General features: G+C 73.3%; 44 protein-coding genes and 1 tRNA gene. 17 read left to right on the top strand and 28 right to left on the bottom strand.

Going from position 1 to position 45,557, the window contains the following annotated elements; translation table 11 throughout:
- Positions 1 to 244: 244 nt before the first annotated feature.
- The 6 genes from AC0I8G_RS23495 to AC0I8G_RS23470 all read right to left on the bottom strand — a co-directional run bounded on the left by AC0I8G_RS23495 (position 245) and on the right by AC0I8G_RS23470 (position 5,812).
- A complete protein-coding gene (locus AC0I8G_RS23495) occupies positions 245 to 859 on the bottom strand; it encodes a DUF1345 domain-containing protein (RefSeq protein WP_471732109.1) in 615 nt (204 codons plus the stop codon).
- A 71-nt stretch (positions 860 to 930) separates the two neighbouring features.
- Positions 931 to 2,106, bottom strand: coding sequence for a zinc-dependent alcohol dehydrogenase (locus AC0I8G_RS23490; protein WP_471732108.1), 1,176 nt, complete (start codon positions 2,104 to 2,106; stop codon positions 931 to 933).
- The gene (locus AC0I8G_RS23485; protein ID WP_471732107.1) at positions 2,103 to 2,594 is read right to left on the bottom strand and encodes a hypothetical protein; all 492 of its coding nucleotides are present in this window, start codon (positions 2,592 to 2,594) and stop codon (positions 2,103 to 2,105) included. Before AC0I8G_RS23485 ends, AC0I8G_RS23490 begins: the two co-directional genes overlap by 4 nt.
- Positions 2,591 to 3,163 (bottom strand): type 1 glutamine amidotransferase domain-containing protein, encoded by a 573-nt coding sequence (locus tag AC0I8G_RS23480; protein WP_471732106.1) that lies wholly within the window; start codon positions 3,161 to 3,163, stop codon positions 2,591 to 2,593. The genes AC0I8G_RS23485 and AC0I8G_RS23480 overlap by 4 nt, the downstream gene beginning before the upstream one ends.
- Before the next feature lies 1 nt (position 3,164).
- Positions 3,165 to 4,325 carry a glutathione-independent formaldehyde dehydrogenase gene (locus tag AC0I8G_RS23475; RefSeq protein WP_471732110.1) on the bottom strand — a complete coding sequence of 387 codons (1,161 nt, stop codon included), beginning with the start codon at positions 4,323 to 4,325 and terminating at the stop codon, positions 3,165 to 3,167.
- A 569-nt stretch (positions 4,326 to 4,894) separates the two neighbouring features.
- A complete protein-coding gene (locus AC0I8G_RS23470) occupies positions 4,895 to 5,812 on the bottom strand; it encodes an EthD domain-containing protein (RefSeq protein ID WP_471732105.1) in 918 nt (305 codons plus the stop codon).
- 134 nt (positions 5,813 to 5,946) lie between these two features.
- Here AC0I8G_RS23470 and AC0I8G_RS23465 point away from each other — a divergent pair, with 134 nt between their 5' ends.
- A complete protein-coding gene (locus AC0I8G_RS23465) occupies positions 5,947 to 6,216 on the top strand; it encodes a hypothetical protein (RefSeq protein WP_471732104.1) in 270 nt (89 codons plus the stop codon).
- On the opposite strand, the gene AC0I8G_RS23460 is transcribed toward AC0I8G_RS23465, so the two are convergent.
- From AC0I8G_RS23460 to AC0I8G_RS23450, 3 genes are read right to left on the bottom strand one after another with little or no spacing between them, the layout of a single operon-like run.
- The gene (locus tag AC0I8G_RS23460; RefSeq protein ID WP_471732103.1) at positions 6,194 to 6,781 is read right to left on the bottom strand and encodes a hypothetical protein; all 588 of its coding nucleotides are present in this window, start codon (positions 6,779 to 6,781) and stop codon (positions 6,194 to 6,196) included. The two genes, AC0I8G_RS23465 and AC0I8G_RS23460, sit on opposite strands and share 23 nt — an antisense overlap.
- A 40-nt stretch (positions 6,782 to 6,821) precedes the next feature.
- Positions 6,822 to 7,190: a bleomycin resistance protein gene (locus AC0I8G_RS23455; RefSeq protein ID WP_471732102.1), complete on the bottom strand. Its 369-nt coding sequence runs from the start codon at positions 7,188 to 7,190 to the stop codon at positions 6,822 to 6,824.
- Positions 7,153 to 8,001, bottom strand: a complete 849-nt coding sequence (locus AC0I8G_RS23450; protein WP_471732101.1) for a DUF3626 domain-containing protein — start codon at positions 7,999 to 8,001, stop codon at positions 7,153 to 7,155. The genes AC0I8G_RS23455 and AC0I8G_RS23450 overlap by 38 nt, the downstream gene beginning before the upstream one ends.
- A gap of 65 nt (positions 8,002 to 8,066) precedes the next feature.
- On the opposite strand from AC0I8G_RS23450, the gene AC0I8G_RS23445 reads away from it, so the two are divergent.
- On the top strand, positions 8,067 to 8,585 hold the full coding sequence (locus AC0I8G_RS23445; RefSeq protein ID WP_471732100.1) for a DinB family protein: 519 nt from the start codon (positions 8,067 to 8,069) through the stop codon (positions 8,583 to 8,585).
- A gap of 42 nt (positions 8,586 to 8,627) precedes the next feature.
- Entirely contained in the window at positions 8,628 to 10,754 is a 2,127-nt protein-coding gene (locus tag AC0I8G_RS23440) for a methyl-accepting chemotaxis protein (protein WP_471732099.1), read from the top strand.
- Here AC0I8G_RS23440 and AC0I8G_RS23435 read toward each other — a convergent pair.
- Positions 10,741 to 11,607 (bottom strand): YihY/virulence factor BrkB family protein, encoded by an 867-nt coding sequence (locus AC0I8G_RS23435; protein ID WP_471732098.1) that lies wholly within the window; start codon positions 11,605 to 11,607, stop codon positions 10,741 to 10,743. The two genes, AC0I8G_RS23440 and AC0I8G_RS23435, sit on opposite strands and share 14 nt — an antisense overlap.
- Positions 11,604 to 12,608 (bottom strand): GlxA family transcriptional regulator, encoded by a 1,005-nt coding sequence (locus AC0I8G_RS23430; RefSeq protein WP_471732097.1) that lies wholly within the window; start codon positions 12,606 to 12,608, stop codon positions 11,604 to 11,606. Before AC0I8G_RS23430 ends, AC0I8G_RS23435 begins: the two co-directional genes overlap by 4 nt.
- 101 nt (positions 12,609 to 12,709) lie before the next feature.
- Between AC0I8G_RS23430 and AC0I8G_RS23425 the strand changes: the two genes are divergently transcribed.
- Together AC0I8G_RS23425 and AC0I8G_RS23420 are read left to right on the top strand one after the other, a co-directional pair.
- A complete protein-coding gene (locus tag AC0I8G_RS23425; RefSeq protein ID WP_328292320.1) occupies positions 12,710 to 12,868 on the top strand; it encodes a hypothetical protein in 159 nt (52 codons plus the stop codon).
- Positions 12,865 to 13,584, top strand: coding sequence for a maleylpyruvate isomerase family mycothiol-dependent enzyme (locus tag AC0I8G_RS23420; RefSeq protein ID WP_471732096.1), 720 nt, complete (start codon positions 12,865 to 12,867; stop codon positions 13,582 to 13,584). The genes AC0I8G_RS23425 and AC0I8G_RS23420 overlap by 4 nt, the downstream gene beginning before the upstream one ends.
- Positions 13,585 to 13,622: 38 nt before the next feature.
- Here AC0I8G_RS23420 and AC0I8G_RS23415 read toward each other — a convergent pair whose 3' ends face one another.
- Positions 13,623 to 14,219, bottom strand: coding sequence for a TetR/AcrR family transcriptional regulator (locus AC0I8G_RS23415; RefSeq protein ID WP_471732095.1), 597 nt, complete (start codon positions 14,217 to 14,219; stop codon positions 13,623 to 13,625).
- Between the two features lie 126 nt (positions 14,220 to 14,345).
- Here AC0I8G_RS23415 and AC0I8G_RS23410 point away from each other — a divergent pair, with 126 nt between their 5' ends.
- On the top strand, positions 14,346 to 14,786 hold the full coding sequence (locus AC0I8G_RS23410) for a nuclear transport factor 2 family protein (RefSeq protein WP_471732094.1): 441 nt from the start codon (positions 14,346 to 14,348) through the stop codon (positions 14,784 to 14,786).
- On the opposite strand, the gene AC0I8G_RS23405 is transcribed toward AC0I8G_RS23410, so the two are convergent.
- Positions 14,783 to 15,934, bottom strand: coding sequence for a type IV pilus twitching motility protein PilT (locus AC0I8G_RS23405; RefSeq protein ID WP_471732093.1), 1,152 nt, complete (start codon positions 15,932 to 15,934; stop codon positions 14,783 to 14,785). The genes AC0I8G_RS23410 and AC0I8G_RS23405 overlap by 4 nt on opposite strands.
- A 117-nt stretch (positions 15,935 to 16,051) precedes the next feature.
- On the opposite strand from AC0I8G_RS23405, the gene AC0I8G_RS23400 reads away from it, so the two are divergent.
- Positions 16,052 to 16,126, top strand: a complete 75-nt coding sequence (locus AC0I8G_RS23400) for a 50S ribosomal protein bL37 (protein ID WP_375791718.1) — start codon at positions 16,052 to 16,054, stop codon at positions 16,124 to 16,126.
- Between the two features lie 81 nt (positions 16,127 to 16,207).
- Here the strand turns inward: AC0I8G_RS23400 and rsrA are convergent, their stop codons facing one another.
- The 3 genes from rsrA to AC0I8G_RS23385 are packed head-to-tail and all read right to left on the bottom strand — an operon-like array spanning position 16,208 to position 18,096.
- Positions 16,208 to 16,474: a mycothiol system anti-sigma-R factor gene (gene rsrA, locus AC0I8G_RS23395; protein ID WP_328292326.1), complete on the bottom strand. Its 267-nt coding sequence runs from the start codon at positions 16,472 to 16,474 to the stop codon at positions 16,208 to 16,210.
- On the bottom strand, positions 16,471 to 17,241 hold the full coding sequence (locus AC0I8G_RS23390; RefSeq protein ID WP_380161411.1) for a sigma-70 family RNA polymerase sigma factor: 771 nt from the start codon (positions 17,239 to 17,241) through the stop codon (positions 16,471 to 16,473). The genes rsrA and AC0I8G_RS23390 overlap by 4 nt, the downstream gene beginning before the upstream one ends.
- A 36-nt stretch (positions 17,242 to 17,277) precedes the next feature.
- Positions 17,278 to 18,096 carry an SOS response-associated peptidase gene (locus AC0I8G_RS23385; RefSeq protein WP_471732092.1) on the bottom strand — a complete coding sequence of 273 codons (819 nt, stop codon included), beginning with the start codon at positions 18,094 to 18,096 and terminating at the stop codon, positions 17,278 to 17,280.
- Between the two features lie 76 nt (positions 18,097 to 18,172).
- Between AC0I8G_RS23385 and AC0I8G_RS23380 the strand changes: the two genes are divergently transcribed.
- The 4 genes from AC0I8G_RS23380 to AC0I8G_RS23365 all read left to right on the top strand — a co-directional run bounded on the left by AC0I8G_RS23380 (position 18,173) and on the right by AC0I8G_RS23365 (position 26,822).
- Complete coding sequence (locus AC0I8G_RS23380) at positions 18,173 to 18,703, top strand: DoxX family protein (RefSeq protein WP_328292329.1); 531 nt, start codon at positions 18,173 to 18,175, stop codon at positions 18,701 to 18,703.
- Positions 18,704 to 18,777: 74 nt separating this feature from the next.
- Positions 18,778 to 20,121, top strand: a complete 1,344-nt coding sequence (gene aroA, locus AC0I8G_RS23375) for a 3-phosphoshikimate 1-carboxyvinyltransferase (protein WP_471732091.1) — start codon at positions 18,778 to 18,780, stop codon at positions 20,119 to 20,121.
- A 20-nt stretch (positions 20,122 to 20,141) separates the two neighbouring features.
- A complete protein-coding gene (gene rsgA, locus AC0I8G_RS23370) occupies positions 20,142 to 21,194 on the top strand; it encodes a ribosome small subunit-dependent GTPase A (protein ID WP_380162445.1) in 1,053 nt (350 codons plus the stop codon).
- 96 nt (positions 21,195 to 21,290) lie between these two features.
- Positions 21,291 to 26,822, top strand: a complete 5,532-nt coding sequence (locus tag AC0I8G_RS23365) for a diguanylate cyclase (RefSeq protein ID WP_471732090.1) — start codon at positions 21,291 to 21,293, stop codon at positions 26,820 to 26,822.
- Between the two features lie 15 nt (positions 26,823 to 26,837).
- On the opposite strand, the gene AC0I8G_RS23360 is transcribed toward AC0I8G_RS23365, so the two are convergent.
- Entirely contained in the window at positions 26,838 to 27,548 is a 711-nt protein-coding gene (locus AC0I8G_RS23360; protein WP_471732089.1) for a vitamin K epoxide reductase family protein, read from the bottom strand.
- A gap of 158 nt (positions 27,549 to 27,706) precedes the next feature.
- Between AC0I8G_RS23360 and hisN the strand changes: the two genes are divergently transcribed.
- Both hisN and AC0I8G_RS23350 read left to right on the top strand, forming a co-directional pair.
- Positions 27,707 to 28,537 (top strand): histidinol-phosphatase, encoded by an 831-nt coding sequence (hisN, locus tag AC0I8G_RS23355; RefSeq protein ID WP_471732088.1) that lies wholly within the window; start codon positions 27,707 to 27,709, stop codon positions 28,535 to 28,537.
- Complete coding sequence (locus AC0I8G_RS23350; RefSeq protein WP_471732087.1) at positions 28,534 to 29,319, top strand: CPBP family intramembrane glutamic endopeptidase; 786 nt, start codon at positions 28,534 to 28,536, stop codon at positions 29,317 to 29,319. The genes hisN and AC0I8G_RS23350 overlap by 4 nt, the downstream gene beginning before the upstream one ends.
- Positions 29,320 to 29,322: 3 nt before the next feature.
- Here AC0I8G_RS23350 and AC0I8G_RS23345 read toward each other — a convergent pair whose 3' ends face one another.
- Positions 29,323 to 30,195, bottom strand: coding sequence for a universal stress protein (locus AC0I8G_RS23345; protein ID WP_471732086.1), 873 nt, complete (start codon positions 30,193 to 30,195; stop codon positions 29,323 to 29,325).
- Between the two features lie 174 nt (positions 30,196 to 30,369).
- Here AC0I8G_RS23345 and AC0I8G_RS23340 point away from each other — a divergent pair, with 174 nt between their 5' ends.
- Both AC0I8G_RS23340 and AC0I8G_RS23335 read left to right on the top strand, forming a co-directional pair.
- Positions 30,370 to 31,449 carry a mechanosensitive ion channel family protein gene (locus tag AC0I8G_RS23340; RefSeq protein WP_471732085.1) on the top strand — a complete coding sequence of 360 codons (1,080 nt, stop codon included), beginning with the start codon at positions 30,370 to 30,372 and terminating at the stop codon, positions 31,447 to 31,449.
- A gap of 71 nt (positions 31,450 to 31,520) precedes the next feature.
- Positions 31,521 to 32,207: a SemiSWEET family transporter gene (locus AC0I8G_RS23335; protein WP_471732084.1), complete on the top strand. Its 687-nt coding sequence runs from the start codon at positions 31,521 to 31,523 to the stop codon at positions 32,205 to 32,207.
- Here the strand turns inward: AC0I8G_RS23335 and AC0I8G_RS23330 are convergent.
- Positions 32,191 to 32,502, bottom strand: coding sequence for a hypothetical protein (locus AC0I8G_RS23330; RefSeq protein WP_380258664.1), 312 nt, complete (start codon positions 32,500 to 32,502; stop codon positions 32,191 to 32,193). The two genes, AC0I8G_RS23335 and AC0I8G_RS23330, sit on opposite strands and share 17 nt — an antisense overlap.
- Positions 32,503 to 32,810: 308 nt before the next feature.
- Between AC0I8G_RS23330 and AC0I8G_RS23325 the strand changes: the two genes are divergently transcribed.
- Positions 32,811 to 33,326, top strand: a complete 516-nt coding sequence (locus tag AC0I8G_RS23325) for a GAF domain-containing protein (protein WP_380258666.1) — start codon at positions 32,811 to 32,813, stop codon at positions 33,324 to 33,326.
- Positions 33,327 to 33,356: 30 nt separating this feature from the next.
- On the opposite strand, the gene AC0I8G_RS23320 is transcribed toward AC0I8G_RS23325, so the two are convergent.
- Positions 33,357 to 33,818 (bottom strand): GNAT family N-acetyltransferase, encoded by a 462-nt coding sequence (locus AC0I8G_RS23320; RefSeq protein ID WP_471732083.1) that lies wholly within the window; start codon positions 33,816 to 33,818, stop codon positions 33,357 to 33,359.
- A 14-nt stretch (positions 33,819 to 33,832) separates the two neighbouring features.
- Positions 33,833 to 35,257, bottom strand: a complete 1,425-nt coding sequence (locus tag AC0I8G_RS23315) for a glucose-6-phosphate dehydrogenase (protein WP_471732082.1) — start codon at positions 35,255 to 35,257, stop codon at positions 33,833 to 33,835.
- Positions 35,258 to 35,497: 240 nt separating this feature from the next.
- Between AC0I8G_RS23315 and AC0I8G_RS23310 the strand changes: the two genes are divergently transcribed.
- Positions 35,498 to 37,444: an anthranilate synthase family protein gene (locus AC0I8G_RS23310; protein ID WP_471732081.1), complete on the top strand. Its 1,947-nt coding sequence runs from the start codon at positions 35,498 to 35,500 to the stop codon at positions 37,442 to 37,444.
- 65 nt (positions 37,445 to 37,509) lie between these two features.
- On the opposite strand, the gene AC0I8G_RS23305 is transcribed toward AC0I8G_RS23310, so the two are convergent.
- The 7 genes from AC0I8G_RS23305 to AC0I8G_RS23275 form a co-directional block, all read right to left on the bottom strand.
- Positions 37,510 to 38,472, bottom strand: coding sequence for a hypothetical protein (locus AC0I8G_RS23305; RefSeq protein WP_471732080.1), 963 nt, complete (start codon positions 38,470 to 38,472; stop codon positions 37,510 to 37,512).
- A 163-nt stretch (positions 38,473 to 38,635) separates the two neighbouring features.
- The gene (locus tag AC0I8G_RS23300) at positions 38,636 to 39,289 is read right to left on the bottom strand and encodes a response regulator (protein ID WP_380258676.1); all 654 of its coding nucleotides are present in this window, start codon (positions 39,287 to 39,289) and stop codon (positions 38,636 to 38,638) included.
- A gap of 23 nt (positions 39,290 to 39,312) precedes the next feature.
- A complete protein-coding gene (locus AC0I8G_RS23295; protein ID WP_471732079.1) occupies positions 39,313 to 40,479 on the bottom strand; it encodes a sensor histidine kinase in 1,167 nt (388 codons plus the stop codon).
- Between the two features lie 52 nt (positions 40,480 to 40,531).
- Complete coding sequence (locus tag AC0I8G_RS23290) at positions 40,532 to 41,155, bottom strand: hypothetical protein (protein WP_380258680.1); 624 nt, start codon at positions 41,153 to 41,155, stop codon at positions 40,532 to 40,534.
- 117 nt (positions 41,156 to 41,272) lie between these two features.
- Positions 41,273 to 43,837: a polynucleotide kinase-phosphatase gene (locus AC0I8G_RS23285; protein WP_471732078.1), complete on the bottom strand. Its 2,565-nt coding sequence runs from the start codon at positions 43,835 to 43,837 to the stop codon at positions 41,273 to 41,275.
- Positions 43,834 to 45,231, bottom strand: coding sequence for a 3' terminal RNA ribose 2'-O-methyltransferase Hen1 (locus AC0I8G_RS23280; protein ID WP_471732077.1), 1,398 nt, complete (start codon positions 45,229 to 45,231; stop codon positions 43,834 to 43,836). The genes AC0I8G_RS23285 and AC0I8G_RS23280 overlap by 4 nt, the downstream gene beginning before the upstream one ends.
- 83 nt (positions 45,232 to 45,314) lie before the next feature.
- Positions 45,315 to 45,391 (bottom strand) — tRNA-Met (locus tag AC0I8G_RS23275).
- Positions 45,392 to 45,557: the final 166 nt, after the last annotated feature.

Here is a 45,557-nt window from a genome sequence, read left to right as displayed (position 1 = left end):
CTTGGGCACAGCGACATCCTTCCAGGCCTGCTCGGGAGCAAGCCAGCTCGGTTGTCACCGATCAGTGCAGCAGACCCGGACCACTCCACGCCTGTACCTCAGCGAGCGGTCGACGACACGTCCGGGCGAACCGCTCCAGTCACCCCCTGTGGCTAGAGGGATACATTGCTTTGCGCCACCATGATGCCACCCGTCCAGACGGCGACACCAGCCTCGCAGCGAGTGGGGATCAGGTGTCCTCGGTTCACCCGCCGAGGTCTGTGACGAGGTTGATGGCCACCGCCAGAACACCCGTCCCGAAGGTGTAGGAGAGCAGGGCGTGACCGAGCGCGACTCTCCTCGCCCGCGTGGACGTGGGTTGGACCTCGGAGACGGCGTAGGACATCCCGACGGTGAACGCCAGGTAGGCGAAGTCGCTGTAGGTGGGGGCCTCGTCCTGGTCGAAGTCGAAGCCCCCGCCTCCGCTCGACTCCGCCGCTGATCCTGCACCTGCTCCCATGGGCGCCCGTTCGTCGACGTAGTGCAGCCGGGCGTACTTGAACGCGTAGACCGTGTTCACCAACGCCCACGACAGGGCTACGCCCAGCACGCTCAACAGGACCGAGGCGACGGCCGCGGGGTCCTTCGCGCCGCTGGACTGCAGCAGAGCCACCACGACCACGGCCAGACTGGCGACCGCGGCCGTGATGAGCCAGACGTCGGTGGAACGGGTGGACCGCTCCTCCTCGGCCAGGCGCCGGGTGCCGACGGAGTCCTGAGGCCAACACCTGCGCCAGACCCACGTGAGCAGGACGGCGACAGCCACGGTCCAGCTGACCAGGGGCAGCAGCCGCAGCTCGGCGAGGAGGCCGACCGCCACGCCTGCGACCAAGCCGACCCCCAGGCTGGTGAGCGTACGTCGAACGGACAGCAACCGGTCGGCGTGCACCCCTAGGCGCCCGGGCGGAACACGGCCCGAACGCACCCGTCCTCCTTCTCCTTGAACATCCGGTAGCCCTTCGCCCCGTCGGTGAGCGGCATGACGTGGGTGGCGAGGTGTTCGGTGCGCACCTCCCCGCGGCTCATGGCTTCGAGGATCTCCGGGACGTAGCGGTGCCCGTGCTGCTGGGCCCCGCGCAGGGTCAGCGCCTTGTTCATCACCGCTCCCAGGGGGAACTTGTCGACGAGCCCGGCGAAGACACCGAGGGTGAAGACGGTCCCGCCCTTGCGGCAGGCGTAGATCGCCTCCCGCACCGCGGCGGGCCGGTCGGTCTGCAACCGCAACTGCTGCTTGACCTGGTCGTAGACGTGCTGGGGACCGGAGGTGTGTGCCTCCATCCCCACCGCCTCGATGCAGACGTCTGGCCCCCGGCCCCCGGTCAGCTCGCGCAGTTCCGCAGCGACGTCGACCTGCTCGTAGTCGAGGGTCTCGGCGCCGATGTGCGTGCGGACCTGTTCCAGCCGGTTGTCGTAGCGGTCGATCACGACGACCCGTTCCGCGCCCATGAGCATGGCCGCGCGGGCCGCCATCTGACCCACGCCACCGGCACCCCACACCGCGACCACGTCCCCCGGCTGGACCCCGGCCTGGTGAGCCCCCGTCCAGCCGGTGGGAGCGGCGTCGGAGGCGAACAGGGCCCGTTCGTCGGAGACGTCCTCGGGGATGGTGAACGCGCCCTGATCCGCGTACGGAACGCGGATGTACCGCGCGTGGCTGCCGGCCCAGCCGCCGAGCGCGTGGGAGTAGCCGAAGCAGCCGCCGATGGCCTGTCCCCACAACGCCTCGGTCATCCCGGGATTGGGGTTGCCGTTGTCGCAGAGGGAGTACAGCCCTTGCTTGCAGTACCAGCACTTCCCGCAGCTGATGAAGGAGACCACCACGACGCGATCGCCCACGCGGTGCTTCGTCACGTCCGGGCCGACCTCGGCGACCGTGCCCATGAACTCGTGGCCGAGCACGTCACCGGCCCGCATGGCGGGAACGTAACCCCCCATCAGGTGCAAGTCGGAACCGCAGGTGGCGCTCAGTCCCACCTCGAGGATGATGTCGCCGCGGTTGAGGATCGTGGGGTCGGGCACGTCCTCAACGCCGATCTCGTTCACTCCGCGCCAGGTCACCGCCTTCACCGCACACCTGCCGTCGGGGCCGACCGGGTCCAGGCCTCCACGAGGAGGCCTCCCGGTGTCGCCGTCCGTTCACCGTGCGGGGCCGGGTCGACGGCCAGCACCTCGCCCACCTCCAGGAGTTGCTTGGCCCGGCGCAGCGCGGACCGCAGGTCGGCCTGTGGGTCCTCACCGGTCAGGCGGTGGGCGGCGCCGTCACCGGTGGGCTGGTGGCGCAGTCGGGCGCTGAGTTCTGTTCCCTTGCCCCCCGCGGCTGCGCGGGTCGCGACCTCGATCCGCTCGCCGTAGCGCGCCAGAGGGGTAGGCAAGTGCGCGGTGTCCACGTCCGGGACTTCCGGGTCGAGAGTGACAGCGAGCCACCCCGACGACGGGGCGGCCGTACCGGGCCCGTTCCCGGTCGGGCTGAGGACGGAACGGACCCGCCGCAGGACCGCGACGCCGCCCCGAACGGCGATGGACACCGGCGGCGACACCGTGCTGTGCGAACTCACGAGCGAACCTCCTCCGTGGACTGACCTGCCCCGGCGAACTCCTGCACGATGCGCTCGCAGAACGCGGGCAGGTCATCGGGTGACCGGCTCGTGGTGATGTTGCCGTCGGTGACGACCTCCTCGTCGACCACCTCGGCCCCCGCGTTGCGCAGATCGGTGCGCACGCTGGGCCATGAGGTGAGCCGGCGATCGCGCGCGACGTCGGCCTCGACGAAGTTCCACGGACCGTGGCAGATGGAGGCGACCGGCTTGCCCGACTGGACGAACTCCCGCACGAACCGCACCGCGGCGGGATCCATCCGCAACTTGTCAGGGTTCACCGTTCCCCCAGGTAGGAGCAACGCGTCGTAGTCGTCCACCGAGACCCCCTCGAGCGTCGTGTCGACCCCGAAGGAGCCCGCCGACTGCAGGTCGTGGTCACGCGCCTGAATCTCTCCGGCGGCCAGAGAGACGACGACGGTGCGGGCGCCGGCTTCCTCCAGCGCCTGGACGGGTTGCTCGAGTTCGACTCGTTCCACGCCGTCGGCAGCCAGGACGGCGATCCGGCGCCCGTCCAGCGTCCCGCCCACCTCAAGCCACCGCCTGCGCCGTGTGGGGGTGCAGGACCACTTTGGTCCAGCCGTCCTCACGCTGGTCGAAGTGCTCGTAGGCCTCCGGTGCACGGTCAAGGGGCAACTCGTGGCTGACGATGAACGAGGGCTCGGCCTTGCCGCCGGCGATCAGGTCGCGCAGCTGCCGGTTGTACTTCTTGACGGGGGCCTGGCCGGTACCGACGTGCTGGCCCTTGAACCAGAACATGCCGTAGTCGAAGGCGAGTTTGCCTTGCTTGGCCAGTTCGTCGCTCGCCCCGGGATCCTGCGGTACGAAGACACCGACGTTCCCGATCTTGCCGGTGAAGCGCACGGAGGCCACCAGCCGGTTCATCGTCAGGTTGGCCTGCTCCTGCCCGTCTGGTTCGTGGGCCTGGTACCCGACGCACTCGCAGCCGTTGTCAGCACCGAGCCCCATCGTCTCCTCGAGGACGGCCTGGACGGGGTCGACCTCAGAGTCGTCGATGGCGATGGCACCGATGGATTCGGCGAGGCGCAGCCGGTCAGGCTGCCGGTCGACGACCATGACCTTGCTCGCCCCGCGGATGGTCGCTGAGAGAGCCGCCATCAGCCCGACGGGTCCTGCTCCGTACACGACCGTCTGGTCACCGGGTTTCACACCCGCCAGCTCGGTGGCGTGATAGCCGGTCGGGAAGATGTCGGCGAGCATGACGTAGTCAGTCTGACGCTGCTCGGCGTCCTCGCCCAGCCGCAGGCAGTTGAAATCGCCCCAGGGCACGCGGAGGAACTCGGCCTGACCGCCGGCGTAGGGACCCATGTCGGCGAAGCCGTATGCGGCGCCGGCCATGGTCGGTTCCGGCTGAGCGGTCAGGCAGTAGTTCGTCAGCTGCCGTTCGCAGTTCTTGCAGTGCCCGCAGGCGATGTTGAAGGGAAGGACGACCCAGTCACCGACACCGACCTTGTCCACCCCGTCGCCGACCTCGACCACCTGACCCATGTTCTCGTGCCCGAAGGAGCGGCCGGGCTCGAAGTCCGTCCGCCCCTCGTACATATGCAGGTCCGAGCCACAGATGTTCGTCGACGTGATCCGCACCACCACGTCCGTAGGACGCTCGATCCGCGCGTCCGGGACGTCCGTGACGCTGACCTGCCGCGGCCCTTGGTAGACCACCGCTTTCATGTCGCCTCCCTCGCTGCGTAGCCGCCCTGCCCAACGCTCGAGCGGTCCTGCCCATTGCACTCAGGCGGCACGCGCGGCGCTATTGGTAGTTCTGCCGATCCCGTGTGCCCCACGTTCCGCGGAGTCCGATCGCTGGAGACTGTGGCCCCTGGAATCCATGAGCAGTGCCTGCGGGACGTGGATGCTCCGCAGAATTCCGTCGCAAGGTGCTGGACCTGGTCGAATCCGGCCAAGCGGTGGCCGAGGTTCCAACGATCCTGGGGTGAGCTCGAAGACGATCAGCACCTGGCGCCGACTCGATGCTCAGCGCAGCGGGAGCGACGACACCACCGGGCGAGGCGCGCAGGAGGTCCCACGGGCCACCTCGGTTGCCACTCACTGGGCTGCGGTGTCGGGCACATCGGTTCAGCCTCTCCCGGGCGATGACGACGCCGATCACGTCGAGACGCATGGGCGACGCGAGTGAGCTGCTGCCTGTCGCCGTCGCTGCGGACGACAGCGCCACGACGACGCGCACGAGGTCACTGTCGAGCGAGGTCACTGTTCACCGAGGTCGCGTGAACGTTCAGCTAACCCCCACGCGTGAACAACCCCTCCACCTCCGGAGTGAGCTGGTTCGTAGCCGCCAGACGGGTGATCAGTTCCGCCGCTCTACTCCCCCGCAACCCCGCCGCGGTCAGACGCCCATCACGCACGAACGTGTAGACGCCACTGACCGGGAAGGCCGTGACGTGCTCGACCGTAGCCGCGACGGAGCGCAGAGCCTGCTGCACCGGTTCGCTCTGCAGCGCCCGCCGACGGGCCAGCGGGTCGGTGAAAGCGATCTCGGCGACCAGGAGTTCCCGTCGTCCGGGGCCGGCGTGGTGGGCGACGTTGGGCGCTGGCGGCTGGTCGGCGTCGGCCTCACGGGTCGAGAGGTCGTGCACGCGCAGACCGGTCAGGTTCTCCTCCGCGAGCAGGGCCGGAGTGAGAACGTCACGCACGGCGGCGCCCAGGTCGCTGCGCGCGCCGGGCTGGGCACTGAAGTGGACGTGCATACGGTCCTGGCGTTCGGGACCGTTCGGGGTCGGGTCGCGGCGCTGGTCCAGCAGGGTGCGTGACCCTGCAGGTAGGTCGTAGGCCAGGGTCTCCGCGAACATGTTCTGCTCGTCGCTGAACAGCAGCGGGCTGGCGTCCTGGAACGTCTGCTGCTCGCCGGCGGAGGCGAAACCGATCTCCACGGCCCCGTCCAGGACGTAACCGGGCAGAGGCTCTGCTCCTTCGACCACCGGCCAGAGGTGCCCGTCCTGCTCACGGTGGAAGTGGTGCTGCACGTACCAGCCCAGACCGGGTAGGCGCGAGCAGAGCGGGCCGTGGACGTCGCGCCAGTAGTTCGCGAAGTCCGCGTGGGGGACGACGTCTCGGCGCAGGACCGTGGTGTAGGTGTTGACGCGGATCGCCTCGTCACGCGAGCTGTGGTCCGGGTGGCTTCCTGACGAGCTGGGCACGAGGTGGAGTCAACCCCGCTCACCGCGGCCTCGCACGTCGCACTGGGACACCTCACCCTGCCCGAGCGCCGGAAGTCCGGCCGGCAGGCGAGCGACCTCGCGATGGCCGCCTGAACGTCCAGAGAGGAATCCCCGTGGCCCAGTTCAAGGTCTACGGCCGCGACACCGTGCTGCGTCCCCTGCGATCCAGCCTGTCGGACACCCTGCACGCCGCAGCGGTGGACGTGCTCGGTCTCCCGGTGACCAAGCGGTTCCACCGCTTCTTCCCCCTGTCGGCCGAGGACTTCCCCACGCCGGAGGGCCGCAGCGAGCGGTACACCATCGTCGAGACCCCACGCCACGACTGGGGGATCCGCGGCCGGCCGGGCGACGAACTGTCGCTCACCTACCGGGTGGAGACGTGAGTCGACGGCGCAACCGGAGGGCGTTCACGACGTAGAGGAGCCCCAGGACGACACCCACGTTCCGCCACGAGTGCAGTCCGAGGACGACTCCCGGCAGCGACAGGCAGAAGAGGACGATGCCGCACACCAGCCACCGCCAGAAGCGGCCGCGGAGGCTGCGCTGCTCGGCCGCGAGGTTCCGGGCCGCCTCGAGCTCAACGTGGCTGCGGACCACACCGTCGAACGGCGCGCCGGTCTGCGGGTCCCACGCGGGCCAGCCCGTTCCCCGTGCCACCGCCGTGACCGCAGCGCGGACGTGCTGCTGGAGTTCGGCGTCACCCTCCTCGCCGGGGGGCGGGAACGCCACGAGGGCGTCCTCCGCGAACAGGTTCACCAGCAACCCGGTGTCGAGGAAGTGCAGCTGAGCGATGGCATCGTCGGAGTTCGACTGGACCGGGCCGGGGACGGTCCGCCGGACCTCGGCCTCGATCCACGCCCACTGCTCGAGACGGGCAGGGCTCAGGGGGAGCCAGCGAGCCGCGTCCTCGTCCTCGGGACGTGGCGCGAGGATGATGTCGTAGCCCACCCTGACCCTTCGGCAGCCACGGCTCGGGCCCTCACCAGGATCACCCGTTCGCGTCCTCGATGAGCGTGAGCTGCGTCCCGTCGAGGTCGATGAGAGCCCCGGAGCGGAACCCCCAGGTCTGCTGCTCGACGGGCACCAGGCGCGGGATGCCTCGCCGGGTCTGCGGCACTCCGGAGGCGGCGATGGCCGACCAGAGCGCGTCGACGTCGGCCACCCGCATCGTGCACGGGAACGAACTCTCGGAAGGCACCAGCGAGGGGAACGGGAAGAACTCCAGCTGCACCTCGCCCCGGCGCAGGATCAACCAGCCCTCGTCGCGGAACGCCACCTCGAAACCGAACGCACCGTAGAACGCCACCGTGGCGTCGAGGTCACGGGACGGGAGGTTCGGCAGCGCCCGGTCGGCCATGGTCTCCGTTGTACCCGAACCGCGCGACGCAGTGCCAGACCCGCTTCAGGGTCTGCCCGTCGTGCTCACCCGTCCAGCTCGCGGCGCCGATGACGGTCGGGTCCACCACCGCCGCCAGGGACGCGCCCACCGCCGCGACCTCGGGGCCCCGGAACGCACGGACCTCGGGACGGGAGAAGTCGCTGCGGGACAGCGCGAACCCCGGGTGCCGCTCGACGGGTGCGGGGAACCCGCGGGTCTCGCCGGTGAACGACGGGTCGAGCACCAGCGCCTCGACGTCGCGGTCGAGGCGCAGACCCCCGTGCACGTGGGCCTCGACGTAGTCGTCGAGGACGTCGCGTCCGGACGTGTCCGCGAGCGCCGTGAGGTCGCACCGTTCGCGCACCCCGACGTCGTCCGGTTCCGCGGCGGAGTCGGGGAAGCAGAAGGTGGTGCGCGCCAGCACCTCGGGCCTCAGCCGCAGGTGCGCGGACCCGAACCGGACGGATCCCCCCGCGGGGCGGGAGCGGTGGTTCAGCGATCCGTAGACCGGTCGGGCGGTGGGCGGCGCGTCGTCGTAGGCGGCGCCGAAGAGGCGGCTCTCCCAGGTCCACCGCTCCCCGCCGGGGTGAGCGGTGAGCCCGCCGTTGGAGGTGCCCGTGGCGAACTGGGACAGGTAGGCGCCGTCGTCGAGCAACGCCTGCAAGGTGCTGCGCCCACCGGCGTCGCGGTCGGGGTGGAAGTGCACCGTCACGCGCACCGAGGGGTCGAGAGGTCCACCGCGCGCGAGGCTGCGCACGTGCGCGAGCGCTCTCCCGGCGGGTCCGTCCACTCGGTCATGGTCCCCCGACGCGGCACCGGTGGCCCAGCTCCGGGCCGTCTCGTAGATTCCTGGGCATGACGCTCGTTCCCTACACCGCGGGAGAGAAGCCGAGTCTGGTGGCCAGCCTGCAGCGTCACCGCGAGGCGGTCCTCTGGAAGCTCGAAGGCCTCGACGACGAACAACTGCGACGGCGGGTCGTGGGCTCCGACACGACGCTGCTCGGGACGGTGAAGCACCTCGCCTCGACGGAGTACAGCTGGTTCTGCTCGACGTTCGGCCGCCCCAGCGACGAGATCCCGTCCGAGGTGCTGGACGAGGACCCGCAGGCCGACTGGCGGATCCACCCGTGGGAGACCACCGAGGGGGTCCTGTCGTACTACGAGCGGGCCCGTGCCGCGGCCGACGAGGCCATCCGGGAGATCAAGGTCACCGAACGCGGGACGTCCTGGAACGGGAACCGCGTCACGATGCGCTGGGTCCTGATCCACATGATCGAGGAGACCGCCCGGCACGCCGGTCACGTCGACCTGGTGCGCGAACTGGTCGACGGGCGGACCGGTGATCACCGGGAGTTCACGACCGACGTCTTCTGAATCGGGACTGAAGTCCTCAACTCCAGCCGCCGATCAGACCACGTGGCCTTCTCCTTCCGACCCCGAACCCTGCGCTCCCAGCTGCTGTTGCCGGGTGTGGGTGCCGTCGTCGTCACCGCCGGTCTGATGAGCGCCCTGTCGGCGGTGCAGGTCGGTGGCCTGTCGCGGGACACCGCCGCCGACGTGGGCACGCTGTCGGAGCAGTCGCTGCACGACGCCGGGACCCAGGTCCAGACCACCGTGGCGACCCAGGCCTCGGCCGTGCAGTCGATGCTGGACTCCGACCTGCGCGTCACGACCGACCGCCTCGCGCAGCACGGGGCGACGTCGCTGGGGGCCACCGCCACCTGGACGGCCACGAACCAGACCACCAAGGACAAGACGTCGGTCACGCTGCCCCGCCTGGAGTTCGGCGGCACGTGGCTCGGTCAGCAGGCAGACCCCGCGGCCACGGTGCCGGGTCTGGACGAAGCGGCCCGCCTGACGGGTGCGGCGACGACGGTGTTCCAGAAGATGAACGACGCCGGGGACATGCTGCGGGTCGCCACGACCGTCGTCGGCACCAGCGGGTCCCGCGCCATCGGCACGTACATCCCGGCCACGAACGCCGACGGCGCCCAGAACGCCGTCGTCAAGGCACTGCTGGCCGGGGAGACCTACCACGGCACCGCGACCGTCGTCGACAAGCCGTACGTCACCGTCTACGAACCGTTGAAGGTCGGCGACGAGGTCGTCGGCGCGGTCTTCGTCGGCCTGCCCCAGGCCGACGTCACGGCCGACCTGCGGGCCGCCCTCGCAGGGTCGACGGTCGGTTCCTCCGGCTACTACGCGGTGTTCTCCGACGGGGCCGCCTCGAGCGGCACCGCGGTCGTCGCGCCGAAGGGCGGCCAGGACGGTGACGCCATGGCCGACGCGACCGACGCCGACGGCGAGCCGTACGTCAAGGACCTGCTCGCGACCGCGAAGGGGTTGCCGGCCGGGGAGTTCACGACGAAGCACGTGACCCTGGACTCGGGGGGCTACACCGTCGGCCTCTCCCGCTACCCGGCCTACAACTGGGTCATCACCAGCTGGCTGCCCGACGCCGACACCGCCGCGGTCACCGACCGCATCACCGCGGGCGGGCACAGCCTGGTCCGCAACACCATCGTGCTGGGCATCGTGGTGGCCCTGCTCATGGCCGGCGTCATCGCGGCGATGGCCCGCACGCTCGTCCGCCGGATCGGCCGGCTCACCGAGGTCCTGCGCCGCGTCGCCGGCCGCGACCTCTCCGCCGAGGTCCTCGAACCCGGCACCGCGCACGCCGACGACGAACTCGGCGCGATGGGTCGGGCGCTGGACGAGGCCACCGGCGCGGTCCGCGACGCGCTGAGCGCGATGAGTTCCGGCGCCGCCCGGGTCACCGGCGCCGCGGGTGCCCTCGACGGGGCCGGCGACCGGCTGGCGGGTGCGGCCGACTCCACCGCGCAGGAGATCGTCCGGGTCACCGGGGACGCCACGTCCGTCTCCGCCGGGGTCCACGAGGTCTCCGACGCCGTCGAACAGCTGCGTGCGGCCGCGGACGAGGTGTCCGCGACGACCAGCACCGTGACCGTCGTCGCGGCCGACGCGGTGCAGCTGGCGCACGCCGCCACCGGCACCGTCGAACGGCTCGGGGCGAGTTCGCAGCAGATCGCGGACGTCCTGCGCACCATCACCGCGATCGCCGCGCAGACGAACCTGCTGGCGCTGAACGCGACCATCGAGGCCGCCCGCGCCGGGGAGGCCGGTGCAGGATTCGCGGTCGTCGCCGACGAGGTCAAGGAACTGGCCCGCCAGACCGCGCAGGCCACCGAGGAGATCGCCCCGACCCTGAACGCCGTGCAGGCGGAGGCGGCGGCCGTCCGCTCCGACATCGCCCGGATCTCCGAGACGATCGCGCACATCGACGGGCTGCAGGCCACCATCGCCGCGGCCGTCGCCGAGCAGCTCGCGACGACCACCTCGGTCAGCGGGACCCTGCACGCCGCGGCGGAACGGTCCAGCGGGATCGCGGTCGCGCTCGAGGGGACCGCCGGGGCCGTCCAGGGCACGACCGAGGAGGTCCGTTCGGTCCGGAGCCAGGTCGACGACCTCGCCGCGGTCGCCGGGACCCTGGACGAGCAGGTGCGTCAGTTCACGTTGCGCTGACCAGTTCCCGGCTGCGGCGGCGCTGGAGTTCCAGCGTGAGCGCGTAGCCGTAGATCGTCAGCGCGGTGAACACCCACAACCACAGGCACACCGCCACCGCCGCACCGACCTGGGTGTAACCGCCGAACGGGGAACCCAGGTCGACCGGGATCGCCAGGAACAGCACGAAGCCCTGCAGGAACCCCGACACGAACGCCCCGGTCGAGAACCCTCCCCACACCGCCGCCCACCACCCGGGACGCACCGGCCCGAGCACCCGGTAGACGTAGACCAGGACGGGCGACACGACGAGCCAGTCGACGTTCAGCGCGATGTACACCGCGAGCGTCGACCCCGGGATCCCGGATCCGAACAACCGGACCAGGAACGGCGCGACCTCGAGCACCGCGAGGAAACCCACGGGCGCCAGCAGCAGCAGCGGCAGCGCCTTCACCCGGATCCGCCAGGCCCCGGTCCTGCCCCGCACCGCCGGCGGGGCGGGTTCGGGGTAGCGGACGCTGACGCGGGCGAAACCCCGGCGCAGCCCCTCGCCGTAGACCGTCGCCGGGATGAGGGCGACGAGAACCGGCAACCACCCGACGTGGACGGCGGTCGCGGCGAGGCCGCGGACCACGTCGCCGGCGCCCTGGGCCGAGGGCAGCGCACGTCCGACGGAGTCGGCGAGGTCGAGGACCCGGTCCGCGCCGATCAGCGCCGCGAGCAGGCGCACCACGACGACGAGCGAGGGGACGAGCGCCATCGACGCGTAGAACGTCGCGCCCGCCGAGATGAGGAACAGGTCGTGGCCCTGCAGGCGCGTGTGGACGTCGGCGAACAGCGCTCTCAGCCAGCTGCCCGCCCGGGAGCGCCTCACGCGCCGGCCGGGAGGAGGCGGACGGCTTCGGGCGAACGGGACCCGCGGTAGGTGCGCCGGTAGGCCGTGGGGGTCGTCCCCACGAGTCTCAGGAAGTGCTGACGCAGCATCGCCGCGGACCCGAACCCGCAGCGGCGGGCGACCTCGTCGACGGTCTCGTCACCGTCCTCCAGCAGGTTCCGCGCCGCCGAGACCCGCTGCTCCAGCAACCACCGGTGCGGGGTGACTCCCGTCTCGGCCCGGAAGCGGCGGGCGAAGGTGCGGGCCGACATCGTCGCCGTCCGCGACCAGCCCGCGACGTCGATGTCCTGGTCGAGGTGCGCCACGGCCCAGGTCAGGGCGTTCTGCAGCGACTCGTCGCCGCAGGCCCGGACGGGAGCCTCGAGGTACTGGGCCTGGCCACCGTCGCGGTGCGGCGGGACGACCATCCGGCGCGCGATCGCCGTCGCGACGGCGCTCCCGTGGTGACGCCGCACCAGGTGCAGCGACAGGTCGATGCCGGCGGAGGTCCCGGCGCTCGTCGCGACCGGACCGTCCTCGACGTAGAGGACGTCGGGCACCACTTCGACGAGCGGGAAGCGCTGCGCGAGTTCGGCCGCGTAGCGGTAGTGCGTCGTCGCCCGGCGCCCGTCGAGCAACCCGGCGTGAGCGAGCACGAAGGCCGCGCTGCAGAAGCTCGCGACCGTCGCCCCGCGGTCGATCGCCGCGTACAGCCTCTCGTGCAGCGCCTCCCCCGCCGGGCCGCGGTGGGCCTTGGTGGGGGTGACAATGATCAGGTCGGCGGCGTCGAGACGGTCGAAGCGGTGGTCGGCGGTGAGGCTGAAACCCTGGCGCGAACCGACCGGGCCGGCGCCCTCCGTGCACACCGCGAACCGGAAGGCGGGAACGCCCTCCTCGGTCCGGTCGATGCCGAACACCTCGCAGGCCACCGAGAACTCGAAGGCCGAGAACCCCTCACCGACGACGACGGCCACGTCGTGGAGGTCACCCGGAACACCCATGGCGGGCAGTCTGCCAGCCTTCGGACGGCTTGGCAGGATCTGGACGAACGTCGGCAGAGCTGCCACTCGGCGGCTGCGGTCGCGCCGAGCACGCTGGAGCCGTGTCCACAGACCTCACCGCCCTGGTGGTGCTCCTCGTCCTCGTCGCCCTCGCCGTCCTGGCGCCCCGCTGGGGTGTCGACAGCCGCCGCTCGCGGGAGTGGTCGCCGGAGGGTCCCCTCGACCACCCCGGTGCCGACCACCCCGGTGCCGACCGGTGAGCGTCGACACGATCGTGCCCCTGGACCACCGGGCCGCCCTGGCGCAGACCCAGGCGACCTTCCTGGCGCTGCTCCGCCACGTCGAGCCCACCGCCCGGGTTCCCGGCTGCCCGGACTGGGACGCCGCGCACCTCACGGCCCACCTGACCGGCGTCCACCGCTGGGCCGTGGCCATGTCGCGCACGGCACCCGGCGGCGACGACGTGCCCGACGACGTGCCCGACGACGCCGACCCGCCGGTGGCGCGCGATGCCGCGCAGGAGTACCGCGCGGCCGCCGCGGACCTGCTCGCCGTCCTGGACGAGGATCCCGACCGGCCCTGCCGCACCCTCACCGGAGCCGGGCGACGGCGGGACTGGGCCCGTCGTCAGCTGCACGAGACGCTGGTGCACACCTGGGACCTGGCCGACGCCGGCGACCTGCCGCGGTGGGGGCCACCGGAGGTCGTGGCCGACGCCGTCGAGGAGGTCCTGGACACGCTGCACCCGCGCCAGGTCCGGCTCGGCCGGACCCCCGCCGCCACCGTCAGCGTCGAACTGCTGGGCTCCCGGCGCTGGGTGCTCGGCGACGGTCCGCCGGTCGCCGCCGTCGCGGGCGCCGACGCCGACCTCCTGCGGCTGCTGTGGCGACGGAGCGACCTCTCAGGGGCCGGGCTCGTCGTGACCGGCGACGCCGCGCGGGCCACGGAGCTCCTCGCCGGGCGCCTCACGCCCTGAGGTCGCCGCGCGGGCCCCACCTCGACGACACGACAGGGTCAGGGCGCGTCCACGCCGAGACCGAGGACCTGCTCGAACGCCGCACGGGTGCCCTCCACGAGGTCTTCGGGGCGGTCGGAGTACGCGCGGGCCGTCGCCCAGCAGGCCGACGCGAGCTGTCCGGCGAGAGCGGCGGTGTCCTCGCTCCACCCGTTCTCGGCCAGGAGCACCCCCAGCCGCCGGGCGATGAGCTGGGCCTTCACCGCGCTGCGTCCCCGCAGTTCCACGTGTCCCTCGACCAGCCGCTCGTGGCGGCGGTACTCCTCCGGGTCCTCGCAGACGTGCGCGCACAGGCGCAGCACCAGGGGCTGGAGCGCCTGGACGGCACCTCGCGCGGACCGGCCGCCGGGAGGGACGGGGTCGAGGTTCTCCGCGGTGAGGGCGTCGAACAGCGCCTCCTCCCGCGCGAAGACGACCTCCTGCTTGTCGCCGAAGTGCCGGAAGAACGTCGTCCGCCCGACCTCGGCCCGCTCGGCGATGTCGGACACCGACACGTCGTCGAAGCCGCGCTCGGCGAAGAGTTCCGCCGCGGCACGCACGATGCGCTCGCGGGCCGCGCGCTGCTTGCGCTCGACGAGGGAGGAGGCCGAGGTCATCGGCGCAGCGTAGAGCACCGGGACCCTGACGGTCTCGCGTTCACGAAGGGCTTGCGTTCAGTTTGGTACTGAGTACCATCGGAGCGGTCGGGTCATCGGGAACCGGCACGAACGGGAGGACGGACCATGGACACCGCGGACCGTTGGGCGATCACCGAGACGCTGAGCTCGGTGGGCCACGTCTTCGACGAGGGCAGGCTGGACGAGATCGACACCGTCTTCACCTCCGACGTCGTCTACGACATGAGCGCGGTGGGGATGCCGGTGATCCACGGCATCGACGCCGCGCGGGAGGTGGCCCGGCAGCTGGGAGCCCACGGCCCGGTCTCCCACCACGTGAGCAACGTGGTCGTGCTCGACCGGGGTGGCGTGGACAGCGGGGCGGACAGCGGGGCCGAGGACGGCGACGAGGTGGCCGTGGACTCCAAGGGACTCATGCTCATGGCCGACCGGACCCTGACCGCCGTCGTGCACCACGACGTGCTGCGCCGGGAGCCGGGAGGCTGGCGCGTCGCACGGCGGCTCGTCGTCCCCCCGGGCAACGGGCAGCAGCGACAGGAGGACTAGGCGACCAGACCCAGGCGGCGCAGCTCCACCGCGAGGTCGTGCGGGCTGGAGGCGGCCATCTGGGCGTCCTCCAGGGTCACGACGCCGTCGCGGACCAGCGTCACGAGGTGCTGGTCGAACGTCTGCATCTGGTAGTACTGGCCCTCGCGGATGAGGTCGGTGATGAGGTTCGTCTTGTCCGGGTCCGCGATGGCGTCGGCGATGCGACCGGTGTTCACGCAGATCTCCATCACGACGCACCGACCCGCCCCGTCGGCGCGCGGGACCAGCCGCTGGCAGACGATGCCGCGCAACGAACCCGCGAGGGCCAGGCGGACCTGCTTCTGCTCGTGCGGGGGGAAGAAGTCGATGATGCGCGAGATCGTCTCCGCCGCGTCGATGGTGTGCAGGGTCGACATCACGAAGTGACCGGTCTCGGCCGCGGACAGCGCCGCCTTCACGGTCTCCTGGTCACGCATCTCCCCGACGAGGATGACGTCGGGGTCCTGACGCATCGCGGCCCGCAGCGCGGTCCCGAAGTCGGCGGTGTCGAGGCGGACCTCGCGCTGGCTGATCATCGAGCGGTTGTCGGTGTGCAGGACCTCGATCGGGTCCTCGATGGTCACGATGTGGGACTCGCGCACGTTGTTGATGTGGTCGATCATCCCGGCCAGCGTGGTCGTCTTGCCCGAGCCGGTGGGGCCGGTGACGAGCAGCAGCCCGCGGTGCTCGAGGGCCAGCTGCTCGATGACGGGCGGCACGCCGAGCCCGGCCAGGGGAACGGCCTGCGCCGCGACGCGACGCAGCACCAGCCCGACGGAGCCGCGCTGGCGGAAGGCGTTGACGCGGAACCGACCGGCGCCACCGGGCAGGCTGTAGGCGAAGTCGGCCTCGTTGGTGCGGGCGAACTCCTCGATGAGGTCGGCGCGCAGGATCTGCTCGAGCATCCGCTCGGTGACGTCCGGGGTCAGGACGGGGGCCTGCAGGGCCCGCAACCGGCCGTCGATGCGGATCCGGGGCGGGGAACCGGCCTTGCAGTGCAGGTCGGAACCGCGCAGGTCGACGAGAGCGCGCAGGTACGGCGTGATGAGCGGCTCCACGGGTGCCGCGACGTGGCCCGCCGCCTGCTCGCTCGTCGTGCCGGCGTCGGTCCCCTGCGTGATCGTCACCGTTGCGGCATCGGGTCTCGCGGGCGCGACCTTGAGCACCCCTCACCCCGTGGGACGATGGACGACGAACAGACGCCCGGTTCGCCGGGTACCCACCGAGCGATGGAGGAGGAGCTCATGAGCAAGCGAGGCCGCAAGCGCCGCTCGCGCAAGGGCAACGGCGCGAACCACGGCAAGCGCCCCAACGCCTGAGCGAGCAGCTCACGTACGACGAAGGCCCCGGACCGAACGGTCCGGGGCCTTCGTCGTACGTGCCGGGGTACGGGCCGGGCGTCAGTGGACGCTGACCTCGGTGATCTGCACCAGGATCTTCGCGCGCAGGGCCTGCGGGGCCTCCTCGCACGGGCACCCGGCGCGGATGGCCTGCTTCAGCTTCTCGTCCTCGGCCAGTTGCGCCAGGCAGCTGGCGCACTCCTCGAGGTGGGCCTGCAGGTGCGCGCAGTCGAGCTCGGCCATCTCACCGTCGAGGTACTCGAAGGCCCGCTCGAGGACCTCCCGGCAGTGACCCAGTTCCGACGTGCTCGGTTCCGAGGCGCTCACGACGCTCCCTCCGTCTCCGGTACGGCACCCGACACGCCACGACCGACGGCGTAGTCGCGCAGCAGCTCCCGCAGCAGTCGACGGCCCCGGTGCAACCGGGACATGACCGTCCCGATCGGCGTGCCCATGATCTCGGCGATCTCCTTGTAGGCGAAGCCCTCGACGTCGGCGAGGTACACCGCCAGCCGGAAGTCCTCCGGCACCTGCTGCAGGGCCCGCTTCACGTCGGAGTCCGGCAGGTGCTCCAGCGCCTCGGTCTCGGCCGAGCGCAGCCCCGTCGACTGGTGGGACTCGGCCCGCGCGAGCTGCCAGTCCTCGATCTCGTCGGCGTGCGACTGCTGCGGTTCGCGCTGCTTCTTGCGGTACGTGTTGATGTAGGTGTTCGTCAGGATCCGGTACAGCCACGCCTTGAGGTTCGTCCCCGGCGTGAACTGGTGGAAGGCGCCGTAGGCCTTCGCGAAGGCGTCCTGGACGAGGTCCTCGGCGTCGGCGGGGTTGCGCGTCATGCGCAGGGCTGCGGAGTAGAGCTGGTCGAGGAAGGGCAGCGCATCGCGTTCGAAGCGCGCTGCGCGTTCGTCGGTGCTCTCCTCGGACGGAGCCCGATCGGTCTGTTCGGTCATCGCGTTCGAGGGTAGGCCCTGCGCGGGGGCACCGCTCGCGGCCCGGCGGCCACGGACGTCACGACGCGTCGGCGGACCGGCACTGGGGCGCTGCCTGACGCGCGGTTCGACCCGGCGCGCAGGCTCGAGAGGTGGTGCGAACGACATGTCCGGATCAACGCGAGGACCCGGGTGAGCATTCCGTCACACCCCGAGCAGTTCACCCGTCCGCAGGTCCACCGCCCCCTCGAGCTCGGCCGGCGGGACGGGGGCGAGCAGGTCGTCGTCGGTGTTGCGGACGTTGCCGACCCGGCGCGAGACGGGGTGCGCGTCGAGGGTGCCGCCGAGGAAGAGGTCGTGCGGGACGGCGTCGAGGAGGGCCTGCACCTCCTCCGGGTCGTCGAGGGAGGGGTCCAGCCAGGCGTCGCGCAGGTCGCGCGGGACGACGAGGGGCATCCGTTCGTGCAGGCGGTCCAGACCGGCCTCGGCCGCCGTCGTGACGATGGCGAAGGACACCAGCCAGCGCGCCGGGTCGTCCGCGGCCCTGGTGTCGTCCTTCCAGAACTCGTAGATCCCGGCCAGCGACAGCACCGACCCGTCGGCGTTGGCGACGGCGAACGGCTGCTTCAGCGGCTTGCCGTCCCCGCCCTTCGCGCTCTCGCTGGTCTGCCACTCGTACCAGGCGTCGACCGGGACGAGGCAGCGCCGGGCGGCCGCCGCCTTGGCGAACGCGGGCTTGGCGAGGAGGGACTCGACGCGGGCGTTGACCATCCGGGCCCCACCCGTGGCGTCCTTGGACCAGCTCGGCACCAGTCCCCACCTCAGCGCCCGCAACGAGCGCGTCGGCGGCGCGTCCTCCTCGTCCTTGCGGAAGCGCTCGAGGACCACGGGGGGCGTGGTGGTCGGGGCGATGTTGGTGGACAGGGTGACCACCTGCTCGGAGCCGGACACCGTGTCGTCGTCGACCTCGAACTCCGCCACGAGGTCGTCGACGTCTCTCCGCAGGGCGTATCGACCGCACATGCCACACACCCTGGCACGCGGCTCCGACACCGGCCCCGCGGTCGCGGTGATCACCGCAGTGCGGTAGGCAACTCCCATGACTGTGGTGCGACGAGTAGCCCGTCCGATGCTGGCGGCGATCTTCATCAAGAACGGGATCGACCAGGTCCGGCACGCCCAGGACCTCGCCCCGTCGGCCGAGCCGCTGGTGCACCGCGTGGCGGGCCCGCTGCGCCTGCCCGACGACCCGGTCCTGCTGGTCCGCCTCAACGGCGCGGCCATGGCCGGCGCCGGTGTTTTGTTCGCGCTCGGGCGGGCCCCGCGCCTCGCCTCGACGGTGCTGGCCCTCACGGCGGCCCCGAGCGCGTACGTGAACCACCCGTTCTGGTCCGAGAAGGACAAGGCGGTCCGGGCGGAGGTCCTCGACGACTTCCTCACCGACGTCGGGCTGCTCGGTGCGGCCCTGCTCGCGGCCGTCGACACCGCCGGCAAGCCCGGGGCGTTGTGGCGGGGCAAGCGCGCCGGTCGCGACGCCCAGCGCCTGGCCAAGCTCGCCGCCCGCGAGGCCGTGCACGCGGTCGAGGTCGGCAAGCTCGACGTCCAGCTCGCGGCCGCGAAGCTCGGCTGACCACGAACCCGCCCGCCCCTCGGCCACGACCCCGTCCGCGAGGTCGTGGCCGCGGGTCGCCGGGGACTGCGAGGATGCTCCCCGTGACCCAGGACGACCCGAGCAACCCACCCGAGGACGAGCTGTGGGCAGCGCCCACCGCCGCCGGCCCGTTGGACGCCGTGGTGAGCGTGCCCGGATCGAAGTCCCTCACCAACCGCTACCTCGTGGTGGCGGCCCTGGCCGAACGCCCGTCCCTGCTGCGCGACCCCCTGGCCTCCCGCGACACCCTGCTGATGGCCGACGCGCTGCGCCTGCTCGGGACCGACGTGGTCGAGGGCGGTCGCGACGTCGAGGGGGTGGACCCCCGTGACTGGGTGGTCCGACCCGGCCCCGTCACGGGCGGGGCGCGCATCGACTGCGGTCTCGCCGGGACCGTCATGCGCTTCCTGCCCCCCGTCGCCGCGCTGGCCTCCACCCCCGTGCACTTCGACGGGGACGAGCGCGCGCGGGAGCGTCCCATGGGCGCCGTGCTCGACGCGCTGCGTCAGCTCGGGGCGCTCGTGCAGGACGGCGGGAACGGGCTGATGCCCTTCAGCGTCCAGGGCCCCGCGGGTGGTCTGCGCGGCGGCACGGTCCGCATCGACGCCTCCGCCTCCAGCCAGTTCGTGTCGGCCCTGCTGCTCATGGGCGCCCGGACCCGGGAGGGTCTCGAGGTCGTCCACGAGGGCCCGCCGATCCCCAGCCAGCCGCACGTCCGGATGACCGTGGAGGTGCTGCGCGACGTCGGGGTGGTCATCGACGACGCCACGCCCGGCCGCTGGTTCGTCGAGGCGGGCGAGATCAACGCCCTCGACGTGCAGGTCGAGCCGGACCTCTCCAACGCGGGGCCGTTCCTCGCCGCCGCGGCCGCCGTGGGCGGCCGGGTGCGGGTCCCGGGGTGGCCGCAGTCCACGACTCAGGCCGGTGACCTGCTGCGCGACGTGCTCGACCAGATGGGCGCCGAGGTCAACCTCGACCGCGAGGGCCTGGTCGTGGAGGGCACGGGCGAGCTGTACGGGATCGACCTGGACCTGCACGAGGCCGGTGAGCTCGCCCCCGTGATCACGGCCCTGGCCGCGCTGGCCTCCTCCCCCACCCGGCTGCGCGGCATCGCGCACCTGCGCGGGCACGAGACGGACCGGTTGAAGGCCCTGGTCACCGAGGTGAACGCCCTGGGCGGGCAGGCCGAGGAGACCCTCGACGGGCTGCTGGTGCGCCCGCGTGCGCTGCACGGCGGGGTGTTCCGCTCCTACGCCGACCACCGGATGGCCACCGCCGGCGCCGTGCTGGGCCTCGCCGTCCCGGGTGTCCTCGTCGAGGACATCGCCACCACGCGCAAGACGCTGCCGGACTTCCCGGGCATGTGGGCGTCGATGCTCGCGGGAGCCCCGGCCTGAGCCCCCGCCAGCGGGGTCCGCTGTCGCGCTACGACGAGGACGACGTCCGGGTCCGGCCCAACCGGAAGGGCACCCGGCCCCGCACCAAGGACCGTCCGGCGCACGCCGACGCCGTCGACGGGTTCGTCGTCGTGGTCGACCGCGGCCGCTCGCACGTCCTCGTCGGTGAGGGGACCGGGCAGGAACGTCTCGTCACGGCGATGCGGGCCCGCGAACTCGGCCGTCAGGGGGTCGTCGTCGGCGACCGCGTCGGCCTCGTCGGCGACGTCTCCGGGACCTCCGACACCCTCGCCCGGATCGTGCGCATCGACGAGCGGCGCACCGCCCTGCGCCGTTCCGCCGACGACACCGACCCCATCGAGCGGGTCGTCGTCGCCAACGCCGACCAGCTGGTCGTCGTGACGGCCGTGGCGAACCCCGAGCCGCGCTCGCGCCTGGTGGACCGCTGCCTCGTGGCGGCCTACGTCTCGGGGATGCAGCCGCTGCTGTGCCTGACCAAGGGGGACCTCCGCCCGGCCCAGGAGGTCCTGGAGACGTGGGCCCCGCTCGGTCTCGACGCCGTGGTCACCTCCCGCGGGCCGGACGGTCTGCTCGGTCTCGACGCGGTCCGCGAGCGCCTCGACGGGCGGATCAGCGTCCTCGTCGGCCACTCCGGGGTCGGCAAGTCGACGCTGGTCAACGCGCTGGTCCCCGACGCCGACCGCGCGACGGGGCACGTCAACGTGGTCACCGGTCGCGGCCGGCACACCTCGACGTCGATGGCGGCGCTCACGCTGCCCGCCGGGGGGTGGGTCATCGACACCCCGGGCATCCGCGGGTTCGGCCTGGCCCACGTGGACCCGGAGGCGGTGCTGCGCGCGTTCCCGGACCTGCTGCCCGGCGAGGAGGACTGTCCCCGCGGCTGCTCCCACGACGAGCCGGGGTGCGCCCTCGACGCGTGGGTGGCGTCGGGCCGAGCTGGGGCGGCCGGGCCGGCGCGGCTGGCCTCGTTCCGGAGGTTGCTCGTGGCCCGCCGACCGGCCCGTGAGGACGCGATCGGAGCCGACCAGCCCCGCGAGGCCGACGACGGGTGACGGGTGCGGTCGACCGGGACGGTGACCACTGCCAGTTCACACGTGATGCCCTAGTGTGACGGTCGTTCCCGGTCGGAGATGAGGTGACGGCTGCTCATGGGAGACACCAGCTCGATCCGGCCCGCGGGTCTCGAGGCCACCGGACCCGCCCCCCACGTCCCCGCACCCCACGTCCCCGGCCCGGCACCGGCTCCCGGCCCCCCCATCCCCCCGGACCCCCTCCGGACCTGGACCGTCCTGCGGGAACTGGGACGCGGCGCGGGCTCGGTGGTCCACCTGGCGGCGCGGGCCGACGTCCGCGAACCCGGCGGGCGCGAGTACGCGATCAAGCGTCAGCGGCACGTCACCCTGCCGCCGCTCGACCAGGTCGAGGCCGACCGGACGCTGCGCCGCGAGGCCGCCCTGCTGGCCAGCGTGCACCACCCCGGGCTCACCCGCGTGCACGCCGTCGAGCAGGTCGAGGGTCGCCTCGCCCTGGTCATGGACGCCCACGACGGGACGTCGCTGGCCGACCTGCTGCACGCCCCGCCCACCCCCGGCCGTCCCGCACGCCCCGGACGCGGCGGTGACGCCGTCCCCGTGAGCACCGCGCCGCTGTCGCTGACCACGTCGCTGCGTCTGGCCGTCGACGTCTGCGACGCGCTGCACGCCCTGCACCGCAGCGGACTCGTGCACCGGGACGTGAAACCCGCGAACGTCCTCGTCACCCGGGCCGGGCGCGCGGTCCTCGTCGACCTGGGCGTGGCGCACCTCGAGAACCCCGCGCCCGCCCGTCCCGGGGTGCACCCCCACGGCGAACGGGCCGACGGTCCCGAACGCCGTCGTGAGGAGGACCGCGGGGGCGCCGACGCGGCCTCCGAGACCGAGGTCGGCGCACTGCACTACCGCTCCCCCGAGCAGGCCGGTGTCGTCCGCAGCCCCGTCGACCACCGCTCCGACCTCTACTCCGTGGGCGCACTGCTTCTGGAGTGCCTCACCGGTCGCACCCCGGTGGAGGGCAGCGACCCGACGCAGGTCCGTCGCCGGCTGGGCCGGCTGCGCCCGCTCGACCCCGCGGTCCTCGGCCCCGACGTCCCGCGCGCCCTCGGGGTGCTGTTGCGCCGGCTGCTCGCCCTGGACCCGGAGGACCGGCCCGCGAGCGCCGCCGCCGTCGCCGACGAGCTCAGTCGGATCGCGGCCGGCACCGCCCCCGACGTCGCCCTCGGTCGACGCAGTTGGGTGAGCCCCGCCGACGGGCCGTTGCTGGAGCGCGGTCAGCAGACCGCGGTGCTCGACGCGGCCTGGGACAACGCGCGCGCCGGCTCCGGCGGGGTCGTCGTCGTCCGCGGCGCGGCGGGTTCGGGTCGCAGTTCCCTCGTCGAGCACCTGCACCGGCGGGCGGGCGGACAGGGCGCGGCGGCGGTGGTGCTGGACTCCACGACCTCGCCCGCCTCCCCGTTGAGCGCCTTGCGCCGGGCCATGACCGCGGGTGGCCTCTCGACGCCGCCGCGGGACGGGGCGGTCCCCGGTGACGGTGAGGAGCAACGGCCGCAGGCGCTGGCCGAGGAACTCCTCCAGCACGCCGCCCGGACGGGGCCGCTGCTGGTCGTCCTGGACGACACCGAGCACGCCGACGCCTCGACGCTGGCCGTGCTGCGCTGGGTGGCCGGGGAGTGCGCCGACCTCCCGCTGCTGCTGGTCCTCGTCGACCGGCCCCGGGAGTCCGGTGGGCTGGACCCGGCGCTGGACTCCTCCCGGACCCTCGTGATCGACGTCCCGGCCCTCTCCGACGCCGCCGCCCGCGCCGTCGTACGCCGTCGGCTGCCCGGGGCGGTGCTCACCGACTCCGTCGCCACGGCGCTCGTCTCCCGGGCGGCGGGGAACCCCGGTGCCCTGCTCGCGCTCCTCACCGCCCTCCTCGACGACGGCGGCCTGTTGCCCGACTGGGGCCACTGGCGACTGGAACACGCTGCGCTGGAGGCGGTTCCGGTGGCTCCCGGGCTGCTGGCGGCCCTGCTGCGCCGCGTCGAGGAACTCCCCGCCGGGCACCGCAACGTGCTGCGGCTGGCGGCCGCGTGCGGGCGTTCCGTCGACGACCACCTCGTGCTGCGGGCCGCCTCGCCCCAGCTCCCGGCCGAGGCGGTCCGCGCCGGCCTCGCCGCCGGCGTCGCGGTCCGGCTGCTGCGCCCGCGGCCGCACGGTCGCCACGAGTTCCTGCACCAGCAGGTGGTCGACGCCGTCCTGGACGGGCTCGACGAGGTCGAGCGTCGTGGGCTGCACGCGCGCCTGGCCCGCGTCCTGCGCGTCGACACCCGGGCCGGGATGGAGTGCACCGACCGCGAGGCCGTCTTCGCGTGCGCCCACCAGCACCTGCGCGCCGGGGACGCCGTCGCCCCGGCCGACGTCGTCGCGGCGTGCGCGGTGGCCGGGGTCAGCGCCGCCCGCCACTACGCGCCGGAGGCCGCCGTCGGGTTGCTGCAGCAGGCCGTCGCGACCGCCGACGTGGCGGGTCTCCCGCTCGACCCCCGGCTGCGCCGACTGCTCGCGAGCTGCCTGGCCCGCACCGGTCGCCACGCCTGGGCCCACGACCACCTCGACCACCTCCTGCGCACCACGACCGACCCCCTCGGGAAGGCCGTCGGCCTCGGGGAGATCGCCACCCTGCACCGCCACGAACGGGCGCCCGAAGGACCCGCCCGCGCCCTGGACGCGGTCCGGGAGGGTCTGGCCCAGCTCGGTTCCTCCCGGCCCGGCACCCGGGCGGCCTGGTGGGTCTTCACCGTCGTCACCGTGACCGCGTTCGTGGTGACCCTGCTCGACCCGCGCCGTCGACGGGCCAGCCGGCACCGCCTGGACTCCCCCCGCGAGGTCGAGGAGAACACCGCCGAGGCCGCCCACGCCGTGCTGCTGCGCGAGGCCGCGGCCACCGACCTGGACCGCGGGTACCCGCTGCCCGCCCTGCCCACCGCGCTGGCCTCGATCGCGCACGCCCTGCGGGGCCGGCGCGCCGACCTCGCCCGGGACGGGCGACGCACCCTGGCCGCGGCGCTGCGCCGGCTCCTGACGGGGCGGGCGACGTTGCTGCCGGTCCGCCTCCCCGGGACCTCCTCCCTCGTCGGACGTCCCCTGACTCCCCCCTCCCCCCGCCGCGGCGAGACCGAGCCCTCGGTGCAGGCCGGGATCCGCCTGGCCGAGGGACTGGACCGGCTGCGTTCCGGTGGGACCTGGCGCGAGGTCGCCCGGGTCCTCGAGGACGACGGGCAGTGGCTCGACCTGCCCGAGTACGTGGCCGGGACCCGGGCCGTCGTCCTCGAGCGCCTCGCCGCGGGGCACCTCGAAGCCGCCCGCAGCTGGCACGACCGGGCCCTGCGCCGGGTGCCGGAGGGGGCCCCGGCCCCCGTCGCCCTCGACCTGCTCCGGGTCGCGCTGCTGGGGGCCTGCGGTCGGCCGGGGGAGGCCGGGGAGCTGTTGACGACGGTGCGGGGCGGGCTGTCGGAGACGTCGTCCCCCGAGCACCAGCTCGCGGTGCACCTCGCGACGGTGACGTGGCTGGTGCAGCAGCTCGACCTGTCCGAACGCTTCGACGAGGTCGCCCGGCGTTCCACCGCGCTCCTGCACCGCTCTCCGCTGCGGCGTTCGGTGGAGGCCCGCTGGACCGCCGACCTCGTGGTCCGCGGGCGGCTGGCGCAGCTCGCCGCGGCGAGCGACGCCGGGGACACCGTCCGGGTGCGCGAGCGGGAGCAGGAACTGCGGGAAGCGCTGGGTCACCTCGCCCACCGCGCCGGCGGGGCGGTGCAGGAGGCCCAGTTCGACGTCGTCCGCGCCGCCGCGTCGCACCGCCTGGGCCGCACCCACCGCGCGAAGGTGTTGCGGCGCAGGGCGGAACGTCGCGCCGCCCGGTTGGACGCCCCGCTCGTGCAACACCACCTGATGCTGCTGCGGGCGCAGGACCTCGAGGCGAGCGGCGCCTTCGACGACGCCGAGCGGCTGCGCTGGCTGGCCACGGCCCTGGCCGACCGGCACGGCTGGGCGACCCTCGTGCAGCGCGGGCGCGCCGACCTGAACGCGACCCAGCCCGCGGGGAGAGGAGCCTGGGGGCCGGCCGCCGGTCGTCGCCGGCGGCTGCTCAGCGCGATGCGCGACGTCGGCGACGCGGCCCAGGTCCTGGACCCGCAGGACGTCGTGCGGCTCGCCCTGGACCAGGCCTGCGGGGTGCTCGGCGCCGACCGCGCGGTCCTCGCCGTCCTCGACGGCGAGGACGAGCTCGTCGTCTTCGCCGGGCGCACCCGTTCCGGCACCGACCTGGCGCTGGGCACTCCCCTGGACCCGGCCGCGGTCCGGGCCGCCCGGACCGGACGACCCGTGGTCCGCGGGGTGCTGGACGCGCAGGAACAGCGCAGCGCGCACACCCCCGAGGACGTCGCCCGCAGCGTCGTGGCCGTCCCGTTGCTCGTCCGCGGTCGCCGGACGGGGGTGCTGGCGGCGGTCAGCACCGTCGCCCAGGGTGCCTTCGGCCGGGGGGACGTCGAACTGCTGCAGCTCATCGCGGGACAGGTCGCGGCCTCGCTGGAGACGGCCCGGGCGGCCCGCCTGGAGATCGAGGTGCACGGCGCGCAGCGCGAACGCGACCTCGCCGAGGCCGTGCGCCGCCTCACCGAGGAGGTCTCGGGCAGCCTCGACCTGCCCACCGTGCGCCGCCGGCTGCTGCGCTCGGCGCTGACGGAGCTGCGGGCGGGCCGGGCGGCCCTGGTGCCCGTCGCGGTCCGCTCCACCGTCGACGTCGACCCGCCCGCGCTGGTGACGGCCGCGGGCGGTGCGGCCGTGCGGGAGGTCCCGTGGAGCCGGGACTGGCAGGGCGACCGCGAGTCCGCGCCACTGCTGGAACGACCGCTCGCCGCCCACGGCAGCGACCTGCTGCCCGCCCGGCTGCGGGGTCTGCTGGACCTCGGGGGCGACGGCGGGACCGGGGAGGAGCGGTGGCTGGTCGTCCCCCTGAAGGACCGGACCGGCCTGGTGGCCGAGGCGCTGGTGCTCGTCGGGGGTCCCGAGGGGCCCTCCGCCCGGCTGCACGTCGCGGAGGCGCTCGCCGCCCCCGCGGCCATCGGCCTGGAGAACGCGCGGCTCTTCGCCCAGGTCGAGCACCTGGCCCGCACCGACTCCCTCACGGGTCTGGCCACGCGTGGTCACCTGCTGCGCCTGGGTGAGCAGCGCGTGCGGCGGGCCACCCCGGGCCGGGCCGTGGCGGTCCTGATGGTCGACGTCGACCACTTCAAGTCCGTCAACGACACCTACGGCCACGCCGCGGGCGACGAGGTCCTCACGGCCGTCGCGCGGCGGCTGCAGCACGAGGCCCGGGAGAGCGACGTCCTCGGTCGCTACGGCGGGGAGGAGTTCGCCCTCGTCGTCACCAGTCCCGCCCCCGGGGAGGGGTCCGGCCCGCTGGAGGCCCGCGAGGTCGCCGAGCGGCTGCGCCTGGCGGTGCGCCGCAGCCCCGTGCTGGTGCGGGGCGAGCAGCTGCAGGTCACGGTCAGCGTGGGGGTGGCGCTGCTGCGCGAGGGCGAGCAGCTCTCCGACGTCCTGGCCCGCGCCGACAGCGCCCTCTACCGCGCCAAGGCGGCCGGCCGCGACGCCGTCGTCGAAGCCCTCTGATCCCTGGTGCGGGGGTCAGACCAGGCTGGACCAGTAGGACCAGAACTTGACCGCGATCATCACGATCACGGCGGCGTAGCTCAGCACGATGAGCAGTCCGCGGAAGTCGACGACCGTGCGGGCCAGGCCGTGCAGGGCCCGCGGGACGGGCACGAGACCGCGGTCGAGGCCGTCGGCGACGTGGACCCAGAAGGTCGGCACGACCACGCTCCACACGACCATGCAGTAGGGGCAGAGGGCGTGGATGGAGTAGAGGCTCTGGGCGATCAGCCAGCCGACGAAGACCGTGCCGAGGGTGATCCCGACGAGGTAGCCGCGTTCCACCCACCGCGGCAGCGCCGTGCGCGAGAGCACGAGCAGGCCGATCAGGAGCGAGAGGGCGAAGGCGGCGATCCCGATGAGCGGGTTGGGGAAGCCGAAGGCCGCCGCCTGGTCGGTGGCCATGACGCTGCCGCAGGACAGGATCGGGCTGATGTTGCAGCTGGGGGCGTAGCTCGGGTCCTCGGCGAGCTTGAACCGCTCGATCGTCAGCGTGAAGGCCGCGACGAAGCCGAGGACCCCGCCGACGGTCAGCAGCAGACCGCGGGCGCGCGGGGAGACCGGCAACGCCGACAGGTGGCCCTCGGGGGCGTCGTCGACGTGATCAGCGTGGTCGTCGTGGTCAACGTCGTCGTCGTCGAACCCGTCGAAGGTCTCGTCGTCGACCTGGTGCGTCGTGTCGGCCATCTGCGTCCTCACCTCGCGCGTTCCGGGGCAGTGCCCACTCTCCTCCAGCATCCTCGACAGCGCTGGACGTCACCTGAACGTCGCGGCCCCGCCGTGGTCACCGGGTCGAACCTCCCACGTCCACGGTCCCACGGGCCCCGGGCGGTAGGTTCGCGGGCGTGTCCGCCCCCACGCAGTCCCCCGCCGCGCACCAGCGTCCGCGCTACGACGACGACCTGCGGCTCGCGCACGTCATCGCCGACCAGGTCGACGGGGTGACCACCGACCGCTTCAAGGCGCTGGACCTGAAGGTCGAGACGAAGCCGGACCTGACGCCGGTGAGCGACGCGGACCGCGGCGCGGAGGAGCTCATCCGTTCCCAGCTGCGCCGGACCCGGCCGCGGGACGCGGTGCTCGGCGAGGAGTTCGGGCTGGTCGGGCACGGGGCCCGGCAGTGGGTCGTGGACCCCATCGACGGGACGAAGAACTTCGTCCGCGGGGTGCCGGTGTGGGCGACGCTCATCGCCCTCGTCGACGACGGCGTCCCCGTCGTCGGGCTGGTCTCCGCACCCGCGCTGGGGCGGCGCTGGTGGGCGGCGACCGGGTCGGGGGCCTGGACCGGGCGCAGCCTCTCCGCGGCGACGCGGATGCACGTGAGTTCGGTGTCGAACCTCTCGGACGCCTCCTTCGCGTACTCCTCGCTCGAGGGGTGGGAGAGCCGCGGTGCCCTCGACGGGTTCCTGGGCCTGACCCGGTCGGTGTGGCGGACCCGCGGGTTCGGTGACTTCTGGTCCTACATGCTGCTGGCCGAGGGCGCGGTCGACATCGCCGCCGAACCGGAGCTGGCGCTGCACGACATGGCCGCCCTCGTCCCGATCGTCACCGAGGCCGGGGGCCAGTTCACCTCCCGCGCCGGCGTGGACGGCCCCTTCGGCGGTGACGCCGTCGTCACCAACGGGCTGCTGCACGAGGACGCGCTGCGGTTCCTGGGGACCCCCGCCCAGCCGTGAACCCCGCCGTGGACCCCGCCCTGCAGGACCCCCGCGCCCGGCGCCTGCTGGTGTGGGAGGTCGTCGCCGTCTTCGGGGTCTCGCTCGGCATGAGCGGGGTCCGCGCCCTGGTCCGCTTCGTCGGCATCCTCACCGCTCCCGAGGCGATCAACGCCCAGACCTCCACGGTGCTCGGCAGCTACGCCCCCGACCGGCCGTGGCTGGACCTGGCCCTGCAGCTCGTCGCGATCGCGGCGGGACTCGCCCCGGTGTTCCTGGTGGGCTACCTGATGGCCCGGGGCGGGGAGTCGCTGCGGACCCTGGGTTTCGACGGTGCCCGCTTCGGGCGCAACGTCCTCGCGGGTCTGGGTCTGGCCGCTGTCATCGGCGGCTGCGGGCTGGTGCTGTACCTGGGGGCCCGGGGCGCGGGCCTCAACACCAACGTCGCGGCGTCGACGCTGCCCGACACCTGGTGGGCGATCCCGATCTCGGTGCTGGCCGCCGCGGAGAACGGCGTCCTCGAGGAGGTCCTCGTCGCCGGGTACCTGCTGCACCGGCTGTCGCAGCTGGGTTTCCGCTGGCTCCCCGCGCTGCTGGTGAGCGCGCTGCTGCGGGGTTCCTACCACCTCTACCAGGGGGTGGGCGGGTTCGTCGGCAACGTGGCGATGGGGCTGGTCTTCGGCTGGGTCTACCAGAAGTGGGGCCGGACGATGCCGCTCGTCGTCGCGCACACCGCCATCGACGTCGTCGCGTTCGTCGGGTACGCGGCGCTGGTCGGGAAGGTCAGCTGGTTGCCCGGCTGAGCGTCACCCGGGCAGGACGAGGACCGGCACCGGGGAGTGCCGCAGGATCTTCGTGGCCCTCGAGCCCAGGAACACCCGGGCCACCGGGCCCTTGGGTCGCGAACCCACCACGAGGAGTTCCCCGGGTTCCCAGTCGACGGCGTCCACGGCCTCCCGCCACCCCCGACCGGCCCCGACGACGGCGGTGACGTCGGGCGGCAGGGCTCCCTTGCGGCGCAGCGCCTCGACGCTGCGGTGGGCCTGTTCGAGCCAGGCGTCGAAGACCTCGTCGTCGCCGTCGACGCCGAACCCCGAGCTCCACCCCGTCCGGCTGCGCACCGCGAGGGTCAGCACCCGCAGCCCCGTCCCGACCCGTTCGGCGAACTGCTGGGCGCGGGCCACGACGAGTTCGTCCTCCCCCGCCGCGGCGCAGGTGACCCGCTGCAGCGCGACGGACCCGCCGCGGTAGCCGCGCGGGGCGAGGGCCACCGAGAGCGGTGAGGAGTGCAGCAGCCGGCCCGCGGTGGACCCCACCGTGACCTGCCCGAGGTGACCGTCGGGCGAGGAACCGAGCACCAGGACGGCCGCGCCGATGTCGGCCGCGAGGTCGATGAGGCTCGCGGAGACGGACCGTCCCGCGCGGACGTGGAACTGCACGGTGGCCCCGGGGGCGATCTGGTCGAGGTAGGTCCGGGCCGACCTCTCCGCCTGCGCCGCGAGGGATCCGGACCACTCGACGAACTCCGCGTCGGCCTTCGCCGTCGAGGGGGTGTCCCAGGGCCTGGGCAGGACCGTCGCGACGGCCAGCGGGACGCCGAGCGAGCGCGCCAGTTGCGCACCGAGGTTCAGGGTGGCGCGGCCGCCCTTCTCGGGCAGGTAGGCGACGAGGACGGTCACCCGTGGCTGCGCGGGTCGGCCGGGGCGGGACGGTGCTGCACGCGACCAGGGTAGCGATCGGCGAACTTCACAGCACGGACACGCTTTCGGCCGCTCCGACGTGTCCGGCTCACCTACCGTGGTGGGTCCGCAGGACATCGACGTCCGTACTCGATCCCTGAGGAGCCGCACCACGTGAACATCAGCACCTCCGTCTGGCTGACCCTGGCCGTCGCCGTCGTGGCCGCCGTCGTGGCCGCCGTCGTCGGCGAGCTCGTCGCCCTCGGTGTCCGCCGCCTCGGCCGCAACCACGAGATCCTCGCCACCCTCGCCCAGCGGGGACGGCGACCCCTCGCGGGGTTCATGGCCACCCTGGCCGCGCAGTGGGCGCTGAAGATCTACTCCCAGACCGCCGACTGGCAGCAGCCGACGTTCTTCGTCCTGACCCTGCTGACCGTCGCCTTCGGGGCCTGGCTGGCCGTGGTCGCCGCGAACGTCGTCCAGGACGTCCTGCTGCTGCGCTACCGGATCGACGTCAAGGACAACCGCCGCCAGCGCCAGCGCCGCACCCAGGTGCAGCTGGTCAAGCGCGTCGCGGTGGCCCTCATCATCGTCGTCGCCGTGGCCTCGATGCTGCTGACGATCCCCGGTGCGCGCGGCGCGGGCGCGAGCGTGCTGGCCTCGGCCGGGTTGCTCTCGGTGGTCGCCGGCCTGGCCGCGCAGACCTCGCTGGCGAACATCTTCGCCGGGTTGCAGATCGCCTTCACCGACGGGATCCGCGTCGACGACGTCGTCGTCGTCGAGGAGGAGTGGGGCAACATCGAGGACATCACCCTCACCTACGTCGTGGTGAAGCTGTGGGACCAGCGGCGCCTCATCCTGCCCTCCACGTACTTCACGACGACGCCGTTCGCGAACTGGACGCGGAACTCCTCCGACATCATCGGCAGCGTCGACTTCGACGTCGACTGGACCGTCCCCTTCGACGAGGTCCGTGCCCACGCGGAGGCCTTCGTGAAGGCCCACCCGCTCTGGAACGGCCAGACCTGCGCGCTGCAGGTGACCGACGCGCGGAACTCGTTCGTCTCCTTCCGGGTGCTGGTCAGCGCGGACTCGGGCGGGGAACTCTTCGACCTGCGCTGCGCGGTGCGCGAGGAACTCGTCGCCCTCCTGCGCCGCGAGCACCCGGGCGGCCTGCCCAAGGTCCGGATGGACACCCCGCGGGCGGTCCACATCCCGCAGCAGGACGATCACCGCACCTCACGGATGGTGTGACGCAGCTCTCAACGGGGCCGGACGGGCGACCCGCTCAAGGGGTGCCGGGGGGCGCGTCGACACACAGGCACGTGCCCTTCGCCCTGTTGATCCCTTCCCTCGGTCTCGCCGCCGCCGCCATCGGCATCCTCACGGGGGTCCCGCAGGTGCTCCGCCTGCTGCGCAGCCCCGACGCCAGCGGCCTGTCCTTCTCCTCCGCGGTCCTCGGCGTGCTGAGTTCCGGCAGCTGGCTGACCTACGGGTTCCTGCTGCTCGACCCGGCCCAGCTCGTCGCGAACGTCCCCGGCCTCGCCTGCGCGGTCGTGACCGTCGTCCTCGCCGCCCGTCGTCTCGGCGTGGCCCTGACCCCGGCCCTGGTGTGCGTGGCGGCCTGGGTCCCGCTCGTCGCGGTGGCGTTCCTCCTCGGGGGTCCGGCCCTCGTCGGCGTGGTCGCCACCGCGGTCTCGCTGGTGAAGATGCTGCCCCAGGTCCGCACCGTCCTGCGCCGCGAACCGCTGCACGGCCTCGCGCCCGCGTCGTTCGTCCTGACCCAGCTGTCGGCCACGCTGTGGGCGGTCTACGGCCTCGGGACGGGACAGCCCTCCGTGGTGGTCTGCTCCGTCGTCTCCGCGGTCCTGGCCGGGGTGGTCCTCTCGCGCCGCTGCCCGCCCCTCGCGGTCGCCCGCGCCCTGCACGAGGGCCGCTTCGGCGTCCCGGGCCGCCTCCTCGTCCGCCCACTGGTCCTCGCCCGCCGGGCCACCCTCACGCTGGCGGCGTGACCCGGTTCATCGCCCGGTGCACGTGCAGGCGGACCAGGCAGCTGCGCACGGCCATCCGCATCGGCTGGTCGGCGCAGTGCTGCACCAGCCACTGCCCGACGCACTCGAGGTCGTCGGGACCCAGCTCCATGCCCAGGCGGCCCGTGGCCAGCGCGGCCTCGCTCCACACCTGCAGGGCCTGCTCGGGACCCGAGACGTCGGCCAGGCGTCGCAGCCACTCCACCGTCGTCGGGGGTTCCACCTGACGCGAGGAGCGGCGCGCCGGCGCGGTCAGCTCCGCCTGTCCCGATCTCATGCTGGAGACATCGGCACGGGAGACCACGTCGCGGAGCCTCCAGGGGGGTGAAGCGGACGGGTGGTGGCCCAGGGGTGCTGTCGCGAGCCACTCCCGTGATCACGGCGGCGGCCGGGCGCCTCCCGGTGACCGGTCGACCCCGACGGGGCCGTCCGGGTGGCGCGGACGGGTGGTGGGGCGGACGGGGCTGCAGGTCCCCCCACGGGAAGCCGATGGGAAGACCGGGCCCGTCCACGAGCAGCGGGCACCCGCCGCGGTGACGGCGGTGGTGTCGATGACGTCGATGACGTCGAGGACGAGGAGCTGCAATGGACGAGGCCGGCGTGCTGACCGACCGCTCGCGGCTGGAGGCGGTCGCGACCTGGGACGGGATCCACCCCGACCTGAAGCACCGACTGGACCAGGTGGCCTCCCGCACCGCGGCCGGCCTGGGGTTCCCCCTCAGCCTGGTCAGCCTGGTGCTGGACTCCTCGGTCGTCTTCGCGGGCAGCCACGGACTGGTCAGCTGGGTCGCGGAGGTCGGCGGTCTGCCCGCGGAGTGGTCGTTCTGCACCACGACGGTCGTCGAGGGCGCTCCCCACGTCGTTCCCGACGCCGCCCTCGATCCGCTCCAGCACGACAACCCCGTGGTGACCGACGCCGGGGTGCGGTCCTACGCCGGCGTGCCCCTGCGCACCCGCGACGGGAGCGTCGTCGGGGCGCACTGCGTCCTGGGCGTCGAACCGCACGAGTTCGGCCCCGGGGAGATCGCGGAGCTGGAACGCGCGGCCGCGGAGATCGTCGCCATCTTCGAAGAGCACCGCGACGGCCTCACGACGCTGTGAGACCGGCGGTGCCCCTCGCCCGGTGACGGGCTAACCGATCGTCCGATCCGGGTCCCCGACCTCCTTCACCAGGTGGACCAGGGTGGTGCCGTGGTCGTCGACGGACTCGCCGGCCCGGACGTAGCCGGCCCGTTCGTAGCGGGCGATGGTCGCCGCGGAATCCCCGCCGGTGAACAACCGCAGCTCGGTGATCCCCTGCGGCAGCGCCTCTTCGAGGGCACCGAGCAGGGCGGACCCCAACCCCTGCCGCTGCTGGTCGGGGGCGACGGCGAGACGCCCCACGTGGGCGGTGCTCCCCTCGACCCGTCCGCGGACGGCCCCGACGAGGCGGGTGCCGCGCAGGGCGACGAGCACGACCTGCTCCCCGATCGCCGCGCGGACCGCGTCGAGGTCCTCGCGCAACGGGGGCATGGAGGGATCTCCGTAGCGCTGGGCCTCGCTGACGAAGGCCGCGCGCTGGACGGTGAGCAGTTCCCCCGCGTCACCGTCCACCGCGCGCCGCAGGACTACCGCAGGATCCACTGTCCCGGCTCCGCCAGTGCCTCGACCGACGCCGGGCCCCAGGTGCCCGGCGCGTAGGACTCGACCGCCGGACGGTTCGCGGAGAACCGGTCGATGACGGTCCACGCGGCCCGCAGCCCCTCGACCCCGGTGAACAGCGACCGGTCACCGGTGAGCACGTGCTCGATGAGGTGGACGTAGGGCAGCGCGGGCTGCTGACCGTCGAGACCCGGCAGCGGCAGCGTCGCGGTGCCGTCGACGGTGCCGCCGGCCACGCCGGGAGTGCGCACCGTCATCGAGACGTCGATCGCGCCGCCGTCGAGCAGCGAGAAGCTGACCGTGGCGGGCTGGACGTCGGACCCCGCGTAGGGGCCGTCGGCCGGGGCCTTCAGCACGAGGGTGACGCGCTGCTCGTCGGCGGTCATCTTCTTGCCCGACCGCAGCAGGAACGGCACCCCGCGCCAGCGGTCGTTGTCGATCCACACCCGGCAGGCGGCCAGGGTGTCGGTCTGCGAGTCGTCCGGGACGCCGTCGATCGCGGTGTAGCCCTCGAACTGCCCGAGGACGACCTCGGCCGGGTCGAGTTCGCGGAAGTCCTGCAGCGCAGCGTCGCGCGAGGCCTGCAACGCCCCCGGGCCGAGGTCGGCCGGGGGTTCCATCGCGACGGTCGCGGCCATCTGGAACAGGTGGGTGACGATCATGTCGAGGAACGCGCCGGTCGCGTCGTAGAAGCTCGCGCGCTGCGCGACGTCGAGGGTCTCGGCGATGTCGACCTGGACCTGCGCGACGAACTCGTTGCTCCAGATCGAGGACAGCCACGGGTTCGCGAACCGCGCGTGGATGACGTCCTGCTGGGCCTCGAAGGCGAGGAAGTGGTCGATCCGGAACACCTGCGACTCGTCGAAGACGCGCTGCACCTCGGTGTCGAGCTCCTCGAAGGTCTCCAGCGAGGTGCCGTAGGGCTTCTCGTAGACGACGCGGGCACCCTCGACGAGGCCGTGCGCCGCGAAGGCCCTGGTGGTGGGCAGGAACGCGTCCGGCGGGACGGCGAGGTAGTGCACGACCTGCGCGTCGCCGTCCAGGTCCTCGCGGGCCTGGGCGAGCACGTCGAGCAGCGCGCCCGGGTCCTCCTCGCTGAACCCGCCACCGGCGAAGAGCAGGTGCTGGGCGAAGTCGTCCCAGGGGCCGTCGGCGGGCTGCGGCCCGAACTCCTCGAGGGCTTCGCGGATGAACTCGCGGAACTCGTCGTGGGACATGTCACGGCGTCCGCTGCCGATGAGTCGCCACTGCTGCGGGAGCCGGCCGAGGCGGGCCAGCTCGAAGAACGCCGGGGACACGAGCCGGCGGGAGAGGTCGCCCGACGCCCCGTACATGACGAAGATCGTGGGCCGGTCGGTGCTGGACTGCGCTGTCTGCGGTGCGGTGGTCACGTGCGAACGGTACTTGTCCCGGGTCGCGCACCGGGGGCTAAGGTGGTCCCGTGACCACCACTGCGTCCCTCCGGGGAGCCTCCGCCGACAGCGCCCGCGCGCTGTGCAGCGGTGCGTGGTGGTGGGTGTCGGCGGTCGCCTGACGCTTGCCCGTCCCGGTGGCCGCCTCGTCGAGGAGGCCTTCCCGTGACGGTCCCCTCGACGGTCGGCTCCCCCAGCCCCTCGAGGAGAGAACCCCTGATGACACCCGCTGACGAACTGATCGCGGAACTGCTGGCGCCCGGTGCCGGTCCCTTCGCGCTGCTGCGCCGCCTCGACCCGCGCAGCGGCCGGCCCGGACCCGTCGAGGTCCTGTGCGGACCCGTCGAGGTCGTCGAGCACCTGGCCGACATCCCGTTGCGCGAGCGCACCTCCCGCGACGCCCTGGCCCTCGTGCCGTTCCGCCAGATCCGCGAACGCGGGTTCGACGTCCACGACGACGGCACCCCCTTGCAGGTCCTGCGCATCGACTCCACCGAGGACCTCGCGCTCGAGGACGCGCTGCGGGCGCTGCCCGACGCCGAGGTCGCGCTGCGCGACGTCGCGCCCGACCTCTCCGACGAGGACTACGCCGCCGTCGTGCGCCGCATCATCGACGAGGAGATCGCGCAGGGCTCGGGCGCGAACTTCGTCATCCGCCGCGACGTCGACGGCGTCATCGACGGGTTCAGCGCGACGACCGCGCTGAGCCTCTTCCGCCGCCTCCTCGTCGCCGAGCAGGGGGCCTACTGGACGTTCGTGGTCCACGTCCCCGGGGCCGAGGGGCGGTCGCGGACGCTGGTCGGGGCGAGTCCCGAGGTCCACGTCCGGATGGCCCGCGGCGAGGTCGTGATGAACCCGATCTCCGGCACCTACCGCTACCCCGCGACCGGCCCCGACGCCGACGGTCTCGTGGAGTTCCTCACCGACCCCAAGGAGGTCGAGGAACTCTTCATGGTGGTCGACGAGGAACTCAAGATGATGTGCTCGGTCGGTGACCTCGGCGGGGTCGTGCACGGTCCGTACCTGCGCGAGATGGCGAACCTGGCCCACACCGAGTTCGAACTGCGCGGTCAGACCACCCTCGACGCCCGGGAGGTGCTGCGCCAGACCATGTTCGCCGCCACCGTGACGGGCAGCCCGTTGCAGAGCGCGTGCCGGGTCATCCGCCGGTTCGAACCCTCGGGACGCGGGTACTACGCCGGCGCGCTGGCGCTGCTGGGCACCGACGACGAGGGCACCCAGACCCTCGACTCCCCCATCCTCATCCGCACGGCCGACGTCCGCGCGCAGGGTTCCACCGCCACCGTCCGGGTCTCGGTCGGCGCCACCCTGGTGCGGGGTTCCACCCCCGAGGGCGAGGTCGCGGAGACGCACGCGAAGTCCGCCGGGGTGCTGCGCGCGCTCGGGGCGCTGCCCCCGTTGCCGCCCCGCACCGGTGCCGACGGGGCGCCCGTCCGCCGGGTCCCGCTCATCGCCGACCCGCGGGTCGCGACGTTGCTGGCCTCGCGCCGCGACCGGCTCGCGTCGTTCTGGCTCGAACCGCAGAAGCAGCCGACGGGTTCACCCCTGGGCCGGGCCCTGGTGATCGACGCCGAGGACACGTTCACGTCGATGCTCGTGCACCTGCTGGCCTCGGCCGGGTTGCAGGCCCGGGTGCTGCGCTACGACGACCCGACGCTGGACGCGGAGCTCGCCGCCCACGACGGGCTGGTGCTGCTCGGTCCCGGCCCGGGTGACCCGGAGGACTCCGGCGACCCGCGGATCGCGCGGTTGCAGGAACTCGCCGCGCGGTTGTCGGCCGCCGCCCGGTCGGGCGGGAACCCCCTGCTCGGGGTGTGCCTGGGCCACCAGCTGCTGTCCGGGACGCTGGGTCTGCCGTTGCGCCGCAAGGACGCTCCCCACCAGGGCACCCAGCTCGACGTCGACCTGTTCGGCACGGCGGCGACCGTCGGGTTCTACAACAGCTTCACCGCACGGGTCGACGAGGCGTCCATCGCGCGCCTCGCGGGTGAGGGCATCCACGTCGCGACCGGTCCTGCCGACGAGGTCGTCGCCGTGCGCGGGGAGGGTTTCGCCGGGATCCAGTTCCACCCCGAGTCCGTCCTGACCCTGGGCGGCCCGGACGTCCTGCGTTCCCTGGTCGAACCCCTGCTCACCTCCCCCTGACCAACTTCTGGGAAGTTTTCCACCCTTCCCACGAGGCGGAAGGGTGGGGAACTCCCCAGGAGTGCTCACCACGGGAGCCGGTGCCGGGGACGGGCGAAGTCGGCCGGTCGCAGGTCGTTCATCGGCTGCCACTCGATGGCGCGGGCGATCTCGAGCATGACCCGCTGCGCCGGCCACAGGTTCGCCCAGCGGTACCGCAGCACGGGAAGGTCGGCCTGCACCACGAGCAGCCTCTCGCGGGTGGCGTCGGCATCGCGCTGGCGGAGGTCGTCGTGGTACCCGCCGTCGAACTCGAGGGCGAACACCCGACGTCGCCCCCGGACCAGGAGGTCGGGGAACCGCAGGAGCGACCCGTCCGGGGTGGTGAGGAGGAGGGACGGGTTCACCCAGGGCTCGGGGAGGCCGGCCAGGACGACACACATCCGCAACCGACTCTCCCCCACCGAGCGGGACGCGCCGTGGCACAGGGACAACGCGGTCCGGGCGAAGTCCACGCCGGGCCATCGGCGGTGCCTCTCCAGGTACTCGGCGAACTGCGCCAGGTCGAGCCCGGCGGCGGCGAAGGTGTCGAGGACGGACACCCGCTCGACCAGCGGGACGTCGCGGAGGAGGTCGAACACCGTCCGGAACCAGCTGGTGACCAGAACTCCACCGACGACCACCGTGTCGTCGTCCTCCGCGCGCAGGACCTGCCGACGGGACCGGTGCACCGCCCGCTCGATCCCGGCCCCGGCCGGCCCCCGGGTGGTGACGAGCGGAACGTCGACTCCCGGCGGCGGGGTCCACGTCCCGTGGATCCAGGCCGCGGTCAGACCGGCGAAGACCACCCCGCCCGGGGCCGCCAACTGCAGGGCGTGCACCCGCACCGCGTCGTCGACGGCGACGTCGCGGTGCACGTACACCCCGGTGTGCAGCCGACGCCACGCCGCGGACTCGAGCTGGCGTCGGGACAGGCCCGCGTCGAGGGCCTGAGCCACCGTGAACGGGTGGCGGGCGAGGGCACTGGGCACCTGGGGGCGACGAGGCATCCGCCGATGGTGCGAGGGGTCGACGGGACGCTCACCGCTTCGTCCACAGAGCGCCGTCCGCACCCAGCCTGTGCACACCGGGATGACCCCTGCCTCGGCAACTTCGGGGAGACTTTCCACCCTTCACCGTCCCTGGAAGGGTGGAAAGTCTCCCAGGAGTTGGTCAGGGGTGGCCGGGGCTGACGAGTCCGATCTCGTACCCGAGCACGACGGCCTGGACGCGGTCACGCAGCCCGAGCTTGGTGAGGATGCGGCTGACGTGGGTCTTGGTCGTCTGCTCGGCGATGAACAGTTCGGCGGCGATCTCCTGGTTCGACAACCCGCGGGCGATGCAGACGAGCACCTCGCGTTCGCGCGGGGTGAGGTCGGCGACGGCCGCGGGGACGTTCACGCCGCGGGTGCGGGTGGCGACGAAGTGCTCGATGAGGCGTTTCGTGATCCCGGGCGAGAGCAGCGAGTCGCCCACCGCGACCGCCCGCACGGCGTCGACGAGGACCTCGGGCGTGGCGTCCTTGAGCAGGAACCCGCTGGCGCCGGCCTGCAGGGCCGAGAACACGTAGTCGTCGATGTCGAAGGTCGTCAGCACCAGCACCTTCGGCGCCGGGTCGAGCCCCGCGGCGAGGATCGCGCGGGTCGCGCCGAGCCCGTCGAGGACGGGCATCCGGACGTCCATCAGCACCACGTCGGGGTGCACCGAGGTCACGACCTCCACGGCCTGTTCACCGTCGGCGGCCTGCCCGACGACCTCGATCCCGGGCTGGGCGTCCAGCAGGGCGGAGAACCCCGCCCGGATCATCGCCTGGTCGTCGACGACCACGGCTCGTACCGTTCCCGAGGAGCTCACACCCCAGGTTCCCACGGCAGCGACACCCGCAGGAGGAACCCACCGTCGGGGGTGGGCTCCGCGCTCACCGAGCCGCCCAGCAGCGACGCCCGTTCCCGCACGCCGACCAGCCCGTGCCCGCCGGAATCGGGGGCGGGCGGGAAACCGTCGGGAGCGACGCCGTTGCGGACCTCGACGACGACCCCGGGATCCGTGCGCAGCACGCTGACCTCGACACCGGCCCCCGTCGCGTGCCGCACGACGTTGGAGAGCCCCTCCTGCACGATCCGGTGCACGGCGATCCCCAGGGCCGACGGCAGCGACGGGTCCCGCAGCGACGGGTCGACGCGCATCCGGACGTCCGATCCCGCCCGGCGGGCGCCCTCGACGAGTTCCGCGAGCCCGTCCAGCCCGGACCGCGGGGCGAGTTCGCCCCCGTCGGAGCGGCTGCGCAGCACCCCGAGCAGCGTCCGCATCTCGGCCAGCGCGGTGCGCGACTGGGCGGCGATGTCGTCGAACTCGGCCCGGGCCGCCAGGGAGAGGTCCGGGATGCGGTACTGCGCGGTGGTGGCCTGGACGCCGATGACGGACATGCTGTGCGCGACGACGTCGTGCAGTTCGCGGGCGATGCGGTTGCGCTCCTCGACGACGACCCGCCGGGACTGCTCCAGCTCGGTGTCGCGGCGCGAGCGGGCCAGTTCCTCGCGCACCCGTCGACGCGCGCCGACGGCGCTGCCGATGCCCAGCGCCAGCAGGGAGTTCGAGCCGTAGACGACGAGGTTCGCGCCGGAGTCCTCGGAGAACCCGCTGAAGAGCCCGGCCACGGCGACGGTGAGCGCGAGGCTGCCCACCCACGCGGTCACCCCGACCCGCCACAACCGCCGCACCCCCAGGACCAGCAGCAGCGCGGCGAACGTCAGCAGCGACGGGACCGTCCAGGGCCACGGCCCGGCCTGGGGGTCGGCCCCCACCGCGACGAGCAGCACTCCGGTGAGCGCCGCGATGACTCCGAGGTCGGCCCGGAAGAGCACGAGCACGAGACCGCCGCACTGCATCAGGACGGCGGCCAGCGCCCACCCGGCCGGGACCCCGTGCACCGCGGCGTCCACCGGAGCCCCGACGGCGTACAGCGCCACCGCCAGGAGCACCACGGCCACCCGGCCGGAGCGCAGCGGTCGCAGCACACCCGGGACCCGGGGCCTGCGGAGACGGGGCCGGGGCGCCCGGACCGGCTGGTCACGCCGGCTGGAACGACGCAGCAAGGAGCCCACCCCCCGATCGGATCGTCGCCAGCGCGGCCCCGACGACGGTCTTGACCCCCAGCAGGAGACCGGCGACGGCCAGCCCGGCGAGCACCGCGAGCCAGGGCCGGTCGAGGACCCCCTCTACGCGGGCCGCGAGGTGCTCCCCCGTCAGCATGCCGAGCCCGACGAGGACGCTGACCCGCACGGCGGTCAGCAGTGCGGTCCAGCCGAGGAACCGGCGGTAGCCGACGGCGGCGTAGCCGGCGGCGAGGAAGGCCGGCACGGCACCCACGTCGACGAGCTTCGCCCCGGCGACGACCGTCCCGAGGTGGTCGGAGGCCTTGCGGCACAGCAGGTCCTGACGGTCCGGGGTGAAGCCGAGCTTCGCGCTGAGGCGCGCGACCCACGGGTGGCCCCCGGCCCGGCGACCGGCCCGCCCGAGCAGGTAGAGCCCGCTGTCGAGGAGCAGGTCGATCCCGAAGGCCAGCAACCACACCAGGAGCAGCGCCGCGTGACCGGCCCCGACCAGGGTGCCGCCGGCGAACGTCGCCACCGGCCCCTCCAGCACCATCGCGGGCGCCAGCACCGCGTACGGCGTCCCCACCAGCACGTCCACCCGAACCACCCGACCTCTCGACTCCCGCAGCGACGACGCCAGTCAACCGGCTCGGGCCCTCGGGCGTCGTCCCCCACCGGAGCCGCCCGCACGTGCGACCCCGGTAGGGGGTGGTCCTCAGAGGCGGGGGTCCACGGGTTCGGACTCCAGCGCCAGGACGGCGAAGGTGCACTCGTGCACGCGCCACAGCGGCTCGGCCCGGGCGGCCCGTTCCAGCCCCTCCAGGCCGAGGGCGTACTCGCGCAGGGCCAGCGACCGCTTCCGCCCCAGGCTCCGCTGCCGGATCCGCTCGAGGTTCGCGGGTTCGGTGTAGTCGGGGCCGTAGACGATGCGCAGGTACTCCCGGCCCCGGACCTTGAGGCCGGGCTGGACGAGCCCCCGCCGGGTGCGCACCCGGTTGGCGAGGGGTTTCACCACCATCCCCTCGCCCCCGGCGTCGGTGAGTTCGCTCCACCAGGCCACCCCGGCGGCGATCGACTCCGCGTCGGCGGTGTCCACCACGATCCGCCGGGTCGCTGCGATCCGGTCCGGGGCCACGGCGACGAGGCGGTCGGCGATCCCCAGGTGCCAGTCGTGCGGGCGGTCGGCGAAGGTGTGCCCGGCCGCGCCGAGCAGCGCGAACGGGGCCAGCCGCACCCCGTCCAGCCCGTCCGTCGGCCAGCAGTAGCGCCGGTAGGCGTCGGTGAAGGCGGCGACGTTGGTGGCGCGGGACGCGGTGCGCGACAGCAGGTCCCCGAGGTCGAGCCCGCGCCCGGCGGCCTGCTCCAGGACGCCCACGGCGACGGGCAGCGCCGAGCGACCGGCCGCCCCGACGGAGGCGTACTGCTCGCGCAGCAGCGGACCCGCCTTCGCGCTCCAGGGCAGCAGTTCGGCGTCGAGCAACAGCCAGCCGGTGTCGAACTCCTCGAACAACCCGGCCGCCGCGGCGGCGGTCCGCAACTCCTCGACGAGCGCCGCGGTCAGCGCGGGGTCGAAGAAGCTGCGCCCGGTGCGGGTCCAGATCGCCCCCAGCGCTCGACCGGGTGCCCCGAAGCGCTGCTGCGCAGCCTGTTCGTCCCGGCAGAGCAGGACCAGCGCCCGCGATCCCATGTGCTTCTCCTCGCACACCACGGTGTCGACTCCGTCGGCGGCGAACGCGCTGAACGCCTCGTCGGGGTGCTCGAGGAACCCCTCCCGCTTCGACGTCGCGACGGGCGACATCGTGGGCGGCAGGTGGATCAGCCAGCGCGGGTCGAGCGCGAAGCGGGACACGACCTCGAGCGCGGCGGCGGCGTTCTCCTCCCGGACGCTGATGCGACCGTGGTCGGCGGTCTCCACGACGCGGCGGCCCTGGACGTCGCCGATGTCGAGGACGTCGGGGTCGCGCAGGACCGCGCTCTCCGGCGACAGCGTCCCGGCCACCGGGAACGGGCGGGCCGGTGCGTGGTGCACCGCCCGCGCCGCGACGGAGACGAGTTCCTTCTCCGGCCAGCGCAACGCCGTGAGGTGACCGCCGAAGACGCAGCCGGTGTCGACGCAGATCGTCCCGTTGACCCACTCCGGTTCCGGGACCGGGGTGTGGCCGTAGACGACGGTCGCGCGACCGCGGTAGTCGTTCGCCCACGGGTAGCGGACGGGCAGCCCGAACTCGTCGGTCTCCCCCGTGGTCTGGCCGTAGAGGCAGAAGTCGCGGACGCGACCCGAGGCCCGCCCCTGGTACCTCTCGAGGACCCCGGCGTGCGCGACGGCCAGCCGGCCCTCGTCGAGGACGTAGTGCGAGACCAGGGAGTCCAGGAACTCCACCACGCCCGCGCGGAACCCCTCGGTCTCCGCGGCGAGCTGCTCCAGGGACTCCGCCAGCCCGTGGGTGACCTGCACGTCACGACCCCGCAGGGCGCGCAGCAGCTTGTGCTCGTGGTTGCCGGGGACGCAGAGCGCGTGGCCGTGGGCGACCATCCCCATCACCAGGCGCAGGACGCCGGGGGTGTCGGGCCCGCGGTCGACGAGGTCGCCGACGAACACCGCTCGCCGCCCCGCCGGGGGCAGCGCGTCGACCGCCCGTCCCTCCTCGTCGTGGACCAGGCCGTAACCCAGCCGTCCGAGCAGGTCGAGGAGTTCCTCGCGACAGCCGTGGACGTCGCCGACGACGTCGAAGGGACCGGTCTCGTCGCGGCGGTCGGTGTACAGGCGGGTGCGGGTGATGGTGACCTCGTCGACCTCGGCGGGGTCGCGCAGCACGTGCACGGTGCGGAACCCCTCCCGCGGCAACCCCTTGAGGCTGCGCTTGAGGTCGGCCTGCTGGCGGCGCAGGACGTGCGGACCGAAGTCGCGGTCGGCGCGGTGGCGGTTGCGTTCCGCGCTGACCGCCTCGGGCAGGTCGAGGACGATCGCGACGGGCAGCACGTCGTGCGCGCGGGCCAGCGCCACCAGCGACTTCCGCGCGGACTGCTGGACGTTCGTCGCGTCGACCACGGTGAGGCGGCCCGCGGCGAGGCGCTTGCCGACGATGAAGTCGAGGACCTCGAAAGCGTCCTTCGTGGCGGACTGGTCGTTCTCGTCGTCGGCGACGACGCCGCGGGCCCAGTCGCTGGAGACGATCTCGGTGGCCTTGAAGTGGCGGCGGGCGAAGGTGGACTTCCCCGACCCGGTGGTCCCGATCAGGACGACGAGGCTCATCGCGGGGACGGTCAGTTCGCGGCTCACGCGGCGACCCCCTTGCTGAACACGGCCAGCTGCGTCGGGGTCCCCACGGCGGGGTCCTCGTCACCGACCCCGAGCGTGCGGACGGAGTAGCCGAACCGGGCGCAGACGCCGCCGGCCCACTGCGCGAACTCGGCGCGGGTCCACTCGAAGCGGTGGTCGGCGTGGCGGAACCCGTTCTCGAACAGGTCGGGGTAGTTCACGTTGTACTCCGCGTTGGGGGTCGTGACGATCACCGTCGTGGGGGCGGCCTCACCGAAGACGACCCGTTCCAGGGCAGGCAGTCGCGGCGGGTCGACGTGCTCGACGACCTCGGAGAGGACGGCCGCGTCGAGGCCGTTCAGCCGTTCGTCGCGGTAGGTGAGGGCGGACTGGAACAGCCGCACGCGGTCGGGGTCCGGCATCCGGTCCAGGTGGAGGCGGCGCGCAGCCTGCTGCAGGGCCCGCACGGACACGTCCGTCCCGAGGATCGAGGTGTACTGCGCGTCGGCGGCCAGGGCGGCCACGAGCTGCCCCTGCCCGCAGCCGAGGTCGGCGACCCGGGCGGCGCCGGACTCGCGCAGGACGGCGAGGATCGCGGCGCGGCGGTGCTCCTTCAGCGGGACCCGCACCTCGGCGTCCTCGGGTTCCTCGACGGGGCCCGCGGTGCCGTCGACGTCGACGAGCCGGTCGAGGGCGTCCACCACGAGGTGGCGGCGGTGGGCGAGGTAGCGGGCGGTGATGAGGTCCCGTTCAGGGTGGGCCGCGAGCCAGTCGCCGCCGCGGCGCACGAGCTTGTCGATCTCCTCCTCCCCCACCCAGTAGTGCTTGGCGTCGTCCAGGACGGGCAGCAGGACGTAGAGCTGCGCCAGGACGTCGGCGATCCGCGCGCGGCCGGCGAGTTCGAGGTCGACGTAGCGGGAGGCTCCCCACGTCGGCACCGTCTCGTCCAGCGGCAGGTCGCGGGTGGTGACGCTCCAGCCCAGCGGCTCGAAGAGCCGGCGCACCAGGTCGGCGCCGCCGTGACGGGCGGGGACGGCGGGGAGGCGGACCCGCAGCGGCCAGCACACGTCCACGAGCTCCGGACGCGAGGTGCAGCGCGCCGCGAGGGCGGTGGAGAAGGTCCGGCCGAGGGCGACGGCGAGCATGCTCGACGCCGCGTAGGGGCGGTCGTTGACGTACTGCCCCAGCACGCTCTGCGCGTCCCCCCGGGCGGAGCGGACCAGCCCGACCGGGTCGACCTCCAGCAGCACCGCGAGCGTGGTCTGCTCCGGGGTGTTCTCCGGGTAGAACACGTGCGTGGTCACCGCGCCCTGCTCAGCGGTGAGGACGCGGTCGGGGTGCTTGTGCAGCAGGAACCCGAGGTCGCCCGCGGGCACGTCGGGCGCCGGTCGCTGCGCGGTGAGGGTCAGGATCACCGACCCAGCTGATCACGGATGGCGGCTCCGGCGCACGGGAAAAGACGAAGGCCCGGACCGTCAGGTCCGGGCCTTCGTCCTACTGGTAGCGGGGACAGGATTTGAACCTGCGACCTCTGGGTTATGAGCCCAGCGAGCTACCGAGCTGCTCCACCCCGCGTCGTGAGGCCAACCGTACGCCACGAGGGCCGCGAGGCCAAATCCGTTGCGGGAGAGCAGCACCGCGAACGACGAAGGCCCGGACCGTCTGGTCCGGGCCTTCGTCCTACTGGTAGCGGGGACAGGATTTGAACCTGCGACCTCTGGGTTATGAGCCCAGCGAGCTA

The organism is Kineococcus sp. AC630 (assembly GCF_979255925.1).
This window is presented reverse-complemented; position numbering and strand designations above follow the sequence as displayed.

Excerpts from the sequence above, each read along its gene's own strand:
- AC0I8G_RS23475 (WP_471732110.1), bottom strand. The coding sequence starts at position 4,325 with ATGAAAGCGGTGGTCTACCAAGGGCCGCGGCAGGTCAGCGTCACGGAC.
- AC0I8G_RS23455 (WP_471732102.1), bottom strand. The coding sequence starts at position 7,190 with ATGGCCGACCGGGCGCTGCCGAACCTCCCGTCCCGTGACCTCGACGCC.
- AC0I8G_RS23445 (WP_471732100.1), top strand. The coding sequence starts at position 8,067 with ATGACGCTCGTTCCCTACACCGCGGGAGAGAAGCCGAGTCTGGTGGCC.
- AC0I8G_RS23430 (WP_471732097.1), bottom strand. The coding sequence starts at position 12,608 with ATGGGTGTTCCGGGTGACCTCCACGACGTGGCCGTCGTCGTCGGTGAG.
- AC0I8G_RS23415 (WP_471732095.1), bottom strand. The coding sequence starts at position 14,219 with ATGACCTCGGCCTCCTCCCTCGTCGAGCGCAAGCAGCGCGCGGCCCGC.
- AC0I8G_RS23410 (WP_471732094.1), top strand. The coding sequence starts at position 14,346 with ATGGACACCGCGGACCGTTGGGCGATCACCGAGACGCTGAGCTCGGTG.
- AC0I8G_RS23390 (WP_380161411.1), bottom strand. The coding sequence starts at position 17,241 with ATGTCGTTCGCACCACCTCTCGAGCCTGCGCGCCGGGTCGAACCGCGC.
- AC0I8G_RS23385 (WP_471732092.1), bottom strand. The coding sequence starts at position 18,096 with ATGTGCGGTCGATACGCCCTGCGGAGAGACGTCGACGACCTCGTGGCG.
- AC0I8G_RS23380 (WP_328292329.1), top strand. The coding sequence starts at position 18,173 with ATGACTGTGGTGCGACGAGTAGCCCGTCCGATGCTGGCGGCGATCTTC.
- aroA (WP_471732091.1), top strand. The coding sequence starts at position 18,778 with ATGCTCCCCGTGACCCAGGACGACCCGAGCAACCCACCCGAGGACGAG.
- AC0I8G_RS23365 (WP_471732090.1), top strand. The coding sequence starts at position 21,291 with ATGGGAGACACCAGCTCGATCCGGCCCGCGGGTCTCGAGGCCACCGGA.
- AC0I8G_RS23360 (WP_471732089.1), bottom strand. The coding sequence starts at position 27,548 with ATGGCCGACACGACGCACCAGGTCGACGACGAGACCTTCGACGGGTTC.
- AC0I8G_RS23330 (WP_380258664.1), bottom strand. The coding sequence starts at position 32,502 with ATGAGATCGGGACAGGCGGAGCTGACCGCGCCGGCGCGCCGCTCCTCG.
- AC0I8G_RS23325 (WP_380258666.1), top strand. The coding sequence starts at position 32,811 with ATGGACGAGGCCGGCGTGCTGACCGACCGCTCGCGGCTGGAGGCGGTC.
- AC0I8G_RS23310 (WP_471732081.1), top strand. The coding sequence starts at position 35,498 with ATGACACCCGCTGACGAACTGATCGCGGAACTGCTGGCGCCCGGTGCC.
- AC0I8G_RS23305 (WP_471732080.1), bottom strand. The coding sequence starts at position 38,472 with ATGCCTCGTCGCCCCCAGGTGCCCAGTGCCCTCGCCCGCCACCCGTTC.